Here is a 50077-nt window from a genome sequence, read left to right as displayed (position 1 = left end):
GCCTAATATGCATTTTTTTTGAATAACTATAAATATTCCATGAATAACATGGTCCAGGGAGAATCAAATGTTAAATAATAAAGTTTCAAAAGCTGTTCGCTTAGCGGTCGCTTTTGGCGCAGCTTCTACAGCTGCATTTTCTGCAAGCACATTTGCTGCAGATGAAGAAAACGCAGAAAAAGTTGAGCGTATCCAAGTTACTGGTTCACGTATCAAACAGGTAGATCTTGAGAACAGCTCTCCAGTTACCGTTTTATCAGCGGCAGAAATCAGCCTTTCAGGTGAGCCTACAGTTGCTGACGTTTTAAATAACCTTGCTTCTAACTCTTTCGGTTCTTGGAAAGGTGTATCTGGTTACGGTGCTGGTGGTGCAGCTTCTTCTAACATTAACTTACGTGGCCTTGGCTCTGACGCGACACTTGTATTATTAGATGGTCGTCGTATGCCTGGTACAAGTTCATCTTCTGGTTCATCGGCTGATACATCAATCATCCCAATGGCTGTTGTTGAGCGTGTTGAAATTCTTCGCGATGGCGCATCAGCTGTTTATGGTTCATCTGCAGTTGCTGGTGTAATCAATATCATCACTAAAAAAGACTTTGATGGCGTTAGCGTAAAATACGATTACGAAGTACCTAAAGTTGAAGGTGGCGAAAGCAAAACTTTCTCAATTACTTCAGGTTACACATCTGAAAAAGGTAACATCATCTTCACGTATGAAAACTCACGTGACAATGCAATCTTCGACAAAGAAATTTGGGCGATGGACGATCCAACTTACGGTGCGTACAGCGGTTATAGCCATGTTCCAAACTACCGAATCGGTGGTGCGGGTAGCTATATCTCTAACCCTGAGCTTTGTGACCAAACAGCTGACGTCGTAAATTCTATAGATGAGAACGGCGTTGGTGGTTGTTTATATAACTACGGTAACGTTACAAAATTCTACCCAGACGTAGAAAATAACTCATTCTTAACTAACTTTAACTATGAATTGACTGACAACATTCGCTTTGTTGGTCGTGCAATGGCAAGTTTCAACGAAACAAACTCTCGTTACGCAGGTACGCCAGTATCTACCGGTGCAGTTTGGATGGATGCTGACAACCAATATAACCCAGAAGATGAAGATATCCGTCTTTACATGCGTTCTGTGCCAATTGGTAACCGTGATACAAAAACAGAAGTTGTTACTACAGACATCGTATTAGGTCTTGAGGGCTTCACTGATATCGGTAATGGTTTTGATTGGGAAATCAACTACCAAAACAGCATCTCTAAAACAAATGTTTTTGGTAGCAACCTAGTTAATGACGTAATGTTACAAAGCGCAATTGACTCTGGTGAATATGATATTCTTAACACTACAGGCATGAGCTACGAAGAGTGGAATACTCAACTTACAGACTTATACCAATATGCAGCGCATACAGGTACTTATGAAGGTCGTTACGAAAGCCAACAAATTGATGGTTTAGTGTCTACTACATTCGTTGATAACGGTGATTTCGTTATTGCTGGTGTTGTTGGTGCAGAATTTGAAGAAATTGATTTCACTCAAGTATCTGATCCTGAGTCTGCAAATGGTTTCATCTCAGGCGGTTCAGGCGGCGATGACGTATATGCAACTCGTGACCGTACTGCTACATACATGGAAATTCAAGCAAGCTTACCTTACGAAATTGATGTAACTGTTGCTGGTCGTTATGAGAAATACGAACAGTCAGGTATGACTAACCTTGGTGAAAAGAGCACTACATTTGATAAGGTTGTTCCAAAAGTAGGTGTTACTTGGCGCCCAACTGACACATTATTAATCCGTGGTTCTTGGGGTGAGTCTTTCCGTGCTCCTAACATGGGCGAAATGTTCCAGTCTTATGCATTAAGCTTCCCAACTGTTCGTGATACAGCATGGTGTGATGCTAACCCTGGTCAATCATTAGAAGGTTATTGTTCTGACGCTGGTGAGCAAGTAGCGACATGGTTCGGTGGTAATGCAAACCTTACTGAAGAAACGGGTGACTCTACGACGCTTGGTTTCGTATGGGATATCGTTGATGGCTTAGCAGTAGAATTAACTTACTACGATATCAGCTACGAAAACCGTATCGATGACGTAAGCACAACTGAACTTCTACGTATTGAACAGGAAGAAGGTGGTTTAGGTTCTACACCAGATGCTATCGACCGTGCTAATGGTACTGGCCAAATTGATTACATCTACACAGGATATATCAATAAAGCATCACTACAAACGTCTGGTTTCGATTTCTCAACTCGCTACAAGCATGAAACTAGCTTCGGTGACTTTGGCGTAATGCTAAACGTTTCAAAAGTTATGGAATTTGAAGAGAAAGCAGACAAAGATGCAGAACCGTTTGATTATGCTGGTCTTCAAGATTACCCAGATTGGAAAGCTGATTTAGGTGTTAGCTATTCTTATGAAGATTACAGTGCTTCTTGGACTATGTTCTACGTAGGCGCTCAAGAGTCAGGTAACGAAGAGTGGGGTGTTGATTACCTTGCTGACGTTCCTTCATACTTCAAGCATAATGCTCAGTTCACATACACTGCACCAACAAATACTAAAATTTCTGTAGGTGTTAACAACGTATTTGATAAGAAAGCACCTTCTTGGTATGACGGCTTCCGTGATTACCGTGATTCAAGCTGGTCATTATACGATCAAACAGGTCGTTCAATGTACCTTCGTTTAGAACAAAAATTCTAAGCTAAAATAATTAGTATAAGCTCTTAAAACCCTGCTACAGCAGGGTTTTTTTATGCAAAGTACTAAGTTATAAATAACCCAAACATTTATCGTCATAATTAAAGGGAATATTAAAATGAAAATAATATGGTTTTTACTTTTGAGTAGTTTGCTCAGTTTATCTATGAGTGTCGGCTCCAAAACGCAAGACATCCCAATTGAGGACTTCTTTAAAACACCTAAATTTTCTAATTTGCAACTTTCTCCAAATGGTAAGTACCTTGCGGTTTTATCGCCAATTAACGAGCGTAGAAATATTGTTGTAATGGAAGTTGATGGTTTTAAAAATGCGAGGCCAATAACAAAGTTTGATGAGCAAGATATCAATAGTTTCTCTTGGGCGAATAATGATGACATTATTTTTACACTAGACAGTAATGGTAATGAAGCATTCAGTATTTATACAATTGATGCCCATAAGAAACGTGCAAAGGTCGTGCAGTTAGTCGGATCAAAAGTTGGCGCATCAGGTATCCGCTCTGCATCAGTTGTGCATTTATTACCAGATGATCCGAAGCATATTCTGGTGCAATATAATGGCCGAAACATTGTTGCTCCAGATTTATATAAACTGCCAATCGACAGCCGTTGGGATCGTAAACACGAACGTAATTACAAGATGGACTTGCTTGCAAAGAACCCTGGTAACGTTCAGGGGTGGATGCTTGATCATGATGGTGAGGTACGTGGCGCTTTAACGATTGAAGGTTTAAAAGGTACTTTACTATATAAAGGAAAAGGCGAAGAAAAATTCAGAGTATTACGAGAGTACAATGCCGAAGAGGCAAATATTGAACCTTTGGCATTTGATTTCGATAATAAAAGGTTGTTCGTCGCTTCTGATTTAGGTCGTGATACCAAAGCTGTTTTTTATTTCGATCCAGAAACGAATAAGTTAGGCGAACAAATTTTTGCCCATGATAACGTTGATGTTACATCGCTTAGCTTTTCGAGAAAGCGTAAAAAGCTTACTTCAATTAGTTTTTATGACAAATACCCTGAAGAAGTATACTTCGATGAACAGACTGCAAAAATGATGACCTCATTAAAGCAGGCATTTCCCGATAAAGTTGTGACAATTACTAGTCGCTCTGATGATGAAGTGCTCAATATTGTCTATGCAGCGAGTGACACTGATCCCGGCCAATATTATTTATTCAATAAAAATGACAATAGCTTAAAAGCATTATTAAGCCCAATGTCATGGATAGATCCTAAAGCGATGTCGCCGATGCAGCCTATCGAATTCAAAAGTAGAGATGGTTTAACATTAAATGGTTATATCACAATTCCTAAAAACTCGTCGGGTAAACAGCTACCTCTTATCGTAAATCCACATGGTGGTCCCTTTGGAATTCGAGATTATTGGGGATTCAATCCTGAAGCCCAGTTTTTTGCAAGTAGAGGCTATGCCACAGTCCAAGTTAACTTTAGGGGGTCTGGCGGTTATGGTCGCAAATTCCAGCAAGCGGGCTATGGTGGTAAATGGGGTGCTGAAATGCAAAATGATATTACAGATACCGTTAAATATTTGGTTTCAGAAGGTATCGCAGATGCGAATAAGGTCTGTATTTATGGCGCGAGTTACGGTGGCTATGCCACAGTAGCAGGCCTTGCGTTTACACCTGAACTTTATAAATGCGGAATAGATTACGTTGGCGTAACAGATGTGTCTTTATTATTTGATACATTACCAAAGCATTGGGAGTCACAACGTGAAGTGCTTGAAATGCAGATTGGTGATCCATCTGATGAAGCCCTAATGAAACGAATGTCACCGTTGCAACATGTTGATAAAATTAAAGCGCCACTAATGATAGTGCAAGGTGCGAAAGACCCGCGTGTAGTTAAGCAACACGCAACTGATTTACGCGATGCACTGGCAAAAAAAGGAGTAATTTTGTCAGATGATGAATGGATAATGAAAGAAAATGAAGGTCATGGCTTTCAGAAGCAAGAAAATAAAGTTGAGCTTTACACAAAAATGGAAAAGTTTTTGGCTAGATATTTGAAATAATAAATTATCAAAAAAATACAAAAAACCCAGAAATTAAGGCTCAAACCTTATTCTGGGTTTTTTATTGTTTCGAATATATAAACTAATGTGAAATATATGTAATCAAACTTTTCTTTAATCTTATATACACCTGAAACTTAAAATTTACATTGAAAAACAATGGTTAAAAAACTGTTGACCAAAAGTTGTCCCTAATATTAGTATTTAATTCCCTTATGGGGTACTAGTACCTCTTTAAGGGTTAAAATAAATTAATAAAGTCATAACATGGATATGACCAGGGAGAATCAAATGTTAAATAATCAAGTTTCAAAAGCAGTTCGCTTAGCGATTGCTTTTGGTGCAGCGTCAACTGCTGCATTTTCAGCTTCGTCTTTTGCTGCTGAAGAAGAAGGTGTAGAAAAAGTTGAGCGAATCGAAGTTACAGGTTCACGTATTAAACGAACTGACATTGAGGGTGCAAACCCTGTTGTTGTAATCGACCGTGCATCTTTAGATAATTCAGGTCAATTAAGTGTTGCAGACGTATTAAACCGTTCAACATTTAACTCATTTGGTTCGATCCAACCATCATCAGGTAGTACTGCGCAAAGTCAGGCAACAGTAAACTTACGTGGTTTAGGTTCTTCAAGAACACTTGTTTTAATTAACGGTAAGAAAATGCCAGGTTCACCTGTTATGGGTGGTGGTGCAGCTGACTTAAATACCATCCCTTTTGCTGCTGTAGAGCGCATTGAAGTTATGGGTGATGGCGCATCTGCGGTATATGGCTCTGATGCGATCGCCGGTGTAGTAAACATTATTTTAAGAAAAGATTTTGAAGGTGTTCAAGTTCAGGGTCGTATGGGTACTCCGAGCCGTGATGGCGGTGGTGATGAGTCATCATTCTCAATTATCACAGGTCTTAAATCAGAAAACTCTAACCTAGTATTCAGCTATGAGCATGATGAGCGTGATATTATTTTTGCTCGTGATCGTTGGTTCTCACGTGCAACAGACGATGGCTCAGGTACATTCGCTGGTACAACAGGTCAAAGCTGGTATGGCCGTAACATTCTAGATATGCAAACATTTGAGTTTAACCCAATGATCACTGGTCAAGACTGTTCGCAGTACGGTGATTCATTTGCTTATCATAATGATGCACCAGATTTCCCTGCTGACGACGGCTGTCACTATGATTATACTGCTGTTGCTGCTGACGCTGCTTCAACAAAGCGTGACTCAGTATTTGTTAACTTTGATTATGACATCAATGATGATTTAATCTTTAACTTCCGTTCATTACATTCGCGTAATGAAAGCTTTGGTCGTTTCGCACCTGCAGCAGGCTGGTTTACATTCCCTATTGCGCTTGCTGAAGACACAGAAAAAGGCTTAATGGCTGTTAATGAAGGCGACCGTGGTTATTACCGCTTTAATAACGTAGGTACTTCACGTGACACTTGGCAAGTTAGCAACATGGCTGATTGGAGTGCATCTCTAAATGGTATGGGTGAAGTGTTTGATTGGCATGTAGATGCACACTATAACCGTTATGAAATGAACGAGTGGGGTCAAGGCTATGTTCATCGCCCAAGCGTAGAAAATGCGATCATTGATGGTTGGGATCCACGTGACCCAGATCAATCTGCGTATGCTACTCAATTAGCTAATATCGCCGCAAATAGTAACCGTCGTTCTGGTAGTACATTACGTGAAGTAACTGCAGGCGTAAGCTTTAATGAGTTAGCTACTTTACCTGCAGGTGAACTAGGCCTATATGTTGGTGCTAGCTACCGTGAAACTGATTACTTTGACCAAGCGGAAGCTCAAAACGAAGCGAAAAACATCATTGGTACTGCTGGTGGTTCAGCGGCAGGTGACCGTACAGAATCAGCTGTTTTTGCTGAAATGTTAATCCCTGTAGTAGACACATTAGAGTTAAACTTAGCTGCTCGATATGATGATTACAGCGATGTAGGTTCATCATTTGTTCCTAAAGTTTCACTTAAATACCAGCCATTTGATGAGTTAGTTTTACGTGCTGCTTGGGGTGAAGGTTTCCGTGCTCCAACGCTGGAAGATCTATATAAAGCACCACAAGAGTCAGCTTCATCAGCTAAAGATGTTGTAGTATGTACATCAGCAGGTACATCACGTTCTGATTGTCGTACTCAACAACATACAACTTACTTCATCGGTACTGATTCATTAAAACCTGAAGAATCAGAAAGTGTAAGTTTCGGTATGGTTTATAACATCACTGATAATATCGATATGTCAGTTGATTACTATGATATCGAAATCACTAACCAAGTTAGCTCGTTATCTACACAAGATGTATTTGACCTTGAGTTAGCTGGCCTTTTAGGTGACCCTGAAGATCCAAATGATAACGCTGCTGGTTATGACCAAGTATCTGTAGACCGTGGTGGTAATCCAACTGGTCGTTCGTTACTTGTTACTGCACCAATGGCTAACATCCCTGGTTTCTCTACAGATGGCTTAGATTTCAAACTTAACGCAGTATTTGACTTAGGTGGCGCAGGTCTACTTCGCTCTAAATTTGCTTGGTCAGAAGTACTTAGCTATGAAGAGCCAGATATCATCGGTTACCCTAACGTTGATAAAATTGGCCGTGCTGGCTTACCAGAAAGAAGAATCAGCTGGGGCTTAACATGGGATATCGAAGCTCACATGTTAAACGTAAATTGGAACCATATTGCTTCTACAGCTGAAGAAACTGAAGATGCAAATGATGAAGGTACTAAGTTCAAAGCAGTTGGTGAGTTATCTTCGTATAACATTATCGATATTAACTATACTTACGCAACGCCTTGGAATCTTGATCTAACACTAGGTGTTAATAACTTAGCTGATAAAGATCCAGTATTGAACTCTGAATTAGACTACGACGATACTCTTTATAGCCAAGTTGGTCGTCTGTACTATGCAGGTTTCAAATTTAAGTTCTAAACGAACGATTTAAATACTTGTATATTAAAACCCTGCGCTTGCAGGGTTTTTTATTTTATAAACAAATTCACTATAGGTTTTACAGTTATAAAATAATTAATTTTTAAGGTTTAATTATTTACTTAAGCTCTTGTGTAAGATTTATGTGCAGTTGTTTAAATCAATTTATGCTCTTATACTTAAAAAACCTTAATAAAAGCGATGTTTCAGTTGAGTTATTTCCATAAAATCATAGTGTTGTTTTTGACGCTGTGTCTTTCATTCGATGTCTTAGCCACACAACTCAAAGCGGGTATCGTTAACTATAATTTTTTTCCTTACCATACCCGGGATGCTGATGGGCAGTTTTCGGGTGTTATTGTTGGTTATAGTAATGAAATCGCTCGCTTGGCTGAAGCCGATCTTGAATACCGTGTTTACGACAGTTTAGATGAGTTATTAGATGCGCTTAAAGTTGGTGAGATCGATTTTGCTGTAGGCCTAAATAAAACCGCACAGCGTAAAAAGCATTTCTTATTTTCAACACCCTTCATGGAAGCGCCAAGAGGTATTGTCGCAAATCAGTCTATCGCAAATGATGCTTTGAAAAACTTAGCGAGCTTACGTTGGGTGTGCATTACGGGTAGCTCACATTGTGAATATTTAGTTGAAAATGGCGCGCTATTTATTAATCGTTTTATAAAACCCGAAGACGCCTTTAAAAAAGTAGCAGATGGCTCGTTTGATGCCTTTATGGGTGATTACTCAGTATTATCTCATCAACTAAAAAATCGCTCTCAAGAAAACCTGAAAGTTGTGAGCCCAGTTTGGCTATCGAGCGAAACCTTGCATGTAATGTTTAATAAAAACAAAACAGCATTACGCAATCAAGTTAATTCGGTATTAGCCGCTATTTCACCAACCACGAAACAACTATGGGAAAGTTCTGCTAGTGAAGAATATTTAGCCGCTAAAGCGTATAGTCAATTTAAGCGTGATTTTAACCGTATTGATAAAAAAGAAGAAAATAATTACTTACTGACATTTTCTTTTGTCGATGGTCTCTATCCAATTCATGCGACAAGTAATTTAGGTGAAGCTGACGGCTATTTAAACGATACTCTTGAGCTTTTAGCTCAGCGCAGTGACTTTCAGTTTAAGTATATACCTGCGGCTAATTCGAAAGAGTTGGAACGACTTTTTTTGGCCAATAAAATTGATTTAATTCCGACCATGAACCCCACGAAAATTGATGAGGGGGTGTTGATAGCATTGCCAGCTCATTACAGTTTAGAGATGGTGTTAATCTCTAAACGAGCAAGCAAAACTAAACGAATTGGTTATTTAGAAGCGTTTGCTGACCCTAAGCAAAAGCTTGTAACGAATGACCTCGTTGAAACGGTATCATTTGACTCAATTAAAACGCTATTTTATGCACTGAGAAATGACAATATTGATGCTGTGATACTGCCGCAAAGTATTGCGGCATACCAGTTAAACCAATTCTATATTGGTGAGTTTTATATTAATCCAAAATACCGGTATACCCAGCCTATTTATTTTTTAGTGAATAAGCACTTTTCAGAGTTTGCGACTTTGCTAGACAGCTTATTTAAAACATTGACCAGCAACGATTTTAGCCATGTTGTGAACCGACATGGCATTTTTAGTATTGAACGTGGCTACGACCGCAAAACAGTGAATACCACGGCAATTCTTATTTTAATTTTAATCGCTGTGTCGGTGATTTATTTTATTAGCTGGCGGTTAACTATTAATCGCGAAATTGCAAAGCGTAAAGAAGCTGAAGAAGTGGCATTGATTAAGCTTAACTTTACTCAAAAACTCATTGATGACTTACCCACTATGGTGGTGATTCAAGATCAGCATCAAAAACGCGTTATGTGGAATCGTGCCTACAAAGAAAATTTTGCTCACTTATGGGATGAAAATAACCAATATCTGCGCGGCGATATTAAAGTCGTAAAAAAACTAATTTCACAAAATGAACAAAGTTTAAATTCAGGCAAAGTCATTAATCAGCATATTAATTACACTAACAAAGCTGGCAAAGAACTGGAGCTGCTTTACACTAAAAAGCCGTATGTGGGGTTAGATGGTGAACTAGCTGGCATCATGACAGTACTTACTGATGTTACTGAGCACCGCCATTTACAACGTGAGAATCAGTCAGTTCAACAGCTTCTACAAACCATCACAGATACCATACCCGGCGGCGTATTCCAGTATGAGTATTATGACAATGGTGAGGGGTGTTATACCTATATAAGTAAGGGCGCGCAGAGCTTATTAGGTGTCACTTCACGAATGATTAACCAGCGCGGTATGACGGGATGTATCTCGCCATTTATTGTTGATGAAGACCGCGTGCAAATCGCCAAGAGTTTTAAAGCAGCGACAAAATTTAACAAACTGATTGATATTGAGTTTCGGATAAATAATCTCGGCCAGCAAATTTGGTGTCGTTATATTGCTAATGCTGAAATTAATAAACGAGACGATAAGCAAGGTGTGCGTTGGAACGGGATCTTGCTGGACATCAGCTTACTTAAACGCCAACAAGCAGACTTAAGTAAAGCTACTCAGCTTGCACATCAAGCTGATCTAGCAAAAAGCCGCTTTATTGCCACTATGAGTCATGAATTAAGAACGCCAATGTCTGGGGTAAATGGCTTTATAGAGTTGTTAAAATCATCACCGCTTGATGAAGAGCAGCATTACCTCGTTGAGCACATTGACAGTTCTGTAACCAAGCTTCGCACATTAGTGGATGATATTTTATATTTTGCTAACACCACGACAGGCAATATTGAAGTTGAATTACGTGAGGTCGACCTAGAAGCACATTTATGTCGTGTTTTGCGTGCCCATGAATACCTAGCTAAGCAAAAAGGGCTTGAGTTTAACGTAATATGGCGTACAGCTGCTTATACCTTAGCTTCTGTTGACATAAGCCACTTGATGCAGGTTCTCTCTAATGTTTTAAATAACGCTGTGAAGTTTACTGAAAACGGTTCAATAAGCTGCGATGTGTTATTTGAGAAGCAGTCTTTAAAAGTTGAAATATCAGATACGGGTAAAGGTATGACGGCTGAGCAGTTGGCGCATACATTTACCCCTTTTGAGCAAGCTGACAACTCAATTCAACGTCGCCATGGAGGTACAGGCTTAGGCTTGAGCTTGGCAAAGCAACTTGTTGAAGCCATGCAAGGTGAAATATCCATTTCAAGTACTTTTGGTAAAGGTACCAATGTTTACATTGCTGTGCCACTTAAAAGCGTCAGCAAACAAAAACTGCAGGCTGTATCAGTGAATTGGGCTGTGTGTTCTCAAGACCATCAGTTATTAAATAATCTAGCTAATATGGGTGTAAAGCATCACCAATTAAGTTGGCCAATAGATAAAGAGGCATTTACGCAGGAAGATAATATTCTTATTGATGAAAGCTATATTAAAACGCTGTGGGGCGCTAATTGGCTGCAATCAATCAGTACTGCAAACAACAACTACATTTTAGTCGCAAGTGCAAAAAAAGAGCATAGGCCGGCTAATTGTAGCTGTCATATTTTACCTACAGAGCCATTATATCCAGATACTCTAAGAGAGCTTTTAGATAATGTACATACCAGCAATGATGAGGGGGTGGCTGCGCAAAATGCTCAGTTACATGGGCAAATATTAATTGCTGAAGATAATAAAACAAATCAATTATTACTCGAAAAACAATGCCAGAAGCTCGGTATCAAAGCAGTGATGGTTGATGATGGTATTGCTGCACTCAGAGCACTTGAAACAGGACAGTTTGATTTATTACTAACCGACTGTCATATGCCTGACTTAGATGGGTTTAAATTAACGGAGCAATTACGCAATCAAGAAAAATTTAAACATTTGCCAATTATTGGCTTTACCGCTGATGATTCAAAAGAATGTTTTAACAAAGCATTAAAGTCAGGAATGAATAGTGTTTTATTTAAGCCTTATAAACTTAATGAATTATATAATCGTCTAGCTGAGTTTATAGATTTAAGCTCTAATGATTTGCCTAATAGCAGTGAAGGCGTTGATATCAGTTTACAAGGTATAAAAGATAAGCAGCATTGGTTAACTGTTTTTGGTAATGAGAGTGATGCGAAAATGCTTGCCGACGTATTTATTAACAGTTTGCAAAGTGATTTAAATACTCTACAAGAGCACTTGGAAGCTCAAAATTTAGAAAGGGTTTCTGCTGCAATACATAAACTTAAAGGCGCTATTGTTATGCTGCAATACCCACCTTTATCTGAGCTAATAGTGACAACGGAAAATACCTTTAATCAACAGCAAGATACATTAATAGTGGAACAATTAATTACTGAGTTAAGGGATGTAATAGATAAAATAAAGCTATGGCTATAATAAATAGATAGGATAAAAAATAAACATGGAATAGATTATTTCATTAAATCCACATATACTAGCTACTGTTGAACATTTAACTTAACTTTTAATACTTAAGAGAGCTCTCAATGAAAGAAATCCGATCTTTTGTGAAATCTGCGTCATTATCTGAATTAGAAAAAGCAAAACAGCTAATTGACACAGCAATCGAGAAATATACTCAACAGCAAGAAGCTAAAAAAGAAGTACTCGATCTACTAAAAGAAAAAGGACTTACATTAGAAGATTTACAAGATGTTGCTTCAACAGATAAGCGTACTAAGGTAAAACCAAAGTACCGCATCGAATTTAATGGCGAAATTGTTGAATGGACAGGCCGTGGCAAACGTCCTAAAGCATTCCAAGGTGTCGATTTAACAAAACACCTCGCTTAATTTTTGCTTTAAAGAATATCAAGGGAAGCGTATGCTTCCCTTTTTTATGTCGATTATAGTCCGATAACATGAAGTACGTACTTAGACCCTACCAACAAGAGGCCGTAGCACGCACGGTTGCTCACTTTCGACAAACAGATGACGCCGCACTGATTGTTTTACCAACAGGGGCTGGAAAAAGCCTTGTTATTGCTGAACTTGCGCGCATTGCTAAACAAAAGATTATGGTGCTCGCGCATGTTAAAGAGTTAGTAGAGCAAAACGCCGAGAAATATATTAGCTTTGGTTTTAAGGCGAGTATTTTTTCTGCGGGGTTAAAGCAAAAGTCTTTAACAGAGCAAGTCACCTTTGCGAGTGTGCAATCACTGGCACGCAATACAGAAAAGCTCACTGATGCTTACTCTTTGTTGATCATTGATGAATGCCACCGTGTAAGCGGTGATGAACAAAGCCAGTACGGGCTGGTGATAGCGAGTCTAAAAAAACAAAATCCCAATCTTAAAGTACTTGGCTTAACCGCAACACCATTTCGTATGGGGATGGGTTGGGTTTACCATCATCACTATCATGGTTTTGTTAGAGGTGATAAAGATGCACCGTTTAAAAAGTGTATTTTTGAGTTACCACTGCGCTATATGATCAAGAACGGCTATTTAACGCCGCCCCATGAAGTCGATGCAGCCATTAGCCATTATGACTTTTCATCATTACCGAGTGATTCATTTGGTCGGTATAGTATTGAGAATATGAATGCGTTATTGAAAGATAATACACGCGCAACAAAAGCGATTATCAAGCAAGTTATAGAATACAGTGAACAGCGTCATGGCGTGATGATCTTCGCAGCAACCGTAATGCATGCCAAAGAAATTACCAGTTACTTACCTGAGGATAGTACGGCACTTATCACGGGTGATACTGATAATGACGAGCGTGACCGAATTATTAATCAATTTAAAGCAAAAAAAATAAAGTATTTAGTAAATGTATCTGTACTCACGACGGGCTTTGATGCGCCTCATGTCGATTATATTGCGATTTTACGTCCCACCGAGTCAGTCAGTTTATACCAACAGATTGTTGGTCGAGGCCTTCGTTTAAGCGAAGGAAAAAAAGACTGCTTAGTGATTGATTATGCAGGTAACGGCTTTGATTTGTTCTACCCAGAGGTCGGCAGTAAAAAAGCGCAAAGTGATAATGAGCCTGTTCAAGTGCTGTGTCCAGGCTGTGGATTTGCGAATATTTTTTGGGGTAAAACAGACAGCGAAGGCAAAGTGGTTGAGCATTTTGGTAGGCGTTGCCAAGGCTTGCTGGACGATGGTGAAGAACAAGTACAGTGCGATTATCGTTTTCGATTTAAAGAATGTGAGCAGTGTGGTGAACAAAATGATATTGCTGCAAGGCAGTGTCAGTCCTGTGGTGCCATGATGGCAGACCCTGATGATAAACTACGAGAAGCACTAAATTTAAAAGATGCCTTGGTATTAAGGTGTAGTGGTTTGTCAGCTCAGGTGATCGCAAAAGGTTTACTTAAAATTAGCTATTATGATGAAGATGGAGCCAGTTGTGATGAGGTATTTAACTTAGCAAATGACACCGGACGATTTATTTTTAATAAGCAGTTTGGTAAGCGAGCAGCACTTGGTTTTACCCCGATTGAATGGCAAAGCGCTGAGCAGGTTGTCAATTTACAACAGCAACTACTTGCCCCCGATTTTGTGATTGCGCGTAAAAATAAAAAATACGGTTGGAAAGTGGCTGAAAAGCTATTTGATTATCAGGGCAATTTTCGTAAGGCGAATCAATTAAATTGATCCCCTTACGAGATTGTGGAATGGCTTATTCTTCTTCGGCCATCAACCCCCAACCATCGCCATAACCATTATGGCTATTAGCAATGCTTTCTAAGTATTGTTCTGTTTGGCTAAGTAAGGTGTGATCTGGCACCATCTTCACACGAGTTATTACTTCCCACACCCCTGTATCTGGGCATTTGGCTAACTCTGTTGAAGGGGCAAGTTCATCACTTGTAATTGCTTCAGCAAATTTTTCTGCTTCAGGCTTTTGTTCAAAAAGAATATAGAAATCGATAGTTTGCATACTGGTTAAATCGACACCAGCGTCAGCAATTTCAGCTAATAATTGACCGTTTTCGTCATCAGGGAAGTGCATTTAGTCGCTCATTCATTATAAATCTAGGTATTATCCGCTATTGTAGCGAAAATAATTGTTTAACGCGTACTAATTTTAACATTTCAATTATGTCAGTGGCTATTGCACTGTGCTAGTATCTTTTTGTACTCATTTTAGATTATGACTCTTCCAAAAAAGTAAGGATATTTTTTGTATACTCGGCATTTCTTTTTTGTCTTTGTGTTTATCTGCTTTTCATACAGCCAGCACGCAATTAGTGCCTCAACTGTTATTAAAGATTATAAAATTCAAGGGATCAGTGATGATCTCGAAAAAAACGTTGAGCTTTACATTAAGCAACTGGTCAATGAAAAAACTTCTAAGGCATTAAGGCGTCACGCTAAAAGCCAAGTTGAAATGAGTTTAAAGGCGCTTGGTTATTATAAGCCGGTAATCAAAATTAGTTTCGATGATGCTCAGCAGCTTTTAATTGTTGATGTTCAACGTGGTCCTGCTACCCGTATTGCAGATATTAACGTGACTATCACGGGTGCCGGTAAAGATGACGCTGAATTTATGTCTGCCGTCAACAGCATCAAAATCAAACAAGGTGACTTTTTAAATCACGGTAAATATGAAGCCGCAAGAAAACGTATTGAAAGCCAACTATTAGACTTAGGCTATTTTGATGCAAAATGGCATGAGCATAAATTGGCAGTTTCGCTAAAAAATAATAGCGCAAAAGTCATTTTCAATGTCGATACTGGGCCCCGTTATCAGTTTGGTGACATCACAATTGGTGGTGAGACTCCAGCCGAAAAATACATTCGTTCGCTGGCTGAATTTAAACAAGGTCAGCCTTATAATGCGACCGAGATTTCTGATTACAACTTAGCATTGTCGAGCACCCCTTACTTTGCCAGTGTTCGTGTGTATGCAGATATTGCAAAACGTAAAAATAATCAAGTGCCTGTCAACGTTGATGTATTACACAAACCTGCCAATAGTTATGAAGTGGGTGGCGGTTATAGCACTGACCTTGGACCAAAAGTCCGTTTCAAATGGACCAAGCCTTGGATCACCGAAGATGGTCATTATTTAGAAAGTAACCTCAATGTATCTGAGCGCCAGCAAGATATTTCACTTGGCTATACGGTGCCAGTTGACGACCCTAATGATGATCTTTGGCGCTTTTCTGTGGGTTACAAGCTTGAAGATGAATTAACCAATGATTTATACAGTCGTATATTCACGGGACAGCTTCAGCGGCAGTGGCTCACTGATGACGATTGGGTACGTACTGCTTTTCTAAGACGCGATTACGAGACCTATCGAATAGGGGATGAAGAACAAAGCGCAAAAATGCTGATGCCTGGTATTAGTTATGCCAAAAAAGACACCGAGGGGGGCACAACGCCTTATGAAGGCTATCAATGGATGATGTCAGTAGAGTTTGGTTTAAAAGATATGATGTCTTCAACCAATATTTTGCGCTTACAACTGCAAAATGCCTGGTTAACTACTTTTGCAGAACGCCATATGCTGTTTTTAAGAGCCAATCTAGGTGCCATGTTGGTCGATAATATAAATGATGTGCCGTTATCACTGCGTTTTTATGCCGGTGGTGATCAGAGTGTACGTGGTTTTGCCTATGAATCTATCTCCCCTGAAGATGAAAAAGGGCGCCTAATTGGTGGTAAATATTTAATGAGTGGCACTGTTGAATATAACTATCAATTCGCTGAACATTGGCGCGCAGCCTTATTTGTCGATAGTGGTACTGCGACTAATGATTTTAGTGATCGCGTCGAAGTCGGTGCCGGTTTTGGTTTTCGGTATTTAACGCCAGTTGGTCCTGTACGTATCGACCATGCTTGGGGTTTAACAAAAGAAAGCAAAAGTACCCGATTAAGTATTACCATAGGGCCTGAAATCTAATGAAGATGTTAAAAAAGATAACCAAGGTTCTATCAATCACGTTGGCAAGTCTGCTAGTTATTGTGTTTTGTTCGCTATTCACCGCGCCCGGTAATCACTTTATTGCATACACAGCGAATAAGTTAGTTGATGGTTTAAAAATCAACCTGCCATCTGGTCGTTTTTTATATAACGATGCGTTTGATGTTCACTTTGAAAATCAAGGCATCAAGCTTGAGGCAAAGCAGCTAAAAATTGATTTATTCTGGTGGCGTTGTGATGGTATCTGCCTAGATAATTTAAGCGCCCAGTCGATTGATCTAAGCATTAAAAGCCAAGCTGCATCAACTGAGCAGAGCACGGAAGCTGAGCCTGAAGCTGAGCAAGCTGGTCAAATCAACTTACCAATGAAAGTTGCTGTTAAGCGAGTTGCAATTAATCGCTTTAATCTTGCGCACCCGAGCGCCGATGTAACAGTCAACAAATTAAACTTAAGTGGTCGCGGCGAAGAATCGGATATTACAGTGGATACACTGACCATTGCTGATGTTGCTGTGATGCTACACGAAGCAAAAGAGCAGCCTAAATCAACGCCATTAACAGAGCTGCCAGCATTACCATCACTCGATATTACGCTACCGATTAATATTGAGTTAAAGCAATTTCAAATCAGTAAAGTTGCTGTAACCCCTTATGGTGTTGAAGAGGCTCAGCTTGTAGAAAATATTGAATTAGTTGCGTCTGCTAAGGGCAGCGATATTAATCTTGAAAAGCTTGCTGCAAGTTATCAGCAATGGCAATTGCACTCTAATTTAATGGCAGAGCTTTCTGGTGAAAATACAATTGAGGGAGCAGTGTCTGTAAAAAGCACTGAGCATCAAGCGAAGTTATCGCTTTCAGGCCCGCTTGAGGATTTAACGTTAGATTTAGTAACGCAAGGAGCGTACCCAGCAGAGTTAAAAGGGGCTGTTAACCTAAAACAAACAAATTACCCATTTGATTTAACAGGCCAGATAGCAAAGTGGCAAATTACGACAGATACACAACAGCTGCAATTATCGGACTTTGATTTAAAAGCCAAAGGCCATGCCGATGCTTATGCTGTCGATTTGAGCCTAGTAACGCAGTTAGACGCATTACCTGCAATGACTGTGAAATCGCAATTACACGGTAGTTTAACAAACGCAAAACTTGAGCAGTTAAGCCTCAATGCGAATGACAGTAAAGCAGACATTAACGCATCAGTTGATTGGTCGAACGGGGTAAAAAGCGAGTTTAAAGGGGTTTTAAGCCACTTAAAAGCCCAATACTTAACGGATGCATTAAGCAGTGATTTATCTGGTGAATTTAATGGTTCATTTAATTTACAGGCAGGTGAGTGGCAGCTTGCCTTAGATAACACGCAATTAAATGGTTCAGTTAATGAAGTGCCAGTGACCTTATTGTCGGATTTTGAACTTGATAGCAGCCTGCATGCGAGTTTTAAAAAACTTGAAGTGAAAAGCGGTAAAAATGAAATTGCGCTATCGGGACAGGTTGATGACGTATGGCGTGTAGACGGTAAATTGCGTCTAGATGCAAGTGGTCAAGATATCTTGCCTATGCAAGGCAAGGGGTTTGCTGATTTGAGCTTACGTGGTGAGCGTCTTGCGCCAACGGTTGATTTAAATCTAGTCCTTAATACATTGAGCTATCAAGATATTCAGGTTGATGGTTTAACATTAAAAGGGCAATTTGATTACGCAGCAGATTGGCAAACGGATGTGTCACTGGTGCTCGATTCTGCATCGATCGCAGAGCATAAAATTAATCAAATTGAGTTAGACGCCAGTGGCGATAAAACAGATCATCATTTAACTTTTTTACTCGATGCAGATCAAGGCAAGGCATCATTTGATGTAGACGGTAAATTTAATAAAGAGACCTGGCAAGGTGCGCTAAGCCAAATTCTTGTTACCGATAATCAGGTACGCTTTGGCACTGATAAACCGGTTAATATCCAAGTAAATACCAAAACCTTTGACTTTAATGTAGGCGCGCATTGCTGGCAAAGTGATAACTCAAAACTATGCTTTGAGACCTTGCAGCAAACTATCTTTAATTGATGACGCAAATGTTTATAAATTACCGATAGAGGTTTTAGATATCTCGGCAATGAGCGATGCGCAAACGGGTAAACTTAATGCCACAGTTGATTCATCTGTATTAGGTAAAGTGACGTCAGAGCTCAACATTGATGATATTCAAAATCAACAGACCTTAGCGGGCGACTTGGTTATTGAGAAAATTGAGTTAACAAACCTACGACCTTTTATTGCTTCACTTGAGCAATTAACAGGCGACATCAAAGGTCGATTAGCAATCGCAGGTACTTTAAAAGAGCCATTACTCAATGGTGATTTTGATGTCGAAAAAATCAATCTAGAAGGGGCAACTTTGCCTGTATCGCTGCAAAATTCCTATGTAAACATTGCCTTTAATAACCAAAGTGCGAAGCTCACGGGTGAGCTCAAAGACACACAAGGCGGCGCGCTTAATTTATCTGGCGGTGTTGATTGGCAGCAAGATTTACCTGACGTTGACGTGAAGTTAAACGGTAAAGAGTTTTTTGTGCGTGCTCAGCAAGATGTCACCTTTAAAGTGTCTCCAGACTTAACTATGTCGTTAAAAAATAATGCGTTTAATCTTGATGGGCAAGTTGTAGTGCCATGGGGAAGAATTGCGATTGAAGAGCTACCAGAGGGAGCTGTGCAAGTCAGTGATGATGAAGTGATTGTTGATATTGAGCAGCAACAGTCAGAAAAAGTCCCCTTTGATTATGCCATTAACTTAAAGGTGTTGGTTGAAAATGATGTGCGCGTTGACTCGTTCGGCTTACAGTCGAAAGTTGAAGGCGACATTAATATCAGCATGGACCAAGTTACGCCGATGATAGCAACGGGTGAGTTGAACCTAGTTCAAGGTACCTATCGTGCTTTTGGTCAAGACTTGCAAATTCGTACCGGTCAGGTGGGCTTTAGTGGCTCAATTGATAAACCGTACTTGAACATTAAGGCAATTCGTAATCCAGACAACACCTCGAATGGCGTGATTGCGGGTATTACCTTAACTGGTAATGTTGAACAGCCTTCATTAAAAGTATTCTCAGAGCCTGCGATGGACCAAGCCCAAGCATTGGCTTATTTATTAAATGGTCAACCTCTTGATGAAGGAGATAGTTCAACCGATGCGATGCTCACCCAATTACTGCTTGCCCAAGGTGTAAACCGTAGTGAAGGTGTGGTATCTAAAATTGGTGAAAGCTTTGGTTTGTCTGATGTTAGCTTAAGTTCAAGCGGTAGCGGGGATGACACCAAAGTTGAAATATCTGGCTATGTTACACCAGGTATTCAAGTAAAATACAGTGTCGGTATTTTTGATTCACTAAGTGAAGTGGCAGTTCGTTATCAATTGTTGTCGCAATTGTATATTGAGGTCACCAGCGGCCTTTATCAAAATGTTGATATTCTTTATAAATTTGATTGGGACTAATATCTCTACTTGTCACCAAACATCGCTTTTACTTGCTTATTAGGGCATAAGTTAATAGGCTGAATTGTCAATTACTTAAAAGATAATAACAATGAAATTAAGTCTATTAACTCTGTGTCTTGGCGTAGTTTTAGCTGCACCAATTACTGCAAAAGAAACAAGCCAAAAACGTTCCGCTGGCGAAATCATTAAAACCGCAAATAGCAGTGAGTGGCGAAAAGTCAGTGCCGAAAACGTCATTAAATTAACCTTACCTACGGGGGCTGCTTATATCGAACTAAACGATAAACTAGCGCCTATTCACGCAAATAACATGCGACAGCTTGCCAAAGAAGGGTTTTATCAAGGCCTGAGTATGTATCGCTTTGTTGAAGGATTTGTTGCGCAGGGCGGGGATGCCAGCGAAAGTAAACCTGTTAAAAATGCCAAAAAAGGGTTACCTGCTGAGTTTTATCTACGCACCGAGGCTCCTTTAGCGATTACAGAGCTTAAAGGGCCTGATGGCTATGCCGCTAAAACGGGCTTTTTAAATGGCTTTGCTGTGGCACAAAACCAAAGCCAAACCGAAACATGGCAAGTACATTGCCCAGGAATTTTTGCTATGGCCCGCGGTAATGATATTAATTCCGGTGGTACCGAATTTTATGTCACCATCGGTAATAGCCAGCGCTATTTAGACCGTAATATCACCGTGTTTGGTCGTGTTTTAGAAGGCATGGAGCACTTTAACCTATTGCAGCGTAAAGCCACTGAAGGTCAGCCATTTAACCTCATCACAGATATGCAAGTATTAGCAGATATTAAAGATACAGATAACAGTGAATTTCGGGTGATGAAAACAGACTCAAATGCCTTTAAAGACCTCATCGAAGCGCGTAAAAATCGAGTAGAAGCGTGGTTTGTTGAAAGCCCTGATTACATCGATGTTTGTGCAATGCCAATTCCAACCGAGAGGATTATGCCAACTCGCAATAATACTTAATCATTTTGAGGGATTAAATCTGTCGCTAACTGCGTTAAAAATCTCTCATTTAGAACAACTAAATAACGAAATTTTTGCCTTGTTATCAACGAGATTTTATTGCCTCAAAACTGTTCACTTAATTAAGCTAATTGGCATAAATAAAGCCATGACCACCTGATAGATTATTTGATACAATATCAGTCTATTGGTTAAGAAATATAAGGGTATCGGGTGGTTAACCTAGGTCCGCTGTTCGGCGAATTAAAAACGTGTTTACGCAAAGATCAATTCATCTTCAAAAAACGCCTTCATGGTATTAAAAAAATCAACGATGAAACTAAGCAAGCAAACATAGCGCAAAAAATAGCAGAAGATATTAGTCGTTCGCAGCAATTGCGCGAGCAACGTTTGGCTGCCTTGCCTAAAGTGACCTACCCAGAGCAACTTCCTGTTAGCCAAAAGAAAGATGACATTAAACAGGCGATTGCCAATAACCAAGTGGTGATCATTGCCGGTGAAACTGGCTCTGGTAAAACGACGCAGATCCCAAAAATGTGTTTAGAGCTTGGCCGCGGTGTTGATGGATACATTGGCCACACCCAGCCACGCCGACTCGCGGCTCGAAGTGTCGCGAATCGTATTGCAGAAGAAATGCAATGCGAGCTAGGTCAACAAGTGGGTTTTAAAATTCGTTTTAGTGACCAAGTTTCTGACAATAGCTATATTAAATTGATGACAGACGGTATTCTGCTGGCTGAAATTCAACAAGACAGATACCTAAATCAGTACGATACTATCATCATCGATGAAGCCCACGAACGTAGCCTGAATATCGATTTCATTTTAGGCTATTTAAAAAATTTACTGCCAAAACGTCCTGACTTAAAAGTTATTATTACCTCAGCGACGATTGACCCAGAGCGTTTTTCTAAACATTTTGATGATGCACCCATCATCGAAGTATCCGGTCGAACTTTCCCAGTAGAGGTTCGTTATAGACCAACCACTGAAATCAACAAAGATGAGATGGAAGCGGATGGTGACCAATTACAGGGTATTTTTGATGCCGTTGATGAGCTGTGCGATGAAGGCCCTGGCGATATTCTGATTTTTATGAATGGTGAACGAGAAATTCGCGATACCGCTGATGCGTTATCAAAGCGAAACCTCAAAGGCACGGATGTTTTACCGCTCTATTCGCGTTTATCAAACGCAGAACAAAACCGAATTTTTGCGCCGCACAGCCGTCGTCATATTATTTTAGCCACCAACGTGGCTGAAACATCACTAACGGTGCCGGGTATTCGCTATGTTATCGATCCAGGTACTGCGCGCATCAGCCGTTATAGCTACCGTACTAAGGTACAACGATTACCAATTGAGCCAATTTCACAAGCCAGTGCGAATCAGCGTAAAGGTCGCTGTGGTCGTATCGAAGCGGGTATCTGTATTCGCTTATACAGTGAAGAAGACTTTAACTCGCGCCCTGAGTTTACTGATCCTGAAATTTTACGCACTAACTTAGCTTCTGTTATTTTGCAAATGCTTGGTTTGGGGCTTGGCGACATGCAGCAGTTCCCGTTTGTGCAAGCGCCAGATAGCCGTAATATCAACGATGGTTTAACGCTACTTGAAGAACTCGAAGCAATTAAGCCAGCTAAACGCCATAAAAAGACTGAGCTTACGAAATCAGGCAGAAGCTTAAGCCGTTTACCGGTTGATCCACGGTTAGCTAAAATGGTGCTGACTGCCGATGGCTTAGGTGCACTGCGTGAAGTGATTATTATAGTTGCGGCATTGTCGATTCAAGACCCAAGAGAGCGACCACAAGAAAAACGTGGTGCAGCGGATGAAAAGCATGGCCGTTTTGATGACCCTGATTCAGATTTTATCGCCTTTTTAAATCTGTGGAATTACCTTGAAGAGCAGCAATCTGAATTGAGCAATAGCCAGTTTAGAAAGTTATGCCAAAAGGACTTTTTAGCCTATATGCGTATTCGCGAATGGCAAGATATTGTTTATCAGCTATCAACGTTATGTAATGAAATGGGCATGAAGGCCACTACAAATGTTGCTGATAGCGAGCGAATTCATCAATCTTTATTAAGCGGTATGTTAAGTCATATTGGTTTTAAAGATGAAAAACAAATTTATAAAGGCGCCCGCAACAGCCAATTCCATATTTTCCCAGGTTCAGGATTATTTAAAAAGAGCCCAAAATGGATTATGTCGGCAGAGCTTGTTGAGACCAGTAAGCTTTATGCGCGGATCAACGCGCGCATAGACTTGAAATGGGTTGAAGGCTTTGCACAGCATTTAGTAAAGCGCAGCTACAGTGAACCGCATTGGGAGAAAAAGCCGGGTGCAGTTATCGCGTTTGAGCAGCAAACCTTGTATGGACTATTAATTGTTAATAAGCGCCGCTGTGTATACAGCAATATTGATCCAAAAGTAAGTCGCGAGTTGTTTATTCGCACCGCTTTAGTAGAGCAAGAACTGGGTCAAAATGAAGGCTTTTTACAATATAACCAAGAGTTAATTGAAGATATTCAGGTTCTTGAAAATAAATCTCGCCGCCGTGATATTTTAGTTGATGAACAAACCCTGTTTGAATTCTACGACAAGAAAATTCCACAAGATGTAAATAATCGTGCCGCGTTTAATAAGTGGTGGAAAGGACAAAAACAAAAAGATAAACGCTTTTTGCATATGTCTCGAGAAGAATTAATGCAGCATGGTGCTGATCATGTTACCGAGTTTGATTACCCAGATACTTGGCAGCAAGAGAACTTATTATTACCACTGGCATATCACTTTGATCCAGGGCAAGCCGTCGATGGTGTTGCGGTACAAGTTCCGGTAGCGCTGTTAAATCAAGTTCAAGAAACTGGCTTTGATTGGCATATTCCTGCATTTAGACATGAATTAATTTGTGCGCTTATCAAGTCGCTACCAAAAACGATTCGTCGCAACTTTGTGCCTGCGCCAAACTACGCCGATGCGGTACTTGCTGCAATCGAGCCGATGCAAGGCAACCTAATTGATGCAATTAGCACGCGCTTATTACGTATGACAGGTGTGCGTGTTGAGCCTGATGCATGGGATTTATCAACCCTTGCTCCGCATTTACGCTTACAGTTTGAAGTGCGCGATGAACACGATAAGTTACTCGCTCGCGGTTTAAATTTATCTAAACTAAAAGCCCAGTTACAAGGTAAGGTAACGGATACCTTATCGAAAGTAGCCGACAAGGGTATAGAAAAAGCTGATTTGACTGAGTGGAGCTTTGGCGAGTTACCAAGCTCTTACGTGAAAAAACAAGGTCAATATGAAATCAAGGCGTTTCCAGCGCTGGTGGATAAAAAAGGCTCAGCTGCGGTTGAGCTATTTGATAATGAACACAAAGCACAGCAAGCGCACCAACAAGGTTTACGCCGCTTAGTGTTATTAAATGTGCCATCACCAATTAAGTATTTACAACAAAACTTACCAAACAAATCTAAATTAGGTTTGTACTTTAATCCGTTTGGTAAGGTCAATGACTTAATTGATGACTGTATCGCTGCAGCCGTCGATAGCCTATTAACTAAATACGGCAACATTCGCACAGCAGATGCATTTGAAAAAGCGAAAGAGCAAATTCGCGGTGAGCTTGGTGATACGGTTGTTGAGATCGCTACCCAAGTAGAGCAAGTGCTAAGTATTGCTCATGGCTTAAATAAACGTATGAAAGGACGCGTTGATTTAACCATGATAACAGCGCACGGTGATATTAAATCACAGTTACAAAGCTTAGTTTTCAAAGGCTTTGTTAGCCAGCACGGCGCAGCAAAAATGACGGATTTAATTCGTTACTTAAAAGCCATTGAACGCCGCCTAGAAAAGCTCCCTGTTGATCCTAATCGTGATAGGTTGTGTGTGCTTGAGCTTGAAAAAGTAGCTGAGCAATATCAAAAATTAGCTAATAAAATTCCTAAGGGTATGCCAATTCCTGAAGAGATCAGTGCGATATTTTGGATGCAACAGGAGTTACGTGTTTCTTTATTTGCACAAACACTAGGGACACCTTATCCTGTATCTGCTAAACGTGTTTTAAACGCAATCAAAGAATGTGAGTTATAATACTAAGGAATGAGCAATGAGGTTAGCGCCTCCTTGCTTTAAGTTACAAACACAGATGCTAAAAGGAGATTATGTGGGCATTGAAAAGGAAAAACCGATCTCAGTTCCTGAGCGTACGGTAAATCGACCGCGACCAACTATTTTGGTCGTCGATGATGAATATTTTAATTTTGAAATGCTCAAAGCAAGCCTTGGGGATGAGTTCTCATTAAGTTATGCAAACTCAGGCGCATCGTGTTTAACTTCAGCCATTGCAGAGCCGCCAGATGCTATACTACTAGATGTTTGTATGCCGGGCTTAGATGGTTATGATACCTGCCGATTACTAAAAAACACCCCAGAAACAGAGCAAATTCCTGTTGTCATGGTGTCTGGCCTTGAAACCGAGCTTGAACAAAAAGCGGGGTTTGATGCCGGGTGTGACGCCTATGTAGTGAAGCCTTTTTCTGTTAAAACATTAATAGAGAAAATAAAAACACTGGTATAGGAGGCCATATGTTTCATGAGGAAAAACGCGACTTTCGCCGCATGCAAATTCATACCCCTGCAAAACTAATCCCATTAGATGTTGTTAATGGCGAAGAAATTCAGGCTATGTGCACTGATTTAAGTGCAACAGGGCTGGCAATTCACCTTGATGAAGTTTTAGAAATAGGCAGTCTGTATCGGGTGTTAATTGCTTCGACTAGCACGGCTATTACCTCATTTGATGCAACAGCCCGTGTGATACGAGCAACCAAGGAGCAAGATGGCTCCTTGAGTGCCGGTTTAGAAATTGTAAGTTTTAACTAGTAAACCTTACAGATCAGGCCTTTAAGATAAAAGCCTTCTGGGTAGCTGCCAGCAATTGGGTGGTCGGCAGCTTGGTTTAATCGTTCCATGATCAACAAGTCTTTACCTGCATCAAGGGCTGCATCCGCAACCACTTTTTGAAATAAATTTTGTTCCATTAATCCAGAGCACGAGAAAGTGAGTAAAGTGCCACCTGGTTTTAAGATTTGCATCGCAATCATATTAATATCTTTATAACCACGGCAAGCACCGGTTAATTGCGCTTTGTTGTCAGCAAATTTTGGTGGATCCATAACGATAGTATCAAATTGCACACCTTCATCACGGTATTGGCGCAACAACTTAAAGACATCTTGTTTAACGAAATCAACTTTAGACAAATCAAGGTTGTTATGCTCAACGTTACGCTTAGCCGTATCAAGTGCTGGCTGTGATACATCGACGTTAGTAACGTGTTTACAACCACCACGCAAAGCATAAAGCGAGAAAGTACCTGTGTAGCTAAAGCAGTTTAATACTGTTTTGTCTTTAACAAAGCGCTCAAGAGCTGCACGACTATCACGTTGGTCTAAGTAAAAGCCAGTTTTGTGGCCTTCAAGAATGTCTACTTCGAGTTTTAAGCCATTTTCTTCAATGACGACTGGCTCTGTTGGTTCTTTACCCCAAAGTACGCCCTTGATTGGCTCAAGGCCTTCTTTAGTACGAACATCAACATCTGATCGCTCATAAATATCGCAACCAGGGAAAATGGCCATAAGTGCAGCAACAATTTCACCTTTATGGCGCTCTGCACCGGCACTAAGCAGTTGGCACACCAGTACATTATCAAATTTATCGATAGTGATGCCTGGTAAGTAGTCAGACTCTGCAGCACTTAAACGAAAACCCGTTAAGCCGCCTTCGCTGATCACCTGTTCGCGCGCAGCATAGGCACGGCGCAAACGCTTTTCAAAAAATGCTTGGTCAATGATTTCGTTTTGATCGAAGCTCCATACGCGAGCACGTATTTGTGATTGCGGGCTGTAAGCTGCAATCGCTAAAAACTTACCGTCATTGTCATAGATTGTGACAGTATCACCTAGTCCTGGCTTACCTTTTACTTTTTTAATGGCTTTTGAGAACACCCAAGGGTGTTTTCTTTTTAATGATTTTTCTCGTCCAGCTTGCAGGTAAATAGCAGATGACATAGGGATTCTCGCGTCAAACAAAAGGGGGCATAGTTTAATGAAGCACTAGCAAACATACAATGAATGTTTTGAACAAATCTAGTAAGCACGCTAAAGTAAGCATAATTTCAATCAGTTAATGGTGATAGCCAGTATATGCAGCCAGAAATAGACTTTGCAGCTTTAGAAACTCAGTGTCGAGACTTTATTTTGTCTTTACTCCATGCCGATGTCGCACACGATATTAGTCATATTGAGCGAGTAGTGAGGGTTGCAAAACAATTATGTATTGCCGAGCAGGCAGAAATGGCTGTGGTGTTACCCGCAGCTTGGTTACATGATTGTGTTGCAGTTGCTAAAAACCACCCAGACAGGGCAAAAGCATCGACCATGGCTGCAGATAAGGCGTTAAGTTTTTTAGCCTCAATTAATTATCCTGAGCAGTATTTTAGTGCTATTCATCATGCTATTGCGGCACATAGCTTTAGTGCCAATATCAAAGTCCAAAGTGTCGAAGCGCAAATTGTGCAAGACGCGGATCGAATGGATGCATTAGGTGCAATTGGTGTGAGTCGCTGCATGAAAGTAGGGGGCTCAATTGGTCGTTATCTGTATCATAAAGACGATCCATTTTGCTTAAACCGCGAACCTGACGATACAAAATACACCCTCGATCATTTCTTCATTAAGCTGTTACACATTAGCGAGAGTATGAACACGCCATCGGCAAAAGATGAAGCTAAACGACGCACAGCTTACATGCTCGAATTTTTAGAGCAGTTAAAAACCGAAATTGGTGAGTAACATGGCTATTCCATCTTTATGTGGTGTTGATCATTGCCACTTAAATGTTGATGATTTATCGGCTGCGCTAAAGTGGTATGAGCAAGTACTTGGCTTTAATGTTGTACCAGAGCTTGCTTTTTGGGATGAAGGAAAAGGGCCTTTAACCTTAGAGGACCAAGCAAAGACAATTCGTTTAGCACTCTTTGAAGCAGACGGTAGAAGCAAAGGTATTGCTTTTGGCGCAAGTGCAGCACAGTTTTTAGCATGGCTTGAGCATCTCGCTCAGTTTGATGTTAAAACATTTGTTGCTGACCACGGTGTTACTTATTCAATGTATTTTAAAGATTGTGCTGGTAATAGCCATGAAATTACTTCGCATGATTACGATGCAATTAAAAAAGGCCTCAAATGAGGCCTTAATATCTCAGCTCGTATAAGTGTTTTTGATTTCTATGATGCTATCTATTTGACCAATAAATAAATCAACTAGTTGCGGGTCAAAATGCTTACCAGCTTCGTCTTTCAATAAGTCGAGCGCTTCTTCAACCGACCAGGCTTTTTTATAAGGGCGTTTTGAGGTTAAAGCATCAAACACATCTGCAATGGTGACAATACGCCCTTCAATACTGATTTCTTCGCCTTTCAGGCCATACGGATAACCCGTACCATCCCATTTTTCATGGTGTTCAAGGGCAAGCTTATGCGCAAGTTGTAATAGCGGCGAAGTTGAGTTCTCTAAAATCTTCGCACCGATTAAGGCATGTTGTTTCATGTGCTCGTATTCGTTTTCGTTTAAGCGCCCAGGCTTTAATAGTACTGAATCAGGAATGCCTATCTTACCAACGTCATGCATAGGCGCTGCCTGTTTAAGCTGCTCGGCCTCGTACTCACTCATGCCATAGGCAAGGGCGAGTACTTTACTGTAGCGGCTCATTCTTGCAATGTGCTCACCGGTGTCGGTGTCTTTATATTCTGCGGCGCGGCCTAAACGTTGGATCAAATCAATGTGGGCTAATTGCAGTTGCTCAGCTTGCACTAATGATAAATGATTTTTAACCCGCGCCCTGACAATCGCAGGGCTAATTGGTTTGGTAATATAATCGACTGCACCTAGAGCAAAGCCTTCAGACTCATCCTGCTCATGAGAAAGTGCGGTAACAAAGATAACAGGAATATGAGCAGTTTTAGGGTTTGCTTTTAACACTTTACAGACTTCGAAACCGCTCATATCTGGCATCATAATATCGAGCAAAATCAACTTAGGAGGTTCATTCTCAATAAGCTGAAGAGCAAGCTCGCCAGATTTTGCAAACGATAAGCGATAATCGTTAGCGAGTACTTCACGGATCACTTTTAAATTGGCTGGTTCATCATCGACGACCAAAATTCTTGCACGTTCTGAGATTTGCGTCATAGGTGTTCCTTAGCAGCTTGGAGAGTGTGCTTTAAAGCTGATAAAGCAGTGCTTGCTGCATCAAAGTCAAAGTTTTCAAAATGCGCACAAATTTCAACAACCTGATCTTGGTAGGTTGCCGGTGCTTGGGATTGCACTTGGCTTAATAAATCATCGTCTATCTCTGCATGCTCAGCTTGCGCTTGCAGTGCCTCAATTTGGCTAATAAATGCGCCCAGCGACGTTTCGTGTATGGGTTGCTGTTGTGAACTACACTGCGGCTGTTCTGCAAGTAATGCAATCAGCGTTTGCCATTCGTGTTCGCACTCGGCAATGAGTGTAGGGAAGCTTTCCTTTTCACGTTCTTTCTCAGCGTTTGATAACAAGTATAATAATTTTGCTAGTGCTAAATTACCCGCGACTCCTTTAAGAGTATGCAAAATTGCTTTTTGTTCGTCTTCACTGAGTTTCTGATCCTTCAGTCGTAGAATACTCTGTTGATGATTGCTTAGGAATAAGCCAATTTCCGTATTTAATTTCTCTTTGCTTCCCCACATCAAAACACCTTTGTCGTAGTTGATGTGCTTTTTCTCATCACCGACTTTATTGTTAGTGATTTTATTTACTTCTAAACCAAGCACTTTCGCAATTTCATGGTTCAGCTGGTTAATATCAACGGGTTTATTTGCAAAGCCATTCATACCGGCCTGCTTTGTAGTAATTTTATCTTGTTGTAAAACACTCGCCGTCAACGCGATGATAGGTGTAATTTTTAAGCATCTGATTTTCTCTATTTCGCGGATTTCTTTACAGGCCGTAATGCCATCACATTCCGGCATATGTATATCCATCAAAATCACATCAAAGCTTTGCTGTTCAAATGCTGCAATGGCTTCAAGACCATTGTGAGCCGTACTGATGGTGTGCCCAGCTTGCGATAATAAAATGTTCAGTAGCTCAACATTTTGCTCAATGTCATCAACCACTAATATGCGAAGTTTTGGTAAGTTTAATTGATTACAAGTTAGGGTATCGACTTGGCTGATATCACCTTCCTGTAAAGGAAGGCTAAAGTAGAAGCAGCTGCCTTTACCTTCTTCACTAATAGCACCAATTGAACCACCCATTAACTCAACAAGCTGCTTACTAATAGTGGTGCCAAGACCTGTGCCACCAAATCGGCGTGTCATGGTGCCGTCGGCTTGTTCAAATGGCAGGAAAATAGCATCTAAGCGGTGCTTGGCTATGCCAATACCGCTGTCTTGTACTTCGAAAAACAATTGTTTATTTTGAGTTTGACTCACCGTAATTGTGACAGACCCTTGCTCGGTAAATTTAATTGCATTCCCGATGAGATTATTCATCACTTGGCGAATGCGAGACTCATCGCCAATATAAATAGGCGCAACACTATCAGCGATAATCAAATCAAGCAGAATATCTTTACGCTTCGCTTCAAGCCAAAAAGTCGAGACGATATTGTCGAGCAAGGCTTGTAAGTTAAAGTGCTCTGCCTGAATATCGAGTTTGCCTTTTTCTAACTTTGCAGAATCTAGTACTTCATTAAGCAAATGCAGCAGTGAGCGAGCTGATTTATTGACGGTAATAATATGTTTTTGTTGCTCTTTACTAAGAGGACTATCCATTAATATGTCGCTAAAGCCGATTATTGCATTCATTGGCGTGCGTATTTCATGGCTCATGTTTGCCATAAATGATTGTTTTGCTTGTGCTGCGGCTTCAGCTTCTTGTTTTGCTTTTTTGAGTGATTCTTCATATTCGTGACGAGCGGTGATATCGATAAGTACACCATCGATCCACTTTTGTTCAGAATCACTATTTTCGTTAATTGTTCCTTGGTCTAAAACCCACACAACTTTGCCATTTCGGTGGCGAATGCGGTACTCAACCGCATATTGGTTTTTTTCAGCTATGGCTTTTTCCATAACTTCATCAATATGCGCTACATCATCGTTATTAATGATTTGAGCAAATGTAACTGTGCCATCGGTAAACTCTTCAGGGCTGTAACCTGTTAAGTCAGAAACACTGGGGCTTATAAACTTCATCGTCCAGTGTTCATCTAACAAACAACGAAATACAGCGCCTGGGGTATTGTTCATTAAGGTACGATATTGTTTCTCTTTTTCTTCGAGACTTTGCTGTAGTGCACGTTGCTCTGTTAAATCGGTTATAAAGCCAACAAACAGTGTTTCTGCGTTAGGCTGTTTTACTTCACCAAGGCCAAGTCGAATAGGAAATAAATGACCATCTTTGTGCTTCGCAAACACATTACGGTTAACGCCAATCACTTTTTTAACTTCATGCCTGCTACTATCAGCTAAGTAACCATCATGTTGCGCGGCTATATCGTCGTTCATTAATAGTTTTACGTTTTTGCCCAGCACTTCGTCTTGGCGCCAACCAAAAATAGTTTCTGCTGATTTATTAAAGCTTAAAATAATGCCATGAATATTAATTGTTACGATGCCATCTATTGCAGTGCCTAAAATGGCATCCAAGCGCGACTCTTCTGCTGATTTTTCTGCCAGTAATAAGCGAAAACGCACCATGCCGTTAATAATCCCAACCAGAGCAGTCAATAATACGGTAGCAAATGAAACGCTAATGGCGATAAAAGTAAGTTGCGACGTTTGAACGTTTTCAGATAACAAAGGTGAGGTTGCAACAAAGCGGGTGGCGGCCATTCCCATATAGTGCATACCCGCTACAGCAAAGCCAAAGATAATGGCGCAAATGATGCGGGTTTGTAACACCGTAAGCTTTTTAAAGTGCTCGCCTAAGTGAAATCGCGCATATAAGCCGACAAAAGATAATGCAACAGCCACCACAATTGATGCTGCAAACCAAGCCGGGTCGTAGCGAAGCAGCGGACTCATTTGCATGGCGGCCATGCCCGAGTAGTGCATCGCACCAATGCCAGAGCCAAGTAATACAGAGCCAATGAGTAGCTTTATTGTTGTTGGTATTTGCTTTAAATCTTTGCGTTTCAAAAATGAAAATGCGGTATAGCAGGCTAAAAATGCAGGAATAAATGAAAAAAATGTCAGTGTAGGGTCGTACTCCACGGTGGTGCATAATGAAAAAGCCAGCATGCCGATAAAGTGCATACTCCAAATCCCACCTGACATCACCAAGGCACCTGTTGCACTGCCTAATTTACGGTACGAATCAAATTGAGTTCTATTTGCTAAATCAATGATATGGAGTGAAAAATAAGCAGCAAAAATAGCCGTAGCAATAGAAAGAGCAACTAAGCTTGGATCATAGACACCACTTACTATTAGGCTGGGGTTTTGATCGGTAATAAAAAATTTCGCGAGCATAATATTTTTTTGAAACGGCTTGTTATAGCAGTCTAATACAAATTGTTCTGAATTTAGAGAAAAACCTATCACTTAAGTACGTAGGATTCAAAACCTTGGCTATATTTAATTAAAAAGGAGTAGTTCGAGGTGGGTAGATGAGAAGAACCGAGCAAACTTTAGTTGAACAAATGCAAATTAATGATGTAGAAATTCAGCACAGAATGAGTTTATTAGGGCTGACTTCAAACAGTCTCTCATCATTATTAAACTACAAGCCCATTATAGAATCAGCCATTGAAAATGTGGTTAATGAGTTTTATAAAAAACAAACTGAAGTAGATGAAATTTCGTTATTAATTGGTGATGCGGATACTTTAACACGACTCAGAGATGCGCAAAGGCAGTATATAATCGATCTATTTTGCGGTCGTTACGAACATGAGTATGTTAATAACCGCTTACGGATTGGTATGGTGCATAAGCGTATTGGTGTTGAACCTAAGCTTTACTTATCGGCTGTGTGTACTTTAAAAGAGCTCATATTTAATGTACTTCGCACCACAATAAGCGATCAAGAAGAATTAAATCATACCCTTAACATCATTGATAAATTAATTTACTTTGATACGACCTTGGTCTTTGATACTTATATCGACAGCTTAGTGGGCGAAATTGAAAATGCGAAACGCCGCACCGAAGTGTATGCAAAAGGCCTTGAAGAAAAAGTTGCTCAGCGCACTCAAGAACTAGAGAAACTCGCTAAACTCGACCCACTCACCAACCTCTACAACCGGCGTGTCATGCAAGAGCTATTACAACGCGACCTTGCCAGAGCCAGACGTCACAAATCACCATTAACGGTTGTTTATTTTGATCTTGATGACTTTAAGTCAGTGAATGACACACAAGGGCATTTAAAAGGCGACGAAGTCCTTAAATATATAGGGCAATACTTACTTGAAAATATTCGCGAGATTGATATACCGTGCCGCTATGGAGGGGATGAGTTTTGTATCATTTTACCTGATTGCGAGTTAGATAGCGCTTTTAGTATTTGCGAAAAACTTATAGCCGCATTTGAACAACAATACCCTGAGCTGCATTTAAGCTTTGGTCTTATTGCAGCACCGCTTGATAGCACAGTAGATGCTGAAGAGTTAATTAATCGTGCCGACAAAAAAATGTATCAGGCAAAAGAGCATAAGGGTTCATACATCATGCGTTAGCGAGTCATGCGCTTTACAAAAACAACGACGAATAAAGCGAGCGAGAAGCTACCACAAAATGCTTCTATGGCTGCGATTAACCTCGAAAAACCTATTGGCGTAATGTCACCATAGCCAAGCGTTGTAAAAGTCACCACGCTGAAATAAAAACTATTCAGTAAGGCCGACAAATTGCTTTGAAATGAGTTTTCAAAGCTCAGCTGCATCACAGAATCTTGATAACTAACCCCAAATAAGAAATAACAAAATGCACAGCAAATAATGAGTGACAGACTAAAGCGAATGACATTTTCGGGCTTTTCGCCATAACCACATAACATATCTATAAAGCTAGAAGTAATTTGCTTGGTTGAGCCTTTGCGGTATTGCGCATGGCGCATTCTTAATTCTTTGTAGGTGAAGTTACCGGCGAGTTCAAAAAGTCCTTGATGCTCAGAGGCTTTTCTTAAATTGCGATATATTTCTTCAGATTGCTCAAATAAGTCTCGTGCTTCATCATGCTGCTTATTTTTACGTGCTTTAAATGCAGCCGCTTCTTGTAATAATTGGTCACCCAATTCGATATTATCAATTCGACTGTCGTTGAGTTTGATGCCCAATAAGTTGGTATTTTTTAAATCACAGTAATGCAAACTCGCACTATGTAAATTGGCTTTCATTAATGAAGCGTTGGCTATTTTATTATTAAATAAATGAGCGCCCGTTAAATTAGCACGATAAAAATTACAATAGGAGAGATCATAACCTTCTTCGTCATCCTGCTTGATTAAGTTAAGTCCTGAAAGGTTCGCTCTTTGCAATTGCAGGCCTTCTAATAAGCCACCTTTTTTTGCATAGCGCTCTAATTTTTGGGTTAGATCTAGCCCTGATTTATCAAATTTACTATCATGCCAAAAGCAAAATCCAGAGCCCATATCTGTTTCTTGGCACTTGTTACCTGTTGGTGAGGTATAACTACAACATGGTTTGTCAGGCATAAAGGTGAAAACTTATTTGTGAGTCATCTTTATAGATTAGCAGCTATTTAGCAGGGTAAAATGGAATATCTTATTTTTATTAATTGAATTGGCTTATCTTTGTTGGATTACACCCTAAAGCGCAGTAAACGCAGAACAACCGTGGCAATTAAAGTTGCCGAGCAGAAATTGACCGTTTATGCGCCTTTTTATGTTCCACAAACTGAGATTGATGCCTGGCTCAAGACCAAGCAAGATTGGGTCGTTGAACAAATAGCCAAACAATCCATTCATGCTGAAAACCGTCAACTACCATTAGTAAACGCCACTATTAAGTTGTTTGGGCAAAACGTGCCGATAGTATTTGCTAAAGGCCCGAAAAGTACGTGGCAACAAGATGCACAGTCTCAGCTTACCTTATCAATATCATCACGCGTCAAACATCAAGAAGCTAACTACCTAGCTTTGCTTGAACAGTTTTTACATGAAAAGCTTGAAAGCTATATTGAAATGCGTGTTCATGATTATTGTTTGCAGATGTCAGAAACATTACCGACAAAGCTTAAAATTCAACATTATAAACGTCGTTGGGGCAGTTGTAATAAACGCCGCGAGCTGACTTTTAATTTACATTTAGCAAGTGCGCCAACCTGGGTGATTGACTATGTGGTTGTACATGAGCTTGCGCATCTTTTACATATGAATCATAGCGCTAAGTTTTGGCAACGTGTGAACCAGTTTTATCCAAATTATAAAAAAGCCGAGCAATGGTTAAAAGCAAATGGAAGTAGTTTGAGTTGGTAGCTTAAGTTAGCGAGAGTAAAGTTAGCGAGAGTAAAGTTAGCGAGAGTAAAGTTAGCGAGAGTAAAGTTAGCGAGAGTAAAGTTAGCGAGAGTAAAGTTAGCGAGAGTAAAGTTAGCGAGAGTAAAGTTAGCGAGAGTAAAGTTAGCGAGAGTAAAGTTAGCGAGAGTAAAGTTAGCGAGAGTAAAGCTAGAAAGAGTAAAGCTAGAAAGAGTAAAGCTAGAAAGAGTAAAGCTAGAAAGAGTAAAGCTAGAAAGAGTAAAGCTAGAAAGAGTAAAGAGTGGTGGAGGGAGCTGGATTCGAACCAGCGAAGGCTGAGCCGTCAGATTTACAGTCTGATCCCTTTGGCCGCTCGGGAACCCCTCCACACAAATTTTTACTATTGCATTTGGCCCCACTTTTCTAAGAAGGAAAGTGGTGGAGGGAGCTGGATTCGAACCAGCGAAGGCTGAGCCGTCAGATTTACAGTCTGATCCCTTTGGCCGCTCGGGAACCCCTCCAATGCAACGGCGCTGATAATAGCAAACTTATTATTTAAGTAAAGAAAAAAACTAAAGAAAAATGCATAAATGCCGATAACTGGTTAATCAAGAAACTATTTGGCTAAAGACTATGCAAATTGATGGTTTGTTGCTCACAGAGAGCCAACTCGATAATCGTCTAAATAAAAGTGTTCACGAGCACCGCTCTGGAGAATTTGCTTTATTACTAGCAATGCTTTCTCATGATGCGCTCGATTTTAGCCAGTTTCACCTGCCAAAAACTGAATTAAGTAATCCTGAAGTATCTGAATCTGCTTTGCGCACCGAGTTAGGTGCAGGCCCCTCACAGCCATTAGCTCCCGAACAGTTTGATATGCTGATTGGGCAAGAAAATGCACTTAGACTATTGCAAGGTGGTTTATCAGACATCAGATTACGTCATTGTTTAAACCCAGAGCCACTGAATGTTCGTGATGATAAGCAACATGTGCCGCTAGAAGTGATTGATAACTGTGAGCCTGCAGTTAGAAAACGCTTTTATGAAAAAAATAAACCCGTTGAGCGCCCACAAATCGATGCAGCTGCATTTTATGATAGCCTTACTGACGAGGCGATACATCAACCTCTTCATTTAGCTACAGCTTAGGTATAAGTGGCTTAATCGAAATGTCATAGACTTCGAATACACTAAGAATAAGCTAAGAATAGACTTATATTTAAGTAAAACTGCAAAAAGTACAGCTAAATTAAGATGTGCTTGTTATAATAGCAGTCTATGGCTTAATGCCATTGTCATTGAACCAAGTTACTAGGACTATAATGAAGAAAACATTCACGCTAAACCACGAGAAAATTAAATATCCTCGTATGGTTGATGCAGCCAAGCACGAAGTAAAAAAATACTTAAAACGTGAGCGTAATAAAACACTCCCAGCAGGCGCCGACTATTGGGCGTTTGACTGTAAGTTTGGTGAATCAGCGGATGAGGCCAATGTCGTTCACGTGGCAGAGATTAATAAATGTATTAGCGATATCGAAGCAAAACAGCTTACATCGTTTTACGTTGAAATCTTAGCGCGTCCTGCACAGCGTCAACATCAAGAGTTTGACGAAGAGTAATATCCATACTGTTCTGCAGTAATACTCTTTCAAAAAAAGGGCCCTTTAGGCCCTTTTTTAGTTTTCGTAATTAATTATCGCGCAAATGGATCGGCATTAATTTTTTCTATGTACCACTTGCCTTTTTTACGCATCATTTTCACACTGCGCATATCATCAATTTTCTTACCATTAAAATAACCCGTAAAAATCAAATTGATGTTAGCTTTATCGCCATATTGTTCGCGTAGACTCATGTTAGTCATATCGACTTCAATCACTACTTCATCGTATTGCATATTAACCAGGTTACGAGCGAACTGCCCAGCGGTGCCATAAGATTTCATAATTCGCGCCATTTTAGGCGTGGCATATTCCATCGCAAGATTTAAATCGTTTTGGTTGTATAAAGCATCAAAATAGAGAGTCGCTACATTACCTGGGGTGTTTTTTTCGCCTTTTGGTGCGTCTTCAGAACCGCAACCGAAAAGAATGCTGCTACTTAGAAGGATAAAAGTTAAAAGTATATTTTTCATTGTTGTAGTTTTTCGAGTGAACTTAAAATTAAGTGTGTGACTAAATGAGCATGATGTAAAGTTAACTCGGTAAAATTATTGGTTTTATTTATTTTAGGTAATAAAAAAGGACGCATGCCTGCATCCTTTTTTAACAACTAAGTGATTCTTAGTGGTTACTGAACTAGCTCTTTATCGCTGAACTCTTCAGCAAATAATGGGCTAGATAAGTAACGCTCAGTCGCACTTGGTAAAATTACCACAATGTTCTTGTCTGCGTTCTCAGGTTTTTCAGCAAGGCGTTTTGCCGCAACTACTGCTGCACCAGAAGAAATACCCACTAAAATACCTTCGTTTTTCATCAGTTCATGAGCCATAGCAATCGCATCTTCATTTGATACTTGCTCTGCAGCGTCTACAACTTCTAAATCAAGGTTGCCAGGAATGAAGCCTGCACCGATACCTTGGATTTTATGAGGGCCCGGTTTAACTTCTTCACCAGCTAATGTTTGGCTAATAACTGGAGAGTTAGTTGGTTCAACAGCAACCGATTGTACATTTAAACCTTTTTCTAGTTTAAGGTAACGGCTAACACCCGTAATAGTACCACCAGTACCAACACCTGCTACGAAGATATCAATTTTACCGTCCATTGCTTCATAGATTTCAGGGCCCGTTGTTTCAAAGTGAATTTTCGGGTTAGCTGGGTTTTCGAACTGTTGTAAAAGAATGTATTTTTCAGGCTCACCGGCTTGAATTTCTTTTGCTTTTTCAATCGCGCCATTCATACCCTTAGCGCCATCAGTCAATACTAGGTTAGCACCTAAGGCTTTTAATAATTTACGACGCTCTAAGCTCATTGTGTTAGGCATAGTAAGGGTTAGCTTATAGCCACGAGAAGCTGCTACGAACGCAAGTGCGATACCTGTGTTACCTGAAGTCGGCTCGATTAACTCTTTTTCTTTGGTTAATACACCTGACTTTTCTGCTTCCCAGATCATTGAAGCGCCAATACGGCATTTAACACTGAAGCTTGGGTTACGTGATTCAACTTTAGCAAAAACATTACCTGAGGTTACGCGGTTAAGCTTTACAATTGGTGTATTACCAATCGTTAATGAATTATCTTCAAAAATGTTAGACATAGTGTTCCCTTGGAAGCAATTTATTCAATCGTTGATCAACTAGCTTAGGCCAGCTATCTGTAATAGTCACACTTTACTGTGGTGAATAAAAAACGAAAGTAAAGTTTGGCTATAACATATAGCGAATAGGCTTATAGCATTTAGGAATAAGCAAACAAAGAAAGGGGAGGGCGCACCAAAAGGTGCGCTAATAGGCTCTTAGAGTAACCAAGCGTAGCTAAACTTGGCAAATAACGTACGCTGCTCTTTAGTAATTGATGATAGCTCATCATCTTGGTAGCCATTATCAGAGTAGCCAGCAAAGAATACCGTTTGCGGGTTCAGCTTGTAAGAATACAACAGCTGAGTGGCTAGGTTTTTATATTGGCTATCTACATCATCAATGTAATTAGCCTGATTGCGTTCTAAATCGGTATAAATGACTGCAAGGCGTAAAAAGCTATTCACGTTGAATTGGTAAGTAAAACGTACATCACTTAAGTTGGCGGTAAATACTTCACTGCCATCGGCTTCAAGCTGTTCATAAGTATGACGTAAACGCACTTCAAAATGCTTACCAAGGTTCATATTCAGCATAGGGCGTATATGGAACTTATCACCCACGCGGTTATTCGCTAAATCAACGGCATTACCTGTGTACATATATAAAGAAGCAAATACCCCTGCTTTTGGTTTAAAGTCACTGTAAAAACCAACGCCATTTTCGCTAAACAAGTCTGTGTTGCCGTCAATATCTAAACGTGATTTATCGTGGCGAAGACCAGTGCGGTTACGGTGCTCAACAGAGACCTCAAAAAAGCTCTGTAACGGGCCGCTGACTGAAAAACTAGTTTGTGCTTCTTTTTCAAGAAGTTCGTTATTTTCGTTATGGGTAATATCCCAATCGGCGTAAAGGTTAGCGCGATTCCACCAATTGCCTTTATCGCCATACCAGCGGTATTCGCCACCAGTCGTAAACTTTTTAAAATCAACTTGTGAGATAAAGCCCAAGTCAGCTCTTAAATCAGCATCACGATAATTATAATCAGCGAAGGCACGCCAGTACTTCTCGTCGTGTTGATACTTTAGGTAGTAGCCAGTACCCGATTGCTGTTCTTTACTTAAAACACGAAGTACGCCTTCGTTATAGTCGCAGTCACTATTTAATTCACAAATTACTTGCTCGGGTTGTAAGCAGTTATCACCATCACATAACTCATCGATAAAATCTTGGCTGTATTGCGTTTGTGATTTTAATACTTGCACTAAGAAAACATCGTTCACTGTTGGTTTGTATTTACTATCAATACTGTAAACCGTGTTTTTATAATCATCACTTTGTCTGTGTGTTGCCGTTGAACCGAGTGATAACCCAGATTCAAAATCGTATCGATAACGCAGGGCACCGTTTTCACTTTTCTCGTCAAGGGCGACAAGAGATGAGCCTAAATTGCCCGGGATCAGCACATTGGTTTGCGTATCATTGGCAATGAAGCCGGCAAATGTATGGCCATTTTTGCTGCCGGTGATTTTCGTGCCGTAATCTGGCTGGGCAATATTACGGGTATGAATGAGGTTAAGTGTTGAGGCAAAGTAGTCAGCGTTATCTAAAAAGAAGGCACGCTTTTCTGGGAAGAATAAACTGAAATTATTGTTCACACTCAATTGTGCTACATCCGCTTCAACCTGAGAAAAATCAGGATTAATCGTCGCATTTAAGGTGATATCTGGGGTGATCCCCCATTTAACATCGAGGCTGGCTTCAGTGTTGTTCTCTGACTCCCAGTCATCAACTTGTGCGCCATCAATTTCACGAGTCTCATTTTTGCCAAGCACCACAGATGGAATAATCGCCACGTTATTGCCTTGCTTTGCTTGTTCAAAGCCTTGGTAACTTGGCATTTGGCAAATCCAACAGTTGTTACCATGGTCAATTTGCATATTTGAGATACGTAATCGTTCACTGCGCGGTAAAAAGCGTAAAAACTCCATCGCCATAGTCTTACTTGCTACGCTGTCGTCAAAATTCAATACGCGTAATGGAATGGCAACTTCAACTGTGTAGCCTTTATCATGAATAACACCGACGCTATCCCAAATACCGTCCCATGATGAGCTTTCATGTTTAGTCAGTTCGTTTTCTATTGAATCTTGTTGTACGCCAAGTGGGTTAATAAAAAATTGATAAGCTAATTGAGAATTATTGTATGAATCAATTTTTAGCCCGACTAGGTCATCATCCCAGGCTGCGTCACGGTCACGGTAAAAAGCACGAATAAGTTCTGGGTTTGGGTCATTTGCTTCAAAGCCAATAAAAAGTGTTTCGCCATCTTCATAAACATAAGCGTGGGTGGTAACTGGGCTTTTACTGTTTTCGTAAGGCCAAGTAACGTTGTCTATGGTAATTTTTTTGGCACGTTGCCAACTTGGCTCATTGAGCTGGCCGTCAATTGTTGCCTGCTCTGCAATAAAAGGAAGGGTGACAGGTTGGCTGGTGGCCAAGCTGGTAAAAGGCACGCTTAATAGAGCGGCACTTAACATTGATTTATACATAAGCACTATACGGGTATTCAAAACTGCGAGCATGTTATTAATTTGCAACTTTGTTAACAAATGCAACGCGACAGGGCGCATATATTTACGTTCAAATTAGATTCTAACAAGCTGTGGTGGTAATTTGCGCAGTTAAACGTTAATTTGGCTGTTTTATAACAAAAGTAAACTAAAACGTGGTAAAAGATTACCACCTAAAAATTGAAGTGATCGTTATGAATTTAATTCTAAAATTAATTGCTGGTATTGTTGCCGGTATTTTAGTGGGCTTATATGTGCCACTAACAGGTGTTGAACTCCTTTACACAGTAAAAGAAATAATAGGTCAGTTGATCACCTTTACCATCCCGTTAATTATTTTATTTTTTATCGCATCAGGTATTGCTGGTTTACCAAAAGGGTCAGGCCACTTGTTAGGAAAAACTGTTGGCTTTGCATATGGTTCAACCGTTATTGCTGGAACCTTAGCTTTTTTACTTGTCAGCGCTATGATCCCATTGTTTGATGGCGGTTTAACGTTTGAAGCAGAAGTTGCGACCGAAGTGGGCAGCTTTATTGATCTAGAAATTCCACCTCTTATGAGTGTAATGACAGCACTTGCTGCGGCATTCATTTTTGGTATTGGTATGAGCCAGTTACAGCTTGATACGTTAAAGAAAGTATCTGATCAGGGCCGTGATGTGATTGATGGCTTATTAGCAAAAGTAATTATTCCTGCGTTACCTTTCTACATTGCCGGTGTTTTCGCGGAAATGACAGTTGCTGGCACCGTGGTTGATACGCTGCAAACATTTGGTATTGTTTTGCTAGCTGCATTAATTATGCATTGGCTATGGCTTACTGTTTTATATGTATCTACAGGCCTTTTACTAAAGCGTAATCCTTTAGAGCTTGTAAAAAATATGCTACCCGCTTATTTTACTGCTTTAGGTACAATGTCGAGTGCAGCAACAATTCCAGTTTCACTTCGCTCAAGCAAAGCAAATAACGTAAAAGAAGATGTTGCTAACTTTACAGTACCTTTATGTGCAACTATCCATTTATCAGGCTCAACAATTACGATTGTGACATGTGCAATGGCTGTTATGTTCTTATCACCGAATATGGATGTACCATCGTTATTTGGTATGTTGCCATTTATTATGATGCTAGGCGTTGTAATGATTGCTGCTCCTGGCGCACCAGGTGGGGCAGTTATGTCGGCATTGGGTCTTTTAACAAGTATGCTTGGTTTTAATGAAGGTGCAGTTGCATTAATGATTGCACTTTATTTAGCACAAGATAGCTTTGGTACTGCCTGTAATGTAACAGGTGATGGTATCATTGCCCTATGGGTTGATCGTTTCAGCGAGAAAGCATCAGCTTAAAATTAATTAGTGAAACGATATTTTGATTTATCGTTTCACTTTTTCTGTGCTAATGTGGCACATTAAACTGTGCGAAAGCAGCTATTTGGGTTATTTGAGGGTGTTCCATTGATTAATGTACTTTTAGTTGATGACCATGAACTTGTACGGACAGGGATCAGACGTATACTTGATGATGTTCGTGGTTTTAAAGTGGTGGGTGAAGCTAAAACCGGTGAAGAAGCGGTGCAATTTTGCCGTCAACATTCACCTGATATCGTGTTGATGGACATGAATATGCCAGGTATTGGCGGTTTAGAAGCGACAAAAAAAATCTGTCGTTATTGCCCTGATGTAAAAATTATTGTGCTTACTGTGCATTGTGAAGATCCATTTCCAAGCAAAGTAATGCAAATCGGTGCTCACGGTTATCTAACAAAAGGTGCCGGCTCTGATGAAATGGTTAACGCTATTCGTGCGGTTAATGCAGGGCAACGTTATATTGCGCCTGAAATTGCACAACAAATTGCCCTTGCTCAGGTAAGCGGTCGCACAGATGAAAACCCATTCCAGAGTTTGTCTGAGCGTGAGCTGCAAATCATGCTGATGATCACTAAAGGTGAGAAAGCGCAAGATATTGCGGATCGCTTGAACCTAAGCTCAAAAACAGTGAATAGCTATCGCTATCGCATGTTTGAAAAGCTAAATGTAGGGGGGGATGTTGAACTTACCCATTTAGCAATTCGTCATAAAATGATCGACATTGATAGCTCGCATTAATTTGCTCAATGTCTGATTTCGAACCAGCCCGTTTTCTAAAAACACTATCAAGTGAGCCCGGTGTCTACCGAATGCTTGATAGTGAAGGGCAAGTTATCTATGTTGGTAAGGCTAAAAATCTAAAAAAGCGCGTAAGTAGTTACTTCCGTAGCAATGTGACTGATAGCAAAACGCGTGTATTAGTAAGTAATATTTGCGGTATTGAAGTCACCCTGACCAACACTGAAACCGAAGCCTTATTACTCGAAAACAACCTAATTAAAAAATATCAGCCTCGTTACAATATTTTGCTGCGAGATGATAAGTCATATCCGTATATTCTTTTAACTGATCATAAGCACCCGCGACTTGCTTTTCATCGTGGTAGCCGAAAAATTAAAGGCGAATATTTTGGCCCATTCCCAAGTGCGGGAGCGGTATCTGAAAGTTTGCGTTTAATGCAAAAAATCTTTCCGGTTCGCCAATGTGAAGATGCTTATTACCGAGCTAGAAGCCGTCCATGTTTACAATATCAGTTAAAACGCTGCTCAGCGCCGTGTGTGAATAAAATCTCCGATGAAGAATATCAACAAGAAGTTGATTTTGTTCGCAAGTTTTTGTTGGGCAAATCTCATGAAGTCATTGCCGATTTAGTTACTAAAATGGAGCAAGCAAGTAAAGAACTTAAATTTGAGCTTGCGGCCAAAGTGCGTGACCAAATCATGTTGCTTCGAAAAATGCAGGAGCAACAATCTATTTCAGGTAACCATGCCGAAATGGATGTGGTGGGTTTTGCTCATTTAAACGGTTTAAATGCGGTTCACTTATTAATGATCCGCGACCACAAAGTGCTAGGCAGTAAAACTTATTTTCCTAAAGTGCCAAAAGACTCAGGTGAAGAAGAAATTCTAACTTCTTTTTTAGGCCAATATTATCTAGCTCCCGGTGCAACAGGGCGTATTGCTAAAGAAATTATATTACCGTTTAATATTGAAGAAAGTGAGCCATTAAGCGAAGCGCTTACGGCAATCTCTGCACGTAAAGTGAGTTTAAAAGTTGCTAATCGCGGTGAGCGGGCACAGTATTTAAAGCTTGCTAATAAAAATGCACTTAACAGCATTAGTGTTAAGCAAAGCACGCAGGATTCAATCAACAAACGCTACGCACAATTAAAAGAAACATTACGCCTAGATGATATTAATCGCATGGAATGTTTTGATATCAGCCATACAATGGGTGAAAACACGGTAGCAAGTTGTGTGGTGTTTGATTCGCAAGGGCCTAATAATAAAGAATATCGTCGATTTAATGTTACCGGCATCACCGGTGGTGATGATTATGCTGCGATGGAATTCGCACTTAATAAACGCTACAACAAAGTGGTCGATGAAGACAAAATTCCAGATGTCATCTTTATCGATGGTGGTAAAGGTCAATTATCTCGTGCTGAGCAATATTTTGAAAACTGGCCGCATAATAAAATACCATTGCTGGTGGGTGTTGCAAAAGGTACCAGTCGGAAACCAGGTTTAGAAACGCTATTAATTGATGGCGGACGTAAAACAATACCACTTGATTCAGATGCACCAGCGCTGCATTTAATTCAGCATATTCGTGATGAGTCGCACCGTTTTGCCATTGCAGGGCATCGTAATAAACGACAAAAACAACGTACACAATCATTGTTAGAAGAGATTACCGGTGTAGGACAAAAGCGCCGACAAGCATTATTAAAATATTTAGGGGGCATGCAAGGGGTAAAAGCTGCTAATATAGACCAATTAAAACAAGTTCCTGGGATCAGCCCTGAAATGGCTGAAAAGATATTTAATCATTTGCATGACAAGGCGTAGCCTTCGTGCGAATATAGTAAAAAAAGACATCTCCAAGTAGTTATGTGGAATATTCCAAACACACTCACAACCTTTAGACTTTTTCTTATCCCCATTTTTTTGGTGATATTTTATTTGCCTTTCTCATGGGCGTTTTTCGCAGCTGCGTTTGTTTTCTGGCTTGCGTCAATCACAGATATCCTTGATGGCTATCTAGCGCGTCGTTTAAATCAGTCAACGCCTTTCGGTGCGTTCTTAGATCCGGTTGCCGACAAAGTAATGGTGTGTGCAGCACTGGTTGCTTTATCAAGCCACTACCAAAGTTTGTATATGACTATTCCAGCATTAGTTATTATTAGCCGTGAAATTGTTATCTCTGCTTTACGCGAATGGATGGCAGAGCAGGGTAAACGTGACAACGTAGCTGTATCAAACATGGGTAAGTTTAAAACTGCAGCACAGATGCTAGCCATTATTGGTTTGATCTGGCAGTTTGATACATGGATGATCTACTTAAGTTATGGCCTTTTGTACGTCGCAACATTCTTAACGCTTAGTTCTATGTTGCAGTATTTAATAGCGGCATGGTCAGAATTGACCAAAAATTGATCCTAAACGTTTAATTACACACCGTTTTAGATAAAAAATAAGCAAACAGTTCAAAACTAGCATTTTTTATATTGACGCGTTTAATAATCTCTGTAGAATGCGTCCGTGTTGAGAGGGCATAGCCCCCAAGATAAAGAAAGCGGCACTAGCTCAGTTGGTAGAGCGCAACCTTGCCAAGGTTGAGGTCACGAGTTCGAGCCTCGTGTGCCGCTCCAATTATCTAATTTGGCGGAATGGCAGAGTGGCCATGCAGCGGATTGCAAATCCGTCTACCTCGGTTCGACTCCGGGTTCCGCCTCCATTCAACACTCCACGCGCTCTATGAGCAACCCGATGCCCGGGTGGTGGAATTGGTAGACACAAGGGATTTAAAATCCCTCGCTGGTAACAGCGTGCCGGTTCAAGTCCGGCCCCGGGCACCATTTGTGGTTAACTACAATACCAAATGTAGTTATAAAAATAATATTAGAGTTAATATGATGCGGCACTAGCTCAGTTGGTAGAGCGCAACCTTGCCAAGGTTGAGGTCACGAGTTCGAGCCTCGTGTGCCGCTCCATATTAGCTTTATCCACTTGCTTTAAATAGCAAACCCGATGCCCGGGTGGTGGAATTGGTAGACACAAGGGATTTAAAATCCCTCGCTGGTAACAGCGTGCCGGTTCAAGTCCGGCCCCGGGCACCATTTTTAGTGGTAACTAATTAAAAATTTGCGGCACTAGTTCAGTTGCCAGAACGTTATCATCGCAACCTCAAGGTTGTGTACCAACGGTAAAAATACTGACAGAATTAAATTTGCGGCACTAGTTCAGTTGCCAGAACGTTATCATCGCAACCTCAAGGTTGTGCACCAACGGTCAAAATACTGACAGAAATAAATTTGCGGCACTAGCTCAGTTGGTAGAGCGCAACCTTGCCAAGGTTGAGGTCACGAGTTCGAGCCTCGTGTGCCGCTCCAATTATTTGGAAGCGATAAGGCGGAATGGCAGAGTGGCCATGCAGCGGATTGCAAATCCGTCTACCTCGGTTCGACTCCGGGTTCCGCCTCCATATAATACTCCACATGCTCTTACGAGCGGCCCGATGCCCGGGTGGTGGAATTGGTAGACACAAGGGATTTAAAATCCCTCGCTGGTAACAGCGTGCCGGTTCAAGTCCGGCCCCGGGCACCATTTACATAAAATACCTCTTCTCTATTTCATTTATATTTCTTTTTATAATCTCATCAAATTATTTTTTTATTGCCAAAATAGCTTTATAGTTTCCTTAGTCTTTTTAAAACAGCTAACGCGTTTCAAGTTTTAATCAATAAATAGGATCAAGGAAAGATAATGGAGCAATTTAAACGTGGCTTAAATCAGTTTTGGGTAGGCGCCGTATTTGGGCTTTGTCTAGCGATCTCATTAGTACTCATTCCTGTTGCGATTATTATGTCGAACATTAACGATGTACTGAAAATTCATGAGGTGAGCGTGCTTGTCGATAAAGTATCGACTGTCTTCGATAAATCAGAACAAGCCATTAGTAATGCCAAAGCAGCGCTAACCGATTTTGATAATGACGTGCTGATGGATATGCTCACTGCTGTGCAATCTTATCAGCAACAATCGCAGCCATTACTAACCGCAGAACAAAAACAAGCATTAAAAGCGCAAATTAAAGCTCAGCTTGTTACTGAGCTTGAGTCCAAACTTAACGAGCAACAAATTACATTCATATTGTCTGTTTTTGAAAAGTTAGCAAATACAAAAAAGGGAGCACAAACGCTCCCTAAATAAGAATTTACTTAACTAGATTATTTACGCCATGCGCCTTTAGGAATGGTTTGATCTAGCTTTTTGTTTTGCGAAGGATCAAAAGTAGGTAATTTACCTGCCTTACGTTGTGTGTTGTAATCCTTCGCGAGCCAAATAACGACGCCCGATAACATAAATAAAGCGATGACGTTAACAATAGCCATTAAACCCATCGAAACATCGGCAAGGGTCCATACGAGTGGCAATTCCCCAAGCGCACCAAACATCACCATACCAAGTACCAATAATCGGAATATCAACATACCCGAAGCATGGTTATGCTCTAAGAACAATAAATTGGTTTCGGCATAAGAATAATTAGCAACTATCGAGGTAAATGCAAAAAACAAAATTGCAATCGCAACAAATATCGCACCCCAACTACCAACGTGTTCTTCAAGGGCAGCTTGTGTTAACGCAATGCCAGTTACACCTGAATTAGGTATAAGCTGTTGTGATAATAAAATAAGGGCTGCAGTTGCAGTACATATAATAATTGTATCTACAAATACGCCGAGCATTTGTACATAACCTTGTGAGGCAGGGTGCGGTGGGTTAGGTGTTGCCGTTGCAGCAGCATTTGCAGCGCTACCCATACCAGCTTCATTAGAGAATAGGCCACGTTTAATACCCTGGATCATAGCCTGCATTACACCATAACCTATTGCACCCGCACCCGCTTGCTCGATACCAAAGGCACTATTAATAACATGCATAAATACGTCAGGTAATAAATCGTAGTTCATGGCACACACATAAAGTGCAACTAACAAATAAGCCAGCGCCATAAATGGCACAACCATTTCTGCAAAACGTGAAATAGTTTTTAAGCCACCAAAAATAATAATGCCTGACCCTAATACTAAGCCGATACCTACAACATAGTTTGGAATACCAAACGCAACATTAAATGCAGCAGCAATAGAGTTTGATTGAACAGCATTAAATACCAAGCCAAAAGCAAGAATAAGGCAAAGAGAAAAGATCACACCCATCCAACGTTTGCCCAAACCATATTCCATATAATAAGCAGGGCCACCGCGAAAGTTGCCATCTTCATCGACGGTTTTATATGCCTGAGCAAGAGTACTCTCGGCAAAACTTGTCGCCATACCTATTAAAGCAATAAGCCACATCCAGAAAATTGCCCCGGCACCGCCTAAATAAAGTGCAACGGCAACACCTGCCATATTACCCGTACCTACTCGCGCAGCTAAAGAAGTACAAAATGCTTGGAATGAAGAAATGCCATCGCCAGAACCTTGGCGGCTCTGAAACATTACTTTGATCATATGTGGGAATTGAGTGAATTGAATAAAACCGAGTCGAAGAGTGAAAAATAGCCCCGCAGCTATTAAAAGGTAAACCAGAATGTGACCCCAAAGGAGACCACTTATACTATTTATAATGTCTGTCATTTTTCTTGCCTTGTGAGCGAGTGGAAAATCTGCGGCGCAAGTTACCATAACAAGCGAGGAGAGTTTAGTTATTCTGCTAAAAAACATCAGTTATCCACAGGTGTTTGTGGGTAACGTGTTTGCATTTGGTGGGTATCTGAATGATTTGAAAATAATCAAAAAAACCTTCAAAAAGTACTTGCGTTAATTCCTCGCATCCCTATAATGCGCATCCACTGACACGGCGGGCAGCAATGAAAAGCGCTGAACGCTGAACAAAGTGACAGAGAGTTAAGTAAAACTTCGGTTTAAAACGGTCTAAAAAGAAAGTTTAAAATTAAGTGTTGACTCGAAAAATTAAGGATGTATTATACGCATCCCTAGCGACAACGTCGCAACGTTCTTTAATAATATAAAGCAATCATCTGTGTGGGCACTCGTACAGATTGAGTTCTAACAGCAGATTCTAGTTCGCTAGATGACGCAAACAAATTTAGAGTCTCAATTGAACTGAGTGACCATATGTTATTAAAAGATTCAGCATTGAGCTGTTTTGATTTTACTTTTTCAAAAGTGAAAATAATAACGCACAGTCAATTCGATTCGAAAGAATCAAAATTCAGAATTCATTGAGCACGAAACTTCGGTTTCAAAAAACTTTTAATTGAAGAGTTTGATCATGGCTCAGATTGAACGCTGGCGGCAGGCCTAACACATGCAAGTCGAGCGGAAACGAAGAGGTGCTTGCACCTCTGGCGTCGAGCGGCGGACGGGTGAGTAATGCTTGGGAATATGCCTTATGGTGGGGGACAACAGTTGGAAACGACTGCTAATACCGCATGATGTCTACGGACCAAAGTGGGGGACCTTCGGGCCTCACGCCATAAGATTAG

At 40.4% G+C, this 50077-nt stretch carries 31 protein-coding genes, 10 tRNA genes, 1 rRNA gene and 3 pseudogenes; 33 read left to right on the top strand and 12 right to left on the bottom strand.

Translation table 11 applies throughout. The annotated features are described in order from the left end of the window. The first annotated feature begins 67 nt into the window (after nt 1–67). From AOG26_RS19870 to AOG26_RS19845, 6 genes are all read left to right on the top strand, one after another. A complete protein-coding gene (locus AOG26_RS19870) occupies nt 68–2731 on the top strand; it encodes a TonB-dependent receptor (protein WP_054564040.1) in 2664 nt (887 codons plus the stop codon). Between the two features lie 115 nt (nt 2732–2846). After that, complete coding sequence (locus tag AOG26_RS19865; protein WP_054564039.1) at nt 2847–4787, top strand: S9 family peptidase; 1941 nt, start codon at nt 2847–2849, stop codon at nt 4785–4787. A gap of 291 nt (nt 4788–5078) precedes the next feature. Beyond that, on the top strand, nt 5079–7745 hold the full coding sequence (locus AOG26_RS19860) for a TonB-dependent receptor plug domain-containing protein (RefSeq protein WP_054564038.1): 2667 nt from the start codon (nt 5079–5081) through the stop codon (nt 7743–7745). A gap of 243 nt (nt 7746–7988) precedes the next feature. After that, nucleotides 7989–12143, top strand: a complete 4155-nt coding sequence (locus AOG26_RS19855) for an ATP-binding protein (protein ID WP_054564037.1) — start codon at nt 7989–7991, stop codon at nt 12141–12143. A 110-nt stretch (nt 12144–12253) separates the two neighbouring features. Then, nucleotides 12254–12559: an H-NS histone family protein gene (locus AOG26_RS19850; protein WP_054564036.1), complete on the top strand. Its 306-nt coding sequence runs from the start codon at nt 12254–12256 to the stop codon at nt 12557–12559. A gap of 68 nt (nt 12560–12627) precedes the next feature. Then, entirely contained in the window at nt 12628–14373 is a 1746-nt protein-coding gene (locus AOG26_RS19845; RefSeq protein WP_054564035.1) for a DEAD/DEAH box helicase, read from the top strand. A 25-nt stretch (nt 14374–14398) separates the two neighbouring features. Here the strand turns inward: AOG26_RS19845 and AOG26_RS19840 are convergent, their stop codons facing one another. Continuing rightward, nucleotides 14399–14731 (bottom strand): ribonuclease E inhibitor RraB, encoded by a 333-nt coding sequence (locus AOG26_RS19840; protein ID WP_054564034.1) that lies wholly within the window; start codon nt 14729–14731, stop codon nt 14399–14401. Between the two features lie 171 nt (nt 14732–14902). Between AOG26_RS19840 and AOG26_RS19835 the strand changes: the two genes are divergently transcribed. The 6 genes and pseudogenes from AOG26_RS19835 (at nt 14903) to AOG26_RS19810 (ending at nt 26018) form a co-directional block, all read left to right on the top strand. After that, a complete protein-coding gene (locus AOG26_RS19835) occupies nt 14903–16630 on the top strand; it encodes an autotransporter assembly complex protein TamA (RefSeq protein ID WP_054564033.1) in 1728 nt (575 codons plus the stop codon). Continuing rightward, nucleotides 16630–20140 (top strand): annotated as a pseudogene (locus AOG26_RS19830) (translocation/assembly module TamB domain-containing protein). Before AOG26_RS19835 ends, AOG26_RS19830 begins: the two are co-directional and overlap by 1 nt. 91 nt (nt 20141–20231) lie before the next feature. Next, nucleotides 20232–21122 carry a peptidylprolyl isomerase gene (locus tag AOG26_RS19825; protein ID WP_054564032.1) on the top strand — a complete coding sequence of 297 codons (891 nt, stop codon included), beginning with the start codon at nt 20232–20234 and terminating at the stop codon, nt 21120–21122. Nucleotides 21123–21335: 213 nt separating this feature from the next. After that, nucleotides 21336–25226: an ATP-dependent RNA helicase HrpA gene (hrpA, locus tag AOG26_RS19820; protein WP_054564031.1), complete on the top strand. Its 3891-nt coding sequence runs from the start codon at nt 21336–21338 to the stop codon at nt 25224–25226. Nucleotides 25227–25365: 139 nt separating this feature from the next. After that, complete coding sequence (locus AOG26_RS19815; RefSeq protein WP_268795275.1) at nt 25366–25713, top strand: response regulator; 348 nt, start codon at nt 25366–25368, stop codon at nt 25711–25713. An 8-nt stretch (nt 25714–25721) separates the two neighbouring features. After that, nucleotides 25722–26018, top strand: coding sequence for a PilZ domain-containing protein (locus AOG26_RS19810; RefSeq protein ID WP_054564030.1), 297 nt, complete (start codon nt 25722–25724; stop codon nt 26016–26018). Here the strand turns inward: AOG26_RS19810 and AOG26_RS19805 are convergent. Then, nucleotides 26015–27205, bottom strand: coding sequence for a class I SAM-dependent methyltransferase (locus AOG26_RS19805; protein WP_054564029.1), 1191 nt, complete (start codon nt 27203–27205; stop codon nt 26015–26017). The genes AOG26_RS19810 and AOG26_RS19805 overlap by 4 nt on opposite strands. Before the next feature lie 135 nt (nt 27206–27340). Here AOG26_RS19805 and AOG26_RS19800 point away from each other — a divergent pair, with 135 nt between their 5' ends. Both AOG26_RS19800 and AOG26_RS19795 read left to right on the top strand, forming a co-directional pair. Then, nucleotides 27341–27988, top strand: coding sequence for an HD domain-containing protein (locus AOG26_RS19800; RefSeq protein ID WP_054564028.1), 648 nt, complete (start codon nt 27341–27343; stop codon nt 27986–27988). Then, nucleotides 27981–28382, top strand: coding sequence for a VOC family protein (locus tag AOG26_RS19795; protein ID WP_200907881.1), 402 nt, complete (start codon nt 27981–27983; stop codon nt 28380–28382). Before AOG26_RS19800 ends, AOG26_RS19795 begins: the two co-directional genes overlap by 8 nt. A 12-nt stretch (nt 28383–28394) precedes the next feature. On the opposite strand, the gene AOG26_RS19790 is transcribed toward AOG26_RS19795, so the two are convergent. Further along, nucleotides 28395–29384: a response regulator gene (locus tag AOG26_RS19790; RefSeq protein WP_054564026.1), complete on the bottom strand. Its 990-nt coding sequence runs from the start codon at nt 29382–29384 to the stop codon at nt 28395–28397. After that, nucleotides 29381–32710 carry a PAS domain S-box protein gene (locus AOG26_RS19785; RefSeq protein ID WP_054564043.1) on the bottom strand — a complete coding sequence of 1110 codons (3330 nt, stop codon included), beginning with the start codon at nt 32708–32710 and terminating at the stop codon, nt 29381–29383. Before AOG26_RS19785 ends, AOG26_RS19790 begins: the two co-directional genes overlap by 4 nt. Before the next feature lie 137 nt (nt 32711–32847). On the opposite strand from AOG26_RS19785, the gene AOG26_RS19780 reads away from it, so the two are divergent. Then, nucleotides 32848–33918, top strand: coding sequence for a GGDEF domain-containing protein (locus tag AOG26_RS19780; protein ID WP_054564025.1), 1071 nt, complete (start codon nt 32848–32850; stop codon nt 33916–33918). Here the strand turns inward: AOG26_RS19780 and AOG26_RS19775 are convergent. Further along, entirely contained in the window at nt 33915–34895 is a 981-nt protein-coding gene (locus tag AOG26_RS19775) for an ion channel (RefSeq protein ID WP_054564024.1), read from the bottom strand. The two genes, AOG26_RS19780 and AOG26_RS19775, sit on opposite strands and share 4 nt — an antisense overlap. A 102-nt stretch (nt 34896–34997) precedes the next feature. Here AOG26_RS19775 and AOG26_RS19770 point away from each other — a divergent pair, with 102 nt between their 5' ends. Then, on the top strand, nt 34998–35678 hold the full coding sequence (locus AOG26_RS19770) for a M48 family metallopeptidase (protein WP_054564023.1): 681 nt from the start codon (nt 34998–35000) through the stop codon (nt 35676–35678). Here the strand turns inward: AOG26_RS19770 and AOG26_RS21125 are convergent. Further along, a pseudogene (locus AOG26_RS21125) lies at nt 35624–35782 on the bottom strand (pentapeptide repeat-containing protein); the annotation flags it as partial. The gene AOG26_RS19770 and the pseudogene AOG26_RS21125 sit on opposite strands and share 55 nt — an antisense overlap. A 64-nt stretch (nt 35783–35846) precedes the next feature. On the opposite strand from AOG26_RS21125, the pseudogene AOG26_RS21120 reads away from it, so the two are divergent. Then, nucleotides 35847–35993: pseudogene (locus AOG26_RS21120) on the top strand (hypothetical protein); the annotation flags it as partial. On the opposite strand, the gene AOG26_RS19765 reads toward AOG26_RS21120, so the two are convergent. Both AOG26_RS19765 and AOG26_RS19760 read right to left on the bottom strand, forming a co-directional pair. Next, nucleotides 35957–36041: transfer RNA gene (locus tag AOG26_RS19765), tRNA-Tyr, on the bottom strand. The pseudogene AOG26_RS21120 and the gene AOG26_RS19765 overlap by 37 nt on opposite strands. 49 nt (nt 36042–36090) lie before the next feature. After that, nucleotides 36091–36175, bottom strand: a tRNA-Tyr gene (locus tag AOG26_RS19760). A gap of 112 nt (nt 36176–36287) precedes the next feature. Here AOG26_RS19760 and AOG26_RS19755 point away from each other — a divergent pair. Together AOG26_RS19755 and AOG26_RS19750 are read left to right on the top strand one after the other, a co-directional pair. Further along, complete coding sequence (locus AOG26_RS19755; protein WP_054564022.1) at nt 36288–36803, top strand: VC2046/SO_2500 family protein; 516 nt, start codon at nt 36288–36290, stop codon at nt 36801–36803. Nucleotides 36804–36976: 173 nt separating this feature from the next. Continuing rightward, on the top strand, nt 36977–37276 hold the full coding sequence (locus AOG26_RS19750) for a DUF6172 family protein (protein ID WP_054564021.1): 300 nt from the start codon (nt 36977–36979) through the stop codon (nt 37274–37276). Between the two features lie 74 nt (nt 37277–37350). Here AOG26_RS19750 and AOG26_RS19745 read toward each other — a convergent pair whose 3' ends face one another. From AOG26_RS19745 to AOG26_RS19735, 3 genes are all read right to left on the bottom strand, one after another. Then, nucleotides 37351–37791, bottom strand: coding sequence for a hypothetical protein (locus AOG26_RS19745; RefSeq protein WP_054564020.1), 441 nt, complete (start codon nt 37789–37791; stop codon nt 37351–37353). Between the two features lie 155 nt (nt 37792–37946). Continuing rightward, a complete protein-coding gene (cysK, locus tag AOG26_RS19740) occupies nt 37947–38915 on the bottom strand; it encodes a cysteine synthase A (RefSeq protein ID WP_054564019.1) in 969 nt (322 codons plus the stop codon). A gap of 198 nt (nt 38916–39113) precedes the next feature. Next, nucleotides 39114–41447, bottom strand: coding sequence for a carbohydrate binding family 9 domain-containing protein (locus tag AOG26_RS19735; protein WP_152967000.1), 2334 nt, complete (start codon nt 41445–41447; stop codon nt 39114–39116). Nucleotides 41448–41662: 215 nt separating this feature from the next. Between AOG26_RS19735 and AOG26_RS19730 the strand changes: the two genes are divergently transcribed. From AOG26_RS19730 to AOG26_RS19670, 13 genes are all read left to right on the top strand, one after another. Next, a complete protein-coding gene (locus tag AOG26_RS19730; RefSeq protein WP_054553767.1) occupies nt 41663–42814 on the top strand; it encodes a dicarboxylate/amino acid:cation symporter in 1152 nt (383 codons plus the stop codon). 108 nt (nt 42815–42922) lie between these two features. Beyond that, a complete protein-coding gene (gene uvrY / locus AOG26_RS19725; RefSeq protein WP_054564041.1) occupies nt 42923–43573 on the top strand; it encodes a UvrY/SirA/GacA family response regulator transcription factor in 651 nt (216 codons plus the stop codon). 8 nt (nt 43574–43581) lie between these two features. Continuing rightward, nucleotides 43582–45405 (top strand): excinuclease ABC subunit UvrC, encoded by a 1824-nt coding sequence (gene uvrC, locus AOG26_RS19720; protein WP_054564018.1) that lies wholly within the window; start codon nt 43582–43584, stop codon nt 45403–45405. A 42-nt stretch (nt 45406–45447) separates the two neighbouring features. Further along, the gene (gene pgsA / locus AOG26_RS19715; RefSeq protein ID WP_054564017.1) at nt 45448–45993 is read left to right on the top strand and encodes a CDP-diacylglycerol--glycerol-3-phosphate 3-phosphatidyltransferase; all 546 of its coding nucleotides are present in this window, start codon (nt 45448–45450) and stop codon (nt 45991–45993) included. 139 nt (nt 45994–46132) lie between these two features. Beyond that, nucleotides 46133–46208 (top strand) — tRNA-Gly (locus AOG26_RS19710). A 12-nt stretch (nt 46209–46220) separates the two neighbouring features. Further along, nucleotides 46221–46294: transfer RNA gene (locus tag AOG26_RS19705), tRNA-Cys, on the top strand. 34 nt (nt 46295–46328) lie between these two features. Next, nucleotides 46329–46415: transfer RNA gene (locus tag AOG26_RS19700), tRNA-Leu, on the top strand. Nucleotides 46416–46474: 59 nt separating this feature from the next. Continuing rightward, nucleotides 46475–46550, top strand: a tRNA-Gly gene (locus tag AOG26_RS19695). 39 nt (nt 46551–46589) lie between these two features. Further along, a tRNA-Leu gene (locus tag AOG26_RS19690) sits at nt 46590–46676 on the top strand. A 197-nt stretch (nt 46677–46873) separates the two neighbouring features. Next, nucleotides 46874–46949 (top strand) — tRNA-Gly (locus AOG26_RS19685). 18 nt (nt 46950–46967) lie between these two features. Continuing rightward, nucleotides 46968–47041, top strand: a tRNA-Cys gene (locus AOG26_RS19680). A gap of 35 nt (nt 47042–47076) precedes the next feature. Beyond that, nucleotides 47077–47163 (top strand) — tRNA-Leu (locus AOG26_RS19675). Between the two features lie 159 nt (nt 47164–47322). Continuing rightward, the gene (locus AOG26_RS19670) at nt 47323–47769 is read left to right on the top strand and encodes a hypothetical protein (protein WP_054564016.1); all 447 of its coding nucleotides are present in this window, start codon (nt 47323–47325) and stop codon (nt 47767–47769) included. Nucleotides 47770–47786: 17 nt separating this feature from the next. Here the strand turns inward: AOG26_RS19670 and AOG26_RS19665 are convergent, their stop codons facing one another. Then, the gene (locus tag AOG26_RS19665) at nt 47787–49205 is read right to left on the bottom strand and encodes an alanine/glycine:cation symporter family protein (RefSeq protein WP_054564015.1); all 1419 of its coding nucleotides are present in this window, start codon (nt 49203–49205) and stop codon (nt 47787–47789) included. Between the two features lie 640 nt (nt 49206–49845). Between AOG26_RS19665 and AOG26_RS19660 the strand changes: the two genes are divergently transcribed. Continuing rightward, nucleotides 49846–50077: ribosomal RNA gene (locus AOG26_RS19660) — 16S ribosomal RNA — on the top strand; the annotation flags it as partial.

The organism is Pseudoalteromonas sp. UCD-33C, assembly GCF_001306895.1.
Taxonomy (GTDB): Bacteria; Pseudomonadota; Gammaproteobacteria; order Enterobacterales; family Alteromonadaceae; genus Pseudoalteromonas.
The sequence above is the reverse complement of the archived record's forward strand: the minus strand, read 5'-3'. Positions and strand labels throughout refer to the sequence as shown.

What these genes read in the sequence shown, in the direction of transcription:
- AOG26_RS19785 (WP_054564043.1), bottom strand. Translation starts at nt 32,710, where the DNA reads ATGCTCGCGAAATTTTTTATTACCGATCAAAACCCCAGCCTAATAGTA.
- AOG26_RS19665 (WP_054564015.1), bottom strand. Translation starts at nt 49,205, where the DNA reads ATGACAGACATTATAAATAGTATAAGTGGTCTCCTTTGGGGTCACATT.
- AOG26_RS19825 (WP_054564032.1), top strand. Translation starts at nt 20,232, where the DNA reads ATGAAATTAAGTCTATTAACTCTGTGTCTTGGCGTAGTTTTAGCTGCA.
- AOG26_RS19845 (WP_054564035.1), top strand. Translation starts at nt 12,628, where the DNA reads ATGAAGTACGTACTTAGACCCTACCAACAAGAGGCCGTAGCACGCACG.
- AOG26_RS19755 (WP_054564022.1), top strand. Translation starts at nt 36,288, where the DNA reads ATGCAAATTGATGGTTTGTTGCTCACAGAGAGCCAACTCGATAATCGT.
- AOG26_RS19860 (WP_054564038.1), top strand. Translation starts at nt 5,079, where the DNA reads ATGTTAAATAATCAAGTTTCAAAAGCAGTTCGCTTAGCGATTGCTTTT.
- AOG26_RS19840 (WP_054564034.1), bottom strand. Translation starts at nt 14,731, where the DNA reads ATGCACTTCCCTGATGACGAAAACGGTCAATTATTAGCTGAAATTGCT.
- AOG26_RS19730 (WP_054553767.1), top strand. Translation starts at nt 41,663, where the DNA reads ATGAATTTAATTCTAAAATTAATTGCTGGTATTGTTGCCGGTATTTTA.
- AOG26_RS19790 (WP_054564026.1), bottom strand. Translation starts at nt 29,384, where the DNA reads ATGACGCAAATCTCAGAACGTGCAAGAATTTTGGTCGTCGATGATGAA.
- AOG26_RS19670 (WP_054564016.1), top strand. Translation starts at nt 47,323, where the DNA reads ATGGAGCAATTTAAACGTGGCTTAAATCAGTTTTGGGTAGGCGCCGTA.
- uvrC (WP_054564018.1), top strand. Translation starts at nt 43,582, where the DNA reads ATGTCTGATTTCGAACCAGCCCGTTTTCTAAAAACACTATCAAGTGAG.
- AOG26_RS19735 (WP_152967000.1), bottom strand. Translation starts at nt 41,447, where the DNA reads ATGTATAAATCAATGTTAAGTGCCGCTCTATTAAGCGTGCCTTTTACC.
- AOG26_RS19775 (WP_054564024.1), bottom strand. Translation starts at nt 34,895, where the DNA reads ATGCCTGACAAACCATGTTGTAGTTATACCTCACCAACAGGTAACAAG.
- AOG26_RS19850 (WP_054564036.1), top strand. Translation starts at nt 12,254, where the DNA reads ATGAAAGAAATCCGATCTTTTGTGAAATCTGCGTCATTATCTGAATTA.
- AOG26_RS19805 (WP_054564029.1), bottom strand. Translation starts at nt 27,205, where the DNA reads ATGTCATCTGCTATTTACCTGCAAGCTGGACGAGAAAAATCATTAAAA.
- AOG26_RS19750 (WP_054564021.1), top strand. Translation starts at nt 36,977, where the DNA reads ATGAAGAAAACATTCACGCTAAACCACGAGAAAATTAAATATCCTCGT.
- pgsA (WP_054564017.1), top strand. Translation starts at nt 45,448, where the DNA reads ATGTGGAATATTCCAAACACACTCACAACCTTTAGACTTTTTCTTATC.
- AOG26_RS19780 (WP_054564025.1), top strand. Translation starts at nt 32,848, where the DNA reads ATGAGAAGAACCGAGCAAACTTTAGTTGAACAAATGCAAATTAATGAT.
- cysK (WP_054564019.1), bottom strand. Translation starts at nt 38,915, where the DNA reads ATGTCTAACATTTTTGAAGATAATTCATTAACGATTGGTAATACACCA.
- AOG26_RS19865 (WP_054564039.1), top strand. Translation starts at nt 2,847, where the DNA reads ATGAAAATAATATGGTTTTTACTTTTGAGTAGTTTGCTCAGTTTATCT.
- AOG26_RS19800 (WP_054564028.1), top strand. Translation starts at nt 27,341, where the DNA reads ATGCAGCCAGAAATAGACTTTGCAGCTTTAGAAACTCAGTGTCGAGAC.
- AOG26_RS19745 (WP_054564020.1), bottom strand. Translation starts at nt 37,791, where the DNA reads ATGAAAAATATACTTTTAACTTTTATCCTTCTAAGTAGCAGCATTCTT.
- AOG26_RS19810 (WP_054564030.1), top strand. Translation starts at nt 25,722, where the DNA reads ATGTTTCATGAGGAAAAACGCGACTTTCGCCGCATGCAAATTCATACC.
- AOG26_RS19870 (WP_054564040.1), top strand. Translation starts at nt 68, where the DNA reads ATGTTAAATAATAAAGTTTCAAAAGCTGTTCGCTTAGCGGTCGCTTTT.